This is a genomic window from Streptomyces spirodelae, assembly GCF_017676385.1.
GTDB lineage: Bacteria > Actinomycetota > Actinomycetes > Streptomycetales > Streptomycetaceae > Streptomyces > Streptomyces spirodelae.
Genome location: NZ_JAFFZN010000014.1, coordinates 57,432 through 115,102, shown reverse-complemented (window position 1 = coordinate 115,102; position 57,671 = coordinate 57,432). Strand labels below are relative to the sequence as shown.

The following is a 57,671-nucleotide window of genomic DNA, read 5'->3' as shown; positions in this document are numbered from 1 at the left end:
CCTGCACACGGTGCTCGGGCTGCTCGAACTGGGCCGGCACGAGAGGGCAATGGAGTTCGTCGCCGAGGTCACCGACGCGCACAGCGCATCCGTCGACCAGATCGCCGAGCGGGTGCACGATCCGCTGCTCGCGGCGCTGATCGTCGGCAAGACCACCATCGCCGCCGAACGCGGCGTCGCCCTGCGCCTGTCCACCGACACGCTGCTGCCCGACCGGGTGGTCGACCCGCGCGATCTGGTCACCGTACTGGGCAACCTCATCGACAACGCGCTGGAAGCCGTCACGGCCCATCGCCGCGCCGACGCCTTCATCGAGATCGAGCTGCGGACCGAGCACACCACCGTCGTGCTCCAGGTCTCCGACACCGGCCCGGGAGTCCCGCCCGAGCTGCGCGAGCGTGTCTTCGAGGAGGGGTGGTCCACCAAGGAACCGCCCGGCGGCTCGTCCACGCCGGCTGCCGCCCCGGCGGCCACGCCCGGCAGCGCCCGGCCCGTCGCCGTGCCGCGCGGCCGTGGTCTGGGCCTGGCCATGATCCGGCGGCTCGCCGAGCGGTACGGCGGCATGGCCCGCGTCTCCGCGCGTGCGGGCGGCGGAGCCGTCTTCACGGTCGTACTGCCCGAGGCGCTGAGCGTGGAGCGCGCCCCCGACCGCCTGCTGACCGCCGAAGGAGAGTCCCGATGATCGATGTCCTCGTCGTCGACGACGACTTCCACGTCGCCGAGATCAACGCCGCCTATGTGGCGCGGGTGCCCGGTTTCCGGGTCGCGGCCCGCGCCCACACTGCGGCGCAGGCCCTGGCGATGCTGGAGCGCACCCACATCGACCTCGTCCTCCTCGACCACTATCTACCCGACGAGACCGGTGTGACCCTGGTGCGGCGGATGCGGCAGCTCGGCCACTTCATGGACGTGATCATGGTGACGGCCGCCCGGGATGTCGCCACCGTCCAGGCGGCCATGCGCTGCGGCGCGCTCCAGTACCTGGTCAAGCCGTTCAACTTCGCGGGCCTGCAGTCGAAGCTGGAGCGCTACGCCGAACTGCGCCGCACCCTGGAGGGCGTGGGCGGGCGCGGCGAAGCAGGCCAGGAACAGGTCGATCGCATCTTCAGCGCCTTCAGGACCGGCCCCTCCCACACCGAGCTGCCCAAGGGCCACTCCGCGCCGACGGTCGACCTCATCCGCCGCGCCCTGGGCGACGCCCCGCACCCGCTGTCCGCACACGAGATAGCGGCCCGCACCGGTATCAGCCGCTCCACCGCGCAGCGGTACCTCAAATACCTCGAAGGCGAGGGCCGCATCAGTCTCACCCTCAAGTACGGCGACACCGGCCGGCCCGAACACCGCTACTCCTGGGCGACGGCGACATAGTCCTCTTGACCGTCTCCGGACTCACGGTGAGACGGTCGACGAGCTGTGTGCGCCCGGGTGGCCCGCCGCGTCCATGGCGAGAGTTCCGGTGACGCCGGGCTTCCCTGCGGCCGCGCGGAAAGTGTCGCTCCCGAACTCAACTCCCCCAGCAGGCACAACCATTCGGCCGGACAGTCCGTCTGAGTCCCCGAACCAGCCGCAGAAGGCAGCGGACAGAGAGCGAAGGAACAAAGAGCGAAGAGGAGAAGAGGACACATATGCGCAACCGCACACTCGTCACCGCCGCGACCCTGACCGCCCTCGCCGCCGACAGCGAGGACATCGGCACCGTCGCGGACGCCGGAGCGGTCTGGGTGCTGCGCGGCACCTCGTCCGGCCTGACGACCAGCAAGGTCGCCTCGTTCAACGGGTCCGACTTCGGTTTCACCCGGAACACCGGACTCAACTTCGGTGAGGTCTTCGACCACTGACCGGTGCAGTGCCCGCCGGCACTTGCCGGAGGGTTCGCGCTGCCACTTCGCGGAGCACCGGGCAGGGTCGGGCCGGCGGCGGGGCGGGCGGGCTCAGTCGGCTGTCGCGTGCAGTACGAGGATGGCCAGGTCGTCGTCGAGCGGTTCCGGGCCGAAGTCGTGGGTGGCCTGACGCACTCGTTCCGCGACCGCTGCGGCGCCCATGCCGGCGCAGTCTGCGAAGATCCGGGCCAGTCCGTCGTCGTCGTCCAACTGCCGGGCTCGGTTGCGGCGTTCCGTCACCCCGTCGGTCACGCACAGCAGCGACTGGCCCGGGGCGAGGTCGAAGGGGTAGGCCACGAAGTCGGCGGACTCGTCGATGCCGAGCAGCAGTTGTGGCTCCACCACGGGGACCACGCCGCCATCCGGGGAGAGCTTCAGCGGAGGAGGGTGTCCGGCGCTGGCGACGGTGCAGTGGGCCCCTTCCGCCCGCCCGTCGGCCTCCAGCTCCCCGTACACCACGCTCAGGAAGCGCGGTCTGGCGCCCTCTCCAGCCACGGCCACCGCCTCCGCGCTCTCCTCCGCCATGGTGGCGTTCAGCTTGCGGAGCACGGAGGCGACGCCGTGTCCCTCGCGGGCGAGCAGCCGCACCAGGTGCCGGGTGAGCCCGGTGACGGACATCGCCTCGGGGTCCTTGCCCTGGACGTCGCCGAGCATGAAGGACCAGCGGTTGCCGCCCAGCGGAAACAGATCGTAGAAGTCGCCACCGACGGTCTGGCCCACCGCGTGCGGCTCGTAGACGATCGCCGCCTCCACCCCCGGGATGTCGGCGAGCGACCGCGGGAGCTGTTTGCGCTGCAGCGCGTTGCTGATGCTGGTCTGCCGGGTGTACTGGCGGGCGGTGAAGACGGCCTGTGCCACCCGGCGCGCGACGTCCTCGACGGTCCGGGCGACGGAGCTGGTCATCTCCGTCGCACCGGATCTGCCGATCACCAGCGAGCCCAGACAGGTACCGCCCGCGACCAGGGAGAAGGCCAGCGCCGAGCCGGTTCGCCCGGGCCCCGATGCCTCGCCGGGCCAGGGCCAGGGGATGCCGACGGTCCGCAGGTCGGCCGGGGGAGGGTCCGGCTCCAGGGCGAGCCGCAGCGCCCGGACCTTCCGCTCCTCGGAGTGCCAGACGCGGGAGAGCCGCATCCCTCCGGTGTCCTCCGTCAGCCAGACGGCGCACCAGTCGGCCAGCCGTGGCACCAGCAGCTGTCCCACCAGGGCCGCGACCATGTCCTCGTCCAGCTGTCCGGCGAGGAGCTCGCCGGCCTCGGCCAGGAAGGCCCCTCCCGGGTCGGTCCATCCGGCCGTACGGCGCTCGTCCGCCTGCCGGGAGGCGGAGAAGATCTCGGCGGCGACCAGCTCCCGGTGCATGGCCTCGTTGAGCGACCCGGAGGGCCTGGGCTGCAGCGCGGAGACGGCGACGCGGAACCAGACGGCCTTCTCGGTGCGCCGGTAGGTCACGCCCCAGGACTCGGCCAGCGCGCCGACCAGCTGGAGGCCCAGGCCCCGCCCGGCGCCCCGTCGGCCGACCGGGTCGCTGCTGATGCGCCCCGCAGGCTGCGCGTCGGTCACCTCGACCCGGACGGCCTCGATCCCCACCGGGCGCCCGACGGCGGCCGCGCCCGTGGCAGCGGCGCCCGTGGCAGCGGCGCCCGTGACGGCCGCGCGTCCGGTGCCCCCGCTTTCGGCTCCCCCGCTTTCGGCGCTCCCGCTTTCGGCGCTCCCGCTTCCGGCCGGGGCGGCGTCCGGCGAGGTGGCGCCGCGCGGGGCGCCGGGTCGGGTCTCCGGCTCGCAGGTCTCCACGTCGCAGGCCACCTCGATCCGCGTCCCGGCGTGCACGAGCGCATTGGTGACCAGTTCGCTGACCAGCAGTTCAGCCTCCTCGGTCAGCCGTGCGAGCTGCGGCTGAGGGGTCGCGCCGGCGCGGCTGTGCTTGCCGATCTGGGCGCGCACGAGCGCACGGGCTGCGGAGGGCGCGAGCTGACTCGCGGGCAGGGCCCTCCGCGACACGGAGCCGCTCGGACCGACGGACGGCAGTCGCACAGGCTCTCCTACTCGGCTGACCAGCGCTGATGCCCTTGCGGACACCCAGCGTCGAACTCCTTATATTAGGATATGAGTGTATATACCGGAGGCTGGGAACGTGCTGCCATGGAGGGCTCCATGGACGACCCTCAGGGCATATGTGTGCGGGAGAGGGACCTTCGTCCGCTGCTCGGAGCGATGAGAGCGCTGAGCGACGGGGACTTCTCGGTACGTGTCGAAAACGAGAGCGAAGGCGTCCTGGGCGAGCTGGCCGGGACGTTCAACCAGATCGCCGCCCGCAATGCACACCTGGCCTCGGAGCTCGGGCGGGTTCGCCGGGAGGTGGCCCAGGGCGGGCGGCTCGACGAGCGGGTCACCGCCAGCCCGGGCCAGGGCGAGTGGTCCACCAGCGTCGACGAGGCCAACCGACTGATCGAGGCCCTGGCCACCCCGGTGACCAGGGCGACCCACGTGCTGGAGTCCATCGCGGACGGAGACCTGGCCCACCACCTGGAGCGCTCGGGGTCCCAGCAGTGGCTCCACGGCGATCTCGGACGCCTGGAGAGCGGCGTCAACCGCCTGGTGGACCAGCTGTCCATGTTCACCGGGGAAGTCGTACGCGTCGCACGCGAGGTCGGCACCGAGGGCAACCTCGGCGGGCGCGCGGCCGTGGGGGAGCTCTCCGGCGACTGGCGGCGGGTGACCGAGGCCATCAACACCATGGCGGAACGGCTCACCGGCCAGGTCCGTGACATCGCCGGAGTGACGACAGCGGTCGCCAACGGAGACCTGACCCAGAAGGTGACGGCCGAGACCTCCGGCGAGCTGCTACAGCTGAAGCTCACCGTGAACACCATGGTCGACCAGCTGTCGGCGTTCGCGGACGAGGTCACCCGCGTCGCACGCGAGGTCGGCACCGAGGGCAACCTCGGCGGACAGGCGGAGGTGCGGGGGCTGTCAGGCGTGTGGCGCAGCCTGACCGACAACGTCAACCTGATGGCCTCCAATCTGACCTCGCAGGTACGCAATATCGCCCAGGTCTCCACGGCCGTCGCACAGGGTGACCTCAGCCAGAAGATCACCGTCGAGGCGAAGGGCGAGATCCTCCAGCTGATGAGCGCGGTCAACGCGACGGTCGACCAACTGTCCGCGTTCGCCGACGAGGTCACCCGCGTCGCACGCGAGGTCGGCACCGAGGGCAACCTCGGCGGACAGGCACACGTCCGGGGGGTGTCCGGCGTATGGCGAGACCTGACCGACAACGTCAACCTCATGGCCTCCAACCTGACGATGCAGGTACGCAACATCGCCCAGGTCGCCACCGCCGTCGCCGAGGGTGACCTGTCCAAGAAGATCGACGTCGACGCCAAGGGCGAGATCCTCCAGCTGAAGACCACCCTCAACACGATGGTGGACCAGCTCTCGGGCTTCGCCGACGAGGTCACCCGCGTAGCGCGCGAGGTCGGCACCGAGGGCAACCTCGGCGGACAGGCGCAGGTCCGGGACGTGTCGGGGGTGTGGAAGGACCTCACAGACAGCGTCAACTCCATGGCGCTGAATCTGACCTCGCAGGTCCGCAGCATCGCCCAGGTGACCACGGCGGTCGCCAACGGTGACCTCTCCAAGAAGATCGATGTCGACGCACGCGGCGAGATCCTCGAACTGAAGGACACCGTCAACACCATGGTCCGCCAGCTGCGGTCCTTCTCCGACGAGGTCACCCGCGTCGCACGCGAGGTCGGCACCGAAGGCAACCTCGGCGGCCGCCGGGCCGAGGTGCACGGGGTCTCGGGGCTGTGGAAGGACCTCACGGACAACGTCAACTTCATGACGACGAACCTCACTTCGCAGGTCCGCAACATCGCCCAGGTCGCCACGGCGGTCGCGGGCGGTGACCTCTCCAAGAAGATCGACGTCGACGCACGAGGCGAGTTCCTGGAGCTGAAGACCACCCTCAACACCATGGTCGACACCCTCTCCTCGTTCTCCGCTGAGGTCACCCGTGTCGCACGCGAGGTCGGCAGCGAGGGGCAACTCGGCGGACAGGCGCGGGTCGAGGGCGTCTTCGGCACCTGGAAGGGCCTCACGACCAGCGTCAACGAGCTCGCCTCGAACCTCACCACACAGGTCCGCGCGATCGCCGAGGTCGCCGACGCGGTCACCCAGGGCGATATGTCCCGCTCGATCCAGGTGGACGCACGCGGCGAGGTCGCCGAACTGAAGGACAACATCAATGTGATGGTGGCCAATCTGCGCGAGACCACCCGCACCAAGGACTGGCTGGAGTCCAATCTGACGCGTATCGCCGGTCTGATGCAGGGCCAGCGGGATCTGGTGGAGGTCGCCGATCTGATCCTGCGCGAGCTGACGCCGCTGGTGAACGCGCAGGCCGGAGCGTTCTTCCTGGTCGGCCCCGACGAGAGCGGACAGCCGGGCGAGGAGCTGGAGTTCATCGCGGGATACGGCACCAGTGGACGCGAGGACACCGGCGCGCATGCCGACTGCCCGGTGCACGGGCTGCTGGCGCAGGCGGTCGCCGAGAAGAAGCGCATCCTCATCGAGAACGCGCCGCCGGACTACGTACAAGTGGAATCCGGGCTCGGTTCCGCACCCGCCGCACACATCCTGATCCTCCCGATCCTCTTCGAGGACAGGGCACTCGGTGTGATCGAGGTGGCGTCGTTCAGCAAGTTCAACGATGTCTATCTGACGTTCATCGACCAGTTCGTGCACACCATCGGTGTCTCGATCAACACCATCCTGGCCAACGCCCGCACCGAGGAGCTGCTCTCGGAATCCCAGCGGCTGACCTCCGAACTGCGCCAGCGCTCCGACGAGCTGCAGCGCACCAACGCCGAACTGGAGGAGAAGGCCGCGCTGCTGGCGACGTCGTCCCAGTACAAGTCCGAGTTCCTGGCGAACATGTCGCACGAGCTGCGCACCCCGCTCAACTCGCTGCTGATCCTGGCGCGGCTGCTGGCCGACAACCCCGACGGACGGCTCTCCGAGCAGGAGGTCGACTTCGCGACCACCATCCACCGCTCCGGCTCGGACCTGCTCCAGCTGATCAACGACATTCTCGACCTCTCGAAGGTCGAGGCCGGGCGGATGGACGTAAGGACCAGGCGGCTGCCGCTGAAGAAGCTGCTCGACTATGTGCAAGCGACGTTCCGGCCCGTGACGGCGGACCGCGGTCTGGCCTTCGACGTCGTGGTGGGCGAGAACGTGCCGCGCGAGCTGTACTCCGACGAGCAGCGCATCCAGCAGGTGCTGCGCAATCTGCTGTCCAACGCCGTGAAGTTCACCTCCTCCGGAGGTGTGGAGCTGCGGGTGGAGCGCGCCGCCGGCACGGAGTTCAGCGAGCCGACGCTGCGCGACGCCGAGGCCGTCGTCGCCTTCTCCGTGAAGGACACCGGCCCCGGCATCCCGCCGGAGAAACTGTCGGTGATCTTCGAGGCGTTCCAGCAGTCCGACGGCACGACCAGCCGCAGGTACGGCGGCACCGGGCTCGGCCTGTCCATCAGCCGCGAGATCGCCGGCCTGCTCGGCGGCCGCATCGACGTCGAGAGCACGGTGGGCGAGGGCTCGCGGTTCACGCTCTCCATCCCGTCGGTCTACCCGGGCAGCACACCCCCCTCAACGGTGTCGGCAGCGGCGCGGCCCGGCGCGGACGTGCCCGAGCGGAAGGGCCCGGAACCCGCCGGGCCCGCCGCCGTGGCGCCTTCACCCGCGCCCCGGCCCGAGCCCGAGGAGCCGGCCGAGGCTGCCGGGACCGTTGGACCCGTCGAGGATGCCGGGACCGCCGGGACCGCCGGGACCGCTGAGGGGGCCCGAACCGTCGAGGCGGCCCGAGCCGTCGGGGCTGTCGAGGCCGAGGAACGTCCAGGTGCCGGGCCGCCCGACCAGGAAGGGGAGACGCACGAGCACGCCTGGCCGGAGACGACGCAGCTCAAGCAGTGGCTCGGCGGACCGCAGAGCCAGGTCCTGTCGGGCAAGACGGTACTCATCGTGGACGACGACATCCGCAACGTCTTCGCGCTCACCCATGTGCTGGGCCGCGTCGGCATCTCGGTGAAGTACGCCGAGAACGGCCGCGAGGGGCTTGAGATGCTGGACCGTTCACCCGAGGTGTCGCTGGTCCTGATGGACATCATGATGCCTGAGATGAACGGCTACGAGGCGATCGCGACCATCCGGCGCACGCAGCGCCTCGCGGGGCTGCCCGTCATCGCGCTGACCGCCAAGGCGATGTCCGGCGACAGCCAGAAGGCGCTGGACAGCGGCGCTGACCGGTACATCACCAAACCCGTGAACCTCGAAGAGCTGTTGCAGGCCATGTACGACCTGCTCAACACGCCCGACACCCGGCCCGGGGCCGGGACGGAGACCGCGGCGGAGACCGAAGCGGACGCCGCGACGGAGACCGGAGCGGACGCCGGGACGGGCCAGGGTGCGGGCCCGGACAGCGGGGGGCCGGCGCCCGACAGCGGCAGCGGATCGCGAGGGCGGACGCCATGACCGCGCCGGTCCCCGACAGGTCGAGCATTCTGATCGTCGACGACATGGAGGAGAACCTCGTCGCCCTCCAGGCGGTGCTCGGCCCACTGGAGCAGCACCTGGTGACAGCGCGCTCGGGCGAGGAGGCACTCAAGGCGATGCTCCGTCAGGACTTCGCGCTCGTCCTGCTCGATGTGCTGATGCCCGGGATGGACGGCTTCGAGACGGCGAGCAACATCAAGCGTCTCGACCAGACCAAGGATGTCCCCATCATCCTGCTGACCGGCAACGAGGTGGACCGGGACTACGCCTACCGCGGCTACGCCCTGGGCGCCGCCGACTTCCTCGCGAAGCCCATCGACCCCTGGGTGCTGCGGACGAAGGTCAACGTGTTCCTCGACCTGGACCGCAAGAACCGGCAGCTCGCCGTCCAGACCGAACAACTCCGACGGCTGCTGGACGCGGACGGCGGGCCACCGGCAACGGGCCAAGGCGGCGCCGGGCAACTGGACCGGATCACCGAGCAGCTGGTCCGTATCGAGGTGCTGCTGCGCAGCCGCGACACCGCCGACAGCAGCGCGCTGGCCGACCGTATCGCCGAGTTGGAACGTTCGGTCCGTCGGTTGGAGGCGGCCGACGGCGCCGGCTGACGCCATCACCCCCGGCCCGGCTCCTTCGTTCCGGGTCTGACCCCGAGGACGTCGAGCAGCGCCCGGGTGGCCGGGCTGGGGTTGAAGCTGCTCCATGCCAGGTACTCCACGCGCCGCGGCCCGTCGGCCACCGGGACCAGCGCCAGCTGCGGGTCTGCGGCGGCCAGCGGCTGGACGAACGCCGCCGGCAGCAGCGCGACGCCCAGCCCCCGCGCGACGAGCTGGGTGATCAGCTCCGCCACCCCCGCCTCGTACGCGACATCGCGGGCCAGGCCCGCGGCGGCGAACGCCTGATCGGACTGGGCCCGGCCGGGTGACCCGTCCCTGAAGTCCACGAACGTCTCCTCGGCGACGTCGTACAGCGTGACCCGGGAGGCCCCGGCGAGCCGGTGGCCGGCCGCGACCACCAGCACATGTGCGTCCCGGTCGAGGACGAGTGCCTCCACACCGGTCGGCCGTTCGTTCTCCGGCAGGCCGAGAAAGGCGATGTCGAGTTCGCCGTTCCGGATCGCCGCGGCCAGTTCGTCGCTGCTCCCGGCGCGGAGGCGGACCCGGACGTCCGGGTACCGGGCGCGGTACCGCTGCAGCAGCTCGGGGACGTCGATGGCGGCCGTGGTCCTGATCATGCCGACGACGAGCCGGCCGCGCACCACACCGGCCGCCGCCGCGGCGTCGGCGACCGCGCGGTCGGCGGCGGCCAGACACTCGCGCGCACCGACCAGAAACGCCTCTCCGGCGCCGGTCAGCTCCGTACGGCGGCTGGACCGTACGAAGAGCTTGACCCCCAGCTCCCGTTCGAGACCGGCGATCCGGTGGCTGAGCGACGACTGCACCACGCGGCAGCGCTCGGCGGCACGGGTGAAGTTGCGGGTCTCGGCGACGGCGACCACGTATCTGAGCTGCTGCAGGTCCACGGCGACCATCGTTCTGCTTCATAGCTGCTATTGCAACCATGCTTTGGATAGATGCTCCGTACCCCCCGAGACTCCCCTTATGAACACCCTGACCGAGCGGTCGCCGGACCCGCCGCCGCCCTCGAACGCGCAGCGCGCTGCGACCGTCGCGCTGACCGCTCTGGCCCCCGCGTCCTGGGGCACCACCTACGTCGTCACCACAGAACTGCTCCCGCCCGGCCACCCGCTGTTCGCCGGGCTGATGCGCGCCCTGCCCGCCGGACTCCTGGCGCTGGCCCTCACCCGGGTACTCCCCCGCGGCGACTGGTGGTGGAAGGCCATCGTCCTCGGCGTACTCAACATCGGCGGGCTCCCCCTGCTGTTCCTGGCCGCCGAACGGCTCCCCGGCGGCGTCGCCGCCACCCTCGGCGCCGCACAGCCGCTGCTGGTCGCGGGCCTGGCCATCGCCGTACTCCACGACCGGCCGACCGCATGGCGACTGGCCTGGGGCGTGCTCGGTGTGCTCGGTGTCGGCCTCGTCGTCCTCGGCCCCGAGGCCCGGCTGGACGCCGTGGGAGTGCTCGCCGGTCTCGGCCACACCTCCCTGATGGCCGGCGGGGTCGTCCTCACCAAGCGCTGGGGCCGTCCGGCGGGGGTCGGCCCGATGACGCTGGCAGGCTGGCAACTGACGGTCGGCGGGCTGCTGTTGCTCCCCCTGGCCCTGACTGTCGAAGGGGTACCCCAGCGGATAGACGCCGCGGCGGTCGGCGGCTATCTGTGGCTGGGCAGCATGGGCGGACTGATCGCGTACGCGCTGTGGTTCCGTGGCGTCGGAAAACTGCCGGTCGGCGCCTCGGCACCGCTGGTGCTGTTGTCGCCGCTGGTCGCGACGGTCATCGGGCTCGCGCTGGGCGAGTCGCTGAGCCCGCTGCAGACCCTGGGGTTCGTCCTCGCGCTCGCCGCGATGCTCGCCGCGCAGCTCTCGGCGCCCCGCTTGCCGGGCCGGCTGTCCGGCGGGCGGGCCGGGCCCGGGGCCGGGCCCGTATCCACGCCCACGCCATCACAGGCCGCACCCGCGCCCGCACCCGCACCCGCACCCGCACCCGCACCCGCACCCGCACCCGCACCCGCACCCGCACCCGCAACAGAGGCAGAAGGACGGATTCGATGAAGGTAAACATGACGATCGCTGTGTTCGGCGCCACCGGGATGGTCGGCAGCCGGGTCACCAAGGAGTCCCGCGCACGCGGCCACCGGGTGCTCGCCCTCTCGCGGAAGCCCGCGAACGAGGACCCGGACGTGACCCCGGTCGCGGTCGACGTGAACGACCCTCGCTCGGTACGCCAGGCGCTCGCGGCCCCGGGCTCGTACGGCGCCGCGGACGCCGTCGTACTGGCCGTGCGGACGCTGCCGGTCGACCAGGACTTCCTGGTCGGCGCCACCCGCACGGTGCTGGACGCCGCGGCGCGGCTCGGGGCCCGCGTCCTGGTGGTCGGTGGCGCGGGCGCGCTGCGCAGCCCGGAAGAGCCCGGACTGCTGGTGGCCGACAACCCCGCGTACGTGCCCGCCGAGCTGAAGAGCATCGCCGCCGCGGGTGTCGCGCAGCTGCGGGCCTGCCAGGACCGTACCGACGGCGACTGGGCCTATCTGAGCCCACCGGCCCTGCTGGAGCCCGGCGCCCGCACCGGCCGCTATCGGCGCGGCACCGACACCATGCTCACCAGCACCGACGGGCGCTCCTGGATCAGCGCCGAGGACCTGGCCGTCGCCGCCGTCGACGAGCTGGAAGCCCCCGGCTCCGACCGCCACTTCACGGTCGTCCACCAGGGGGGTGAGCAGTGGGCGCCTCCCGCTGACCCGCGCCGAAGGGGCGAACCCGAGCCGGTTCGCCCCTTCGGCCGCCTGGCCCTCTCCGTCCGGGTGCCGGATACCGGGTTGCGGGGCATCGTGGAGGCGTGACGGAATTGTTCCCGCCGATGCCACTGGACTGGTGGCGGCCCACCAAGGAGACGCTGCACCGGTTCGCGCAGATCGTCGGCAAGATCCGCCTGGCGGCGAGCCCTCGGCGCAACCACTGGTGGAACGTCCCCTTCCATGTGACCGGGCGTGGCATCACGACGCGTCCGATGGGTCAGGTCGACGGGAATCCGATCTTCACCATCGACTTCGACTTCGTCGACCACCACCTCGTGATCACGACTCTGGACGGGGAGCAGCGGTCCATCCCGCTACAGGGGCAGTCCGTCGCTTCCTTCCACGACGCGACCATGGCAGCCCTGGACGAGCTGGGAATCCGGGTGGAACTCGCCGTTCCGCACCCGTTCGACCTGCCCGACGCCGACCGGCCGTTCGCCGCGGACACCGAACACGCGTCCTACGACCCGGAGGCCGCGGGCCGCTACTGGCGCGTGCTGAGCCAGGTGGCTTCCGTACTGGAGGAGTTCGCGGCCGACTACTGGGGGAAGGCCAGCCCGGTGCACCACTTCTGGCACACCTTCGACATCGCGCACAGCAGGTTCTCCGGGCGCCCGATCGACCAGCCGCCGCAGATCGACCCCATCACCCGTGAGGCGTACTCCCGGGAAGTGATCAGCTTCGGCTTCTGGTTCGGCGACGACACCTTCGCCGAGCCCGCGTTCTACTCGTACACCGCTCCCGAGCCGCCCGGCCTGGACCAGGAGCAGCTCAGCCCCGCGCCCGCACGGTGGGTGGCGCACGGGGGCAGCCACCTGGCGCTGCTGCGCTACGACGACGCCCGCGCCGAGAGCGACCCCCGCGCCGCCGTCCTGGCCTTCTACGACAGCGCCTACCGCGCCGGCGCTGAACGCGCCGGATGGGACATCGCGGCGCTGGCGTGCCCCGGAGGCGTCACGGACCCGGTCCTGCGGAGCTGACCCTCCGCGCCGTCGGCTCGGCCGTCCGGTCTCGCCTGGCGGGCCCTCGTCCGCAAGCAGACAATTGCCGGCAAGGCGGCAGCTCGTCCAGGAGGTGGTCATGCGCCAGACGAAACCGGCCGGGGAGTCGGCCGACTACGTCAGTGCCCGGGAGGAGCTGCGTCAGGCCGAGATCGAGCTGATGCGCCGTCGCGAACAGGTCGCCGACCTGCGCCGTCGGCTGCCGCCGGGCCCCGTCGTCGACGACTACGAGTTCGAGGAGGGCCCCGCGGATCTGGACGCCGGTGACGCGCCGGCCCGGACCGTCCGGCTGAGTGAGCTGTTCACCGGGCCCGACCGCGACCTGGTCGTCTACCACCTGATGTACGGAAAGGGGCAGACCGAGCCCTGCCCGATGTGCACGATGTGGATCGACGGGTTCAACGGCGTCGCGCGCCACATCGCGCAGAACGTCGACCTCGTGGTCGTCGCCGCGGCAGACCTGCCCGCCCTGCGCGCGCACGCCCGGGACCGCGGGTGGCACCACCTGCGCCTGCTCAGCGCCGCGGGCAACACCTTCAAATACGATCTGGGCAGCGAGGACGCCGACGGCGCACAGGACTCGACGGTGTCGGTGTTCACCCGCGACAGCGGCGGATCGGTACGCCACTTCTACTCGGTGCACCCGAGAATGTCCGACGACATCGACCAGCGCGGCATCGATCTGCTCACCTCCGTCTGGCACATCCTGGACCTCACCCGCCAGGGCCGCGACGACTGGTTCGCCGCCCTCGACTACTAGGCGCTGTTACCAGGCACTGTCCGGAGGACCTTGCTGGACAGGGGGCCGGCGTCCGCGACGCCCCGGTCGCCCCGGGCTCGGGGCGGCCGGTCCGCACCGCCCGCCGGTGCCGCCTGTTCCCGAGGCGGCCCGCCTCGCGGTGCCCGGGAGGGACGCGGTACACGCGGCCAGCGGCGCGGAAGAGAGCTCCTCAGACGGTGAACTCTCTGATGACCGTATTGGTGAAGACCGCCTTGCCGCCGAGCGTGAACAGCGCCAGCCCGGTGTCGGCGAGATCGGGGAACGTCGCGTGGGAGTGCGTGTACCGGCCGTCGTCGACGAACATCTCCACCGAGGTGCGGTCGACGAGGATGCGCAGCCTCACCCTCCGGGTGGCGGCGTCAAAGGGGGCGTGACTCTCCTGCCAGGTGCCGGAGGTGTCGGGGTTCTCGGCCTGGGCACGGTTGACGAAGCTGTAGTCGCCGTAGATACCCGCGTCCACGTGCCGGCTGCCGTCGCCGGAGCGGCGCAACTGCACTCCCGCGCCCGAGAGCTGGTCCCAGGTGATCTCCGTGCTGAACTCGTAGGCTGTGCCTTCGTAGTCCAGGAGCCGGTTGCCTTCCACCTCCAAGTCGCCCAGGTGCACGGTGCGGGAGACGTAGGCGTCCAGCGCTGCGACCGGCTCGGACGCAAGGTGGTAGGTGCCGGCGGGGGTGCGCTTCAGTGTGACCACGCGGACGATCGAGTCGGTGCCGTTGAAGCCGTCGTGGTCGATCGTCGGGGTGGTGTTGGCGTAGTCCCAGTGGTTGAGCCAGCCGATGGCGTAGCGCGCGGACGGGTCGACCCTGCCGTCCTCGTCCCGTTTCTCGAAGGTGACGGCCGCGTACCAGTCCCAGCCGTGGTCCAGCCACTCAGGATCCTCGGCGTCGGCGGTGAACGAGGTCCCGTCGAAGGAGCCGGTCCAGTACGCGTACGTGGGGGGCAGCCCGGAGCTCTTGCCGTTGACGCTCACGCCCAGGACCCATTTCCAGGTCCCGTCCTGCGCCCTGATGCGGAACAGGTCCGGGCACTCGAAGACGCCGATCCCGCCCCTGATGAAGCCGCTGACGTAGGTCCACCGCTTCAGGTCCGGCGAGTGGTAGAAGCCGACCTTGTCGTTCTCGGCGAGCGCCATGACCCACCGGCCGCGTTCCTGGTCGCGGAGCACCTTCGGGTCGCGGAAGTCGCGTACGCCGGGGTTGGGCAGCACGGGATCGGTGCCGTGGTTGGTGAAGGTACGGCCGTTGTCCGTCGAGTAGTACAGGTACTGCGCCTGGGCGTTGGCGCCGTCGTCGGGCGACATCGTCGCCAGGGCGATCACGGCACCGGCGCCGAATCCCGCCGTGTCGTCCGTGTCGACCACCGCCGAGCCGGACCAGACATCTCCGTTGGGGGTGGTGTCCTTCGGTACGGCGATCCCACGGTCGGTGAAGGACACCAGGTCGGTGCTGGTGGCCAGGCGCCAGGCGGTGCCCGCGGCAGTGCCGCCCGTCAGATAGTCCGCGTTGTACAGGTAGTAGTAGTGGTACTCGCCATCGATCCAGAGCGGGCGCTGCGGGTCGTTCTTCCACTGGTCGGGGACGGTGAAGTGGTACTCGGCGCGGTAGCTGCCGGCCCGCTCGGCCGCGGCCTTGGCGGCTCCGGGCCGTGCTGCGGCCGGTCGCGCGAGAGCCGACTGCCACGCGCCGGCCAGGCCCACAGCCGTAGCGCCCAGCAGTGCCCTCCTGGAGACCCCGGGACCGGACCTCGTGGAACCCCCGCTTGCCGGGCTGCGGGGCCTGCCCGATGTGGCACACATGATGTGCTCCCTTCCCTGACGGGACGTCAGAACTGTGGCCGGTACGGCTCATGTGGCTCGGAACTGTGGGGCCTAACTCGTTAAAGGTCAAGCTTTCCCGCATCTTGACAGCCCTGTGACGGGGTTTACATCATCGGGAAACCCTTTCGGCTAATACGAGTTAGGTACGCCGATGACCGATCCCCTCCTCTCCCGCCGCGGCCTCGTGCGCTACGGCGCGTACAGCGCCGGGGCCGCGGCCCTCGGCGGTGTCGCCGCCTGCTGGGACCGCCTCACCGCGGCCGACATCCCCGGGCGTGACGACGGCTCGCTCGTCATCGCCACCCTCGGCTCCGCCTTCGACTCCAAGGCCCGGCGCGCACTGCGGGACGGCTTCCAGAAGGCCCACCCCGGCATCAAGCTCCGCATCAACGCCGTGCAGGCGTACGACTGGTCGGACTTCTTCTCCAAGATCCTCACGCAGATCGCGGCGGGCACGGCCCCCGACGTCGTCTACGTCGCCACCGAGGGCGTGCAGCTCTTCGCGCAACGGCTCGGTGTCCCCTTCGACAAGTGGGTGCGGCGGGACGCGGCCGAACTGCGCGAGTACTTCAACGACGTCCATCCCTCGCTGGTCGAGTCGATGATGTACGAGGGGAGCCTCTACCAGCTGCCGGTCGAGTTCAACGCGGCCGACATGTACCTCAACAAGAACCGCCTCGGTCGGGCAGGGGCCGACTTCCCCGCCGCCGACTGGACGCGCGACGAATTCACGGACCTGCTCCGCGCCATGAAGCGCACCAGCGGCGACGGGTTCATCCCGTACTTCTGGGCCAACCGGCTGTGGGGAGGTGTCGTCCCCTGGCTGTTCGCCAACGGTACGAACATCCTCACCGAGTCCAAGGCGCCCGGCGGGGACTGGCTGTGGCGGACGTTCTATCCCGAGGCGCGGCACAGCCGCGGTGGTGGCTACCGGTGGACCACACCGGCTGCCGACTCCGACCGCGTCGCGGAGGTCTACGACTACCTCGCCTCCCTGGTCAAGGACGGTCTGTGCACCCGTCCCGAGGGTGGTGACGGCCGGAACCTCGTCGGTGTCTTCTCCTCCGGCCGGGTCGGGGCCACACCCGCCGGCGGCTTCTGGGCCGGCGGGCTCCACCTGGCGGGCATGAAACCGGCCGACTACGACGTGCAGTACTTTCCGCGCTGGCGCACCCGGCGCCATCAGTTCGGCGCCGCCGGCTACGCGGTGCTGCGTACCTCGAAGAAGCAGGACGAGGCGTGGGAGTTCATCAAGTACACCATCCGCAAGGACACCCTCGCCGAGCTGTTCGCGGCCAACCAGACCACCCCGGCCCGCCGCTCCATGGTCGACGCGGCCCGCTACCGGAAGACGGGCCCGGCACACTGGCAGATCTTCTACGACACCCTCGACAAGATCCCCGAGACGGGCCCGATTCCGGCCCCGCCGCAGGTCAACGAGGTCGAACAACTGCTGATCAAGCACACCGGAACCGCCCTGGCGAGCGCTGGTGCGGTGCGCCCCGCGCTGCGCAGGCTCCAGGGCGACCTGGAGAAGGCCATGGAGCGTGAGCTATGACGACCACCGGGACCAGACCCGCACGACCGGCAGCGCGGACTGCTCCGAAGGCATCCGGGCACACCGCCACAGCGCGCACCCGGGGCACCCGCCTCCTGGCCGCGCTCTTCCTCGCACCCACCGTCGTCGGCATCGTCGTCTTCACGGTCGTGCCGATCCTCGGCTCGGTCGTCCTCAGCCTCTTTCAGTGGAATGTGATCGACTCCCCGCGCTGGGCCGGAGCGGCCAACTACCGCGAGATCCTCAGTGACTCGACGGTTCTGGTGTCCTTCCGCAACACGCTCGTGTTCATGGTGCTCGCGGTCGCCCTGCAACTGCTGATCGCCCTCACGCTGGCGATCACCGTCAACGGGCGGATGCCGACGTGGCTGCGCTCGGTGTTCCGGTCGGCGTTCTTCTTCCCGCTGGTGCTGTCGGCTGCGTCCATCTCGGTGGTGATGAAGTACCTTTTCAACGAGGGTTTCGGCCCCGTCAACTGGCTACTGGGCACGGTCGGTGTCGCCCCGGTTTCCTGGCTGACCTCCCAGAGCGGGGCGATGGCTGCCGTGATCCTGACCTATGTGTGGCAGCAGTTCGGCTTCTCGTTCCTGCTCTTCGTCGGCGGCCTCAACAACATCCCGCGTGAGGTGCACGAGGCGGCGTCGCTGGATGGTGCCACCGGCCTGCGCAAGCACCTGTCCATCACCCTGCCCCTCCTCTCTCCGACGCTCCTGGTCGCCTCGGTCGTCGGCATCATCAACGCTCTCCAGGTCTTCGAGCAGCCGTATGTCCTTACCGCCGGCGGGCCGGGCGACTCCACCCGCACGGTCGTGATGGTCATCTACGAAACGGCCTTCGAACAGCTCCGCTTCGGCGCGGCGTCCGCGACCGGCGTGCTCCTCTTCGTCCTGATCATGGCGGTCACCGCCCTACAGTTCCGGCTCAGCCGGCGCTACGTCCACTACCAGTGAGCCGGGTGAGTCAGATGAGCAGCACTGTCCTCGAACCTGTCGTCTCCCGGGTCCGCCACGGTCTGGCGCCCTGGGCGCGGATCTGCGGCATCGCAGTGTGCGCGCTGCTGACGCTCGGCCCGGTCATCTGGACCGTCTCGACGTCCCTGCGCACCCCGGCGGACTCCGCCGACCTGCCGCCGGAGATCGTCCCCACCGAGCCTTCCGCCGACGCGTACCGCGCGGTCTTCGACAAGATCGACATCTGGCTGTACGCGCTGAACTCCACGCTGGTCACCGCTCTGATCGCCATCGGCCAGATGATCACTGCGGGCCTCGCGGGATACGCGTTCGCGCGCCTCGACTTCCGCTTCAAAAAACCGCTGTTCGCGCTGGTCCTTGCCACGATGATGGTTCCCTTGCAGGTGACGATCGTCCCTGTCTTCCTGGAACTGAAGGTCCTGGGCCTGACCGACACCCTGCTGGCGCTGATCATCCCGGCCTTCCCTACGGCCTTCGGCACGTTCCTGATGCGCCAGTACTTCCTGGGCATGCCCAAGGACCTCGGCGAAGCGGCGATGATCGACGGTGCCGGCCCATGGCGGGTCTTCCGCTCGGTCTACGCGCCGCTGGCGGCACCCGGCCTCGCGATCGTGGGGGTCCTGGCCTTCAACTACCACTGGAACGAGTTCTTCCGGCCGCTGATCCTGGAGACCTCGACCGAGAACCTCACGCTGCCGCTGGGCCTCGTCTCGCTCCAGGGCAATCTCGGCACCGGCTCGATCTCCGTGGTACTGGCCGGAGTCGTCCTGTCCATGATCCCCGCCGTCGCCGTGTTCGTCGTCGGTCAGCGCCCTCTGCGCGAGGGCATCACATCCGCAGGAGTCAACCGTTGAACCGCGTACACCCGTTGACCGCTCCCGGCGGCCCGGCCGACGACCCGCACGCCCCGCGCTTCCGCGTCCGCCCGCCGGCCAACTGGATGAACGATCCCAATGGTCCGTTCCACCGAAGGGGCCGCTACCACCTCTTCTACCAGTACAACCCCGCAGCCCCCGTCCACGCCAACATCCACTGGGGCCACGCCTCCAGCGCCGACCTCGTCCGCTGGGACCACCACCCCGTCGCCCTGACCCCGACCCCCGGAGGCCCGGACGAGGCCGGGTGCTGGTCCGGATGCGTGGTGGACGACGGCGGAGTTCCGACGGCCGTGTACTCCGGGATCGACCGGGAGCACACCGGGCTGAGCAGCATCTGCCTGGCCGTCGCCGAGGACGACGACCTCATCGAGTGGAAACCGGTTCCGGCCCCGGTACTGACCGGGCCCCCGCCCGGTTCGGGCGTGACGATGTTCCGCGACCCGTTCGTCTTCCGCTTCGGCGGCCGGCGCTGGGCACTCGTCGGGGCCGGACACGCGGATGGAACCCCGTCGGTACTGGTCTACGACTGCGAGGACCTGTACGCCTGGCGGTTCGCCGGCGTGCTGCTGGACGGACGGCACCCCGTGGCAGCCCGGACGGCGGCCGGAAGGTCCGCTCCCCCGGGCTCGGCAACGACCGGATGGGAGTGCCCGCAGCTGTGGCAGACCCCGGGCGGTGACTGGGTCCTGGCAGTGGCGCTGTGGGACGGAGACCCATGCTCCACGGCGTATCTGACGGGGCTCCTGGCACTGGACCGGAGCGGCACCCTGAGCTTCTCACCCCGTACGGGCGGACCGCTGGACCACGGCCGTGACTTCTACGCGCCCTCTGCCTTCCAGCACACCGAGGCGGACAGGGCGTTGCTGTGGGGCTGGTCGTGGGAAGCGCGTCCGCAGGAGGACGTGGACCGGGCGGGCTGGGCGGGGGTACTGACCGCACCCCGTGTAGTGGACGTACACCCGGACGGCACGCTCCGGGTCACCCCGGCACCGGAGCTCGACCTGCTGCGCGCGGCCGGACCCTTCGGCACCGGTCCGCTGCCGGACGCCTACGACCTGGAGATCGCAGCGCGCTCACCCGGCACCGTGGGGCTGCTGCGGTCCGCGGCAGGAGCGGAGCTGACCCTGCGGCTGGACCCGGCGGCCGGCACTGTGGTGCTGGACCGCTCGGAGTGGCCGCGCGCACGGCCGGGCGGCAGCGGCCCGCTGGTGCTCCGTACGCGCCCAGGCGCGGAACTGGCCGTACGCGTCCTCGTCGACGGATCGCTCCTCGAACTCTTCGCCGGGGACAGGGCGACAGCGACCGAGCGGGTCTACCGGCGCCCCGACGACGTGGCCGAACTCGTCGTCTGCCAGGGCGACATCCAGGTCAGGGGCTGGGAACTGGTGCGACCGAGCCCCGTGTGACCACCGGGCACTCCAGCTTCCGCGTGACGGCCGGCGGAGCGGTGCCACTCTCTATGGCCTCCAGCAGCAGCCGGACCGCCGTCTCACCCATCGCGCGGTGTGGAAGGGCGATGGTGGTCAGGGGCGGGCTGAGGTGAGCCGCCATGTGCTCCTGGTCGTCGTAGCCCACGACCGAGAGATCGGCGGGAACGTCGAGCCCGAGCCGAGCGGCGGCGTGCAGCACACCGGCGGCCACCCGGTCGTTGTAACAGACGATCCCGGTGGGCCGCCGGTCCGCGGGCACGCCCTGCAACACCCGCATCGCCCCCTCGTACCCGGAGGAGATCTCCCCTCCCGAGCGGACGATCCACTCGCGGTGTGCCGTGGAACCCACCGCGCGCAGCGCGTCCCGGAACCCGCGCAGCCGCTCGGCGGAGGCGATGTCGTCCAGGCCGCCGACCAGCGCGACCCTCCGGTGCCCGGCCTCCAGCAGCAGCCGCGCTGCCGAACGGCCGCCCGCCCGCTCGGCGGGGATCACAGCCGGGAGTGATCCGTCCTCGGGATGGCAGTTGGCGAGTACGGCGAACGTACGGTGCAGGCCGACCGGAACGCGGGCCCTGCGCAGTGACAGCGCCGCGTAGATGATCCCGTCGACCCGGCGGTCGAGCAGCTCGGCGATGGCCGCGTCCTCAGTGTCCGGGTCCGTCCCGGAATCGACCGTGAGCACCAGATGCTCGCGGCTCCACGCGGTGTCCATGGCGCCGCGCAGCAGCCGGCCGGCGAACGGTGAGGTGGCGATCTCGTCCGTGACCAGCCCGATCACGGCCGTACGGCGCCGCCGCAGGCCACGGGCGACAGCGTTGGGCCGGTAGCCGAGCTGAGCGGCGGCCCTGCGGATCTTCTCCTGCGTCTCGGCGGAGAGGTTGCCCTGTGCGCGCCCGTTGAACACGAACGACACGGCCGTGTGCGACACCCCGGCGAGCCGGGCGACATCGCGCGAGGTCGGCCGCACCACTTCACCGTCCTGCGACTTCTCGCCCCTGCTCACGCCACGTCACCACCGCGTCCGACCTGATCGGCCCAGCTTACCCGCCGGGGCCTGCGGTGACGGATCGCTGCTGGAAGCCCGGCGGCACAGCGAGCCGCCACGGCGACACGGCCCGCGCCGGCCGCAACGCGACGGGCGCGGTGCGATGCTCGGGCCGGTGGTTCAGCGGGGTGCGTATGTGGCCCGGTCGAGCAGGCGACGCCACACCCCGTAGGAGGTCGCCTCCTCGGTGGGGCGCAGTCCCATGCGGTTGCAGTGCATGTGGAGCAGGGCCAGGACGATGTCTCCGCGGTCTGCTTGGAGTTCGCCGCTCCGCTCCAGCTCGTCCATCCGGCGGGTGAGCCGTTCCGCGGCCGGCTGCCACACGGCGGCGGCGCGGTCGAGCAGTTCGCGGGTCGGGCCGGCTTCCGAGCGGGCGGACCACAGGCCGCGTCCGGCCGTCCGGTACAGGTCGCCTCCGGTGTTGCTCGACGCCGCCACGCGGGCGAGGGCGTGGCGCGCCTCGGGCTCGGGGGCCAGGGAGGCGCACAGCCGGTCCAGGGTGAGGGCGACCAGCGCGGCACGTTCCTGGGAGGCGTCCAGGCCGAGGTCATGCAGACCCGGCAGTCCGGTTCCGGAGGCGCGCAGCTGCCGGAGGAGCTGGACCACGGCCGCACTGTCCTGGCGGAACCATTCCTCGGCTTCGGCGATCAGTTCGGGGCCGCCGTACCGCTCGACCTCGCGCGGATAGCTGACGAAGGTGTGGTCCGCGATGTGGCCGCCCCGGGCGAGGTCCAACGCCCAGGCGGTCACCTCACGCAGGACGTCCCCTCGCACGGCCTGGTCGGGCACGAAGAACCGCACCCGCAGATGGGGAGCCGGGTCGCCGTAGCGCAGGAAGAACGGGGCGGCCACGCCGTACTGTCCGGACAGCCGCCCGGTGAGGCCGGCCAGGCCCACGCCCAGCAGCGTGTCGTGTGCGTCCGGTTCGGCGTAGAGCTTCACGGTCGCCCAGTCGCTGCCGATCCGCTTGATCCGTTCGGACTCCCCGACAGTGTCGCGCACCGGGCGGGGCCGCACGTGCCGGGCCACACGCCCCGGGTCCTTGCTCGTCCGTACGAGGGGCACCACGATCTCGGAGGCGTACGGTTCCCCGGCGGCATCCCGTAGGAAGCCCTCGTCGGGTGCGGGCAGGACCTCCTCCAGAGCGATGCCGTCCTCCGGGGCCTGTTGCAGGCTGTCGTGCAGCTCGCGCAGCGAAGCGGCGCTGGTGAGGTCCAGCAGCAGGGTGTTGTCATTGTTGACGACGTTGACCAGGCGGGGCACCATCCACGTCTCGGCCCAGGCGGCGACGGCGTCGGCGAACGCGCCCGGACCGGCAACAGCGCCGTCGCCATGGCCGTTGCCGTCGCGGTTGCCGTCACCGTCAGAGGGGCTACCGGGCGGCGTGAGGTCGTCCGGCCGCAGCCGCCACCGCGCCCGGCGCAGCACCAGGTTGCCCCGCTCGATACGGGGCAGGAAAGGCATGGTCCAGTTCAGCCCTTCCCAGCTGAACCACGAGACCGTGCTGGAGAGGGCGAGGGAGACCTCCAGCAGGAACCGGCAAGGGTCCGGTGCTCCGGTCCAGTTGAGCATCGTGCGATCGGTGACGTGCAGCCGCCGGCCCAGCGAGCGGCTGCGCAGATAGAGCTTTCCGTCGGCCACGCCGACGAGGACATCGTCCAGCCGGATCACGTGCTCCTCGTCCTGGCCGGGCGTGACATTGACCGGCAGTTCCCACGTGTGCGCGGTGGGGCGGATCGTGACGTTGATGGACCGGGCGTCCTGAGGAAGGGAGGACAGCTCGGCGAAGACCGCGTCGCCCTGGCGCTGCTCCTCGGCGGCGGCCAGTTCCCGCAGCGACGCGCGGGTCCTCTCGTCCAGGAGGTCGTGGAAGCGTGCGAAGGTCCGGCCGCCCGGCACCACCCCGGCGGTACCGCAGATCGCGCGCCAGTGCTCACGGCCGGGGCCCGGTGCCTGGAGGGCGAGGTACAGATCGAGGACGGGCATCGGCGGCCGGTGGTCGTCCTGCGCTGCCGAGACCTCGGCGAGCTCGTCGAGCAGCCGGTCGTCGAGCTGGACGGTCAGCTGCCGGCGGGCCAGCGCCCCGGTGACCATCCGGTTCAGTACGGCCTTCCGTGACTTCTCGCCCGGCTGGTCCGACCGGTCCTCGGGCTCCTGCACGCCGCCCGGCAGCGGGTACGTCCGTCCCGGGGAGCGGTACCTGCGCGGCGGGCCGAGCCCGGTCTCCGGTGTGAGTGCCTCCAGCAGGGGGATCTCGGAGCGGTGGCCGTACCGTTCGGAGAACGCGTCGGCGTACTCCTTGAGATGCGGCGGGTACCGGTCTTCCGCGCCCACCCGCAGCAGCACGTGGGCGGCCTCTTCGGCAAGGTCGGCGACGGGCCGGGGAAGGACCACGGGCGCGTCGGGGTTCAGCGCCGAATCGATCTGCAGGGTCGGGCCCGAGTGACCTCCGACGGCATCGGGCAACGGCGTGCTCGCCGCCTCGAGCAGTTCCGGTAGCGGGAGCCCGCCTTGGTTGAAGGCGCTGATCGCGGCTTCCACGCCGTCGATCGTCCGCGCGACGGCGGGGTCGGTGACGGGCGGCAGCACCGAACGCAGCAGTGAGTCGTCGCCGGTGGTCGGACCGGTCGGCGGGACCAGCAGCCGGGGACGCTCGGCGGTGATGAGGATGTCGCTCTCGAAGAGGCCGTCGAGCAGGGCGGCGATCCGCTCGGCACCGGCGTCCGGATAGGTCTCGGTGAGCGCAGCGGTGAGGTCGCCGAGTGTCGTCGGCGTACGGGTGAGGTCGAGCACGGACCGTATCGGCGCGGTGAGCCGTACGCTGACCGAGCGTCGGCCTTTGGGCCTGGTCGGTCTGGCGTGCCCCTCGTCGTCGTGCGCGGCAGGGTGGGCGATCTCGGCGCCGTCGACGAGTCCATACCCCTCGGCGGTGGACAGCCATACCCGGCCGCGGGCCACATGGAGCAGGTCGTTGCGCCGCACCCGCAGCTCGCGTGTGCGCTCCGCGCCGAAGGCGAGACGCTTCACCAGGTGCATGACCCATCCGGAATCCGCCCGGGCGCGCGCTGTGCCGATGGCGCCGTGTCCGAGCCGGGTCCGTTGCTCGGCGCCGAACACGCCGGTGGTCACGCCCGCGAAGAGGCCGAACGGCGTCGATCGGAAGCTCATCCGGTTCAGATAGCGGCTGAGGCCGCGGACGGCCTTGCGCCGGCTCTTTCCGGTGAGGCTGTCGAACCGCTCGACGGCGTCCGCCAGATGAGGCGAGGCGGCCCGTACGGCCTCCGGCACGCCCGGGGTGCACCACAGTTTGCGGAGCTGGTCCGTGTAGCTGTCCTGCCAGGCGTCCGTGCGCGGCGCTTCGCCGTCCGCCGCCACGGGGAGCGAAGCGAGCAGTTCGAGCATCGGGCGTGCGGGCAGGGCGGGCGCCCTCAGCATGAAGAACCCGCAGGCCCGGTAGGTGTCGTCGGTTCTTCCGCTCACTTCTCCCCCGCTCCTCGCGTCCCGCCCGACCCCGCTCCTCGCGTCCCGCCCGATGCCGTCTCGCTGCCTCCCGGTCCACTCCCGCGCGGGGGCCTGGGAGTCAGGAACAGCAGCTCGTCCCACTCGGCCGCCGCGTCGGAGACGGTGCCGAGCAGGGCAAGCAGGACTCCGGCCGCACCGGTCAGCAGACCGGCGTTGTGCTCCGGGTCGCCCCACGGGGTGTAGTTCGGGAAGAGGTAGGGGTGGTCCGGGTCCGCGTGCGCGCACAGTCGCGACCGGAAGTCGTCGCGCAGCCGCCACAGGTCCGGTAGGCCGGTCTGGGCGGCGGCGCGGTCGTAGATGGTCACCAATCCCGCCAGTCCGTGGCACAGCGTGGGCGAGTTGAGCCGCTGGTCCTCGGTCGGGGTGCGTTCGATGCCCAGGAGCGTGGCCACCGCGAGTTCGGTCGGCTCAGGGTCGCCGCAGGCTGCGGAGGCCGGCAGCAGGGACGCGGCGATGCCGGGCGGGCCGTAGCACCACGCGCTCCTGGCCGGAGTCTGGGGAGCGGTGGTGTCGGGACGCCCGGTGTCCGGATGGGGCAGCAGAGTGTTGGCCCACGCCGGGTGGTCGAGGCCGTCGATGCGCAGCACTTCGAGCGTCCGGGCGAGGGCGCTGATCGCCTTCCGGACCTGGCGTGACCGTGCTTCTGCCTCCCCGGTGCCGGCCGCGTGGGCGGTGTCGGGGCGGCAGAGGGCCGCGAGGACACCCGGTGGCCCGTGGGCGAATCCCAGGTTGTAGACGCCGTCGGGAAACTGCTTCAGATATCCCGGAAGGGGCGTGGGCTCTCCGTCGGGGCCCGGAATGCTGGGGAAGTGGGAGGGTGCGCAGAACCATCTGAGCCTGCCGCCGTCGTCCTGGGTCAGCTCCACCAGGTAGGCGACCAAGCGGTCCGCGGCTTCCCCGGCCGCGTCCGTCGCGGCTCCGCCGAGGACATCCGCGGCCTTGCGAAGCGCGGCGAGCCAGCCGGCCGCGCCCCCGATGGCGTCGTAGTCGTGCGAGGCGACGCTTCCAGCGGCGGTGGGTAGCTTGATGGCCAGCGTCTGCCGGGCGAGCTGGTCGGTGAGCGTGGCGAGCGTCGGGAGGTAGCGCGGCTCCAGTCGGGCGTACTCGGTCACCGCCCAGACGACTCCCGCGGTACCGAGGTAGAGCCCGGGCGTGTGCACGGGCGTGGCGGCACTCGCCTCGGCCGTACGCCGCAGTTGGAGCTGCCCGGCTTTGAAGTAGCGGTCCTCACCGAAGACTTGGGCGGCGTAGCGGAGGGCGAGCGCGATGCCGGGGGCGCCGTCGGCGAGGTCCGCGTTCCCCTCGGCTCCAAAGGTGGATTCCGCTCCACCGGTCGATCCGGCTCCACCAGCCGATGCCGTGAGCCGGTCAGCCACCTCGCGGGCCAGACGCAGAACCTCGTCGTCGGTCACTGTCCCCGCTGAACGCGGCTCCATGGCGCCCTTCCTCTTCTCGGCTGCCCGGGCAAGCGACCACGCGGAAGGGGCAGGGAGTCCGTGTGCTCGGACCGCAAATCCCTCCGCGTGGTGCGCCATGGGTGTGCAGTCACCTCATACGAGGCGTGTCAGCAGCACCCGCTGAGCGTGTCGGTGCAGGCCGAGGTGCGCGATGTCCCGCAACCGAAATCCGTGGACGCTGCGGAACTGGACGACACCTCCGAGTGGCTGACACGCAGGTCGAGAGAGAATTCGTCCTCGAGCAGTTCTTCGTTCATTTTGTTCCCTCCGCGTAGAGGTCCGCGTCCGCACGAGCTTCGCTGTGGCATCGACGCGTGTGAACGCCGGTTTTCCGGACTCGTGGAACGTAGTAGAGCAGCAGGAGGAGCGTCAACACACTTGCCACAGCGGCCACTTGGGAAACTTCCGACGCCCCCGGGAACAGCGGAAATCCGTTCTGTCTCCAGTCAGGACTATCGTGTATTGCACGGATTGGGGAGCCGATCTCCGGATACGACAGACCAACCCGACTTTCCGAGGTCTTATTGCTGAGCGGCGGTGCCGCTGCGGGGCGAAGGGATATGCGCCGCCGACGGGGCGGATGCCCCCCTCGCCCCCAGGACGCAGCCCGTCTCAAGGAGACGGCGCGCGACGCCGATGTGCACGAACTGATCGAGGGCCTGCCGCACGGCTGCGACTCCATCGTCTTCAAGGGGTAAGAGCGCGGCGTCCAGCCACCCCTCTCCCTCCCTCGACTGCAAGGGCGCAATAGCCGAAGGGGGTTTCCGTGGGCCCGTCATCGGCTTGGCTGTGGGACGTCAGTCGTGGTCGGTCACGGGTGGTGGGGGCGGAGGATGACCAGCGGGCCTGTCGACGCGGTAGACGTAATGGGTGCGGTCGTCGTCCGGGTTGTCCGGGATCAGCTCGGCGGTACCGATCCTGTGCAACCCGGCCTTCTCCAGGGCCCGCCACGAGGCCCGGTTGGTCGCGTGGACCGGGACGACGACGGCGGACGCGTCCGGACGGTCGGTCCATGTGGCCGCCACGATCGCCCGGACGATGCGCGGGCCCAGTCCCTGCCCCACCCGGTTGGGGTCACCGAGCAGGTAGTCGATCGTGATCGCCGTATCGGGGAGTTCGATCTGGCCGGCCACCTCAGCGTGGTAGTCGGGGTAGTCGGCGAACCGGCACCGCTGGACCAGGGCAACCGGCATGCCGTCCTCCATGACCAGCAGGTCTTCGGCCGGCTCCGCGCCGCGCGCAGCCGGCCCGAAGTCCCGCTCGATGCCCTCCGCGGACGTGTCGTGTTGCCACCACCGGGCCACGTGCGGCTGCGCGAGCCACGCCCCAAGCAGCCCGAAGTCGCTTTCGGACACCCGCCGCCAGGTGAGCACCGTGCCTCCTCGCAATTGTCCAGGTCCCGCGCCCGGCGTGAGACGCACACCCGCCGAGCCTCCCTCTTCCCTCACCGAAGCCGCTCGAACGTGAGCGTCACCCAGTTGCTACCGCTGCCGGTTGCTGCGTCGGCGCACCCCTTGGTTCACATCGCTTGGTGGCCCGGATATAGAGGTGCACGACCGAGGCCATCGCCAGGATGAGCAGCGGTCCGAACACCCACGGATATGCGGCCAGCGTCGTCGGCAGATAGCGGTACGACACCAAGAGCGCGACGAAGACCGTTGTGCCGTAGGTAACCATCTGGGTTGCTTGCCGGTCCCAGCCTCGGGCCAGCCAGCGCATCGCTGCCTCGATCGTGACCGCGAACACGACCCCGGCGACGATGTCGACGCCATAGTGGTAGCCGAACCCCAGCGTTGCGCCGAGCGTGGTGATCAGCCAGAGCGTTCCCAGAAGTCGCAGAACGCGTGGGCAGTTGCGGGAGTGAATGAAAATCACGGTGGCCCACGCTGTGTGCAGGCTGGGCATGCAGTTGCGCGGGGTGATCTCGTCGTGTGGTATCGGGTGCGGGGCGTTGAGCAGCGGGGGTGGGGTGTCCGGCCACAGGTTGGCCAGTGCCCAGTGCCCGCCGTCGGCACCGTAGGTGAAAATCGGTCCGACCACCGGGAAGATCATGTAGATGGCCGGCCCCAGGAGGCCGATCACCAGGAATGTGCGCACCAGATGATGACTGGGGAATCGGCGCTCCACCGCCACGTTCCGCAGCTGGTACACCGCGATGACGACCGCCCCCAGCGCAAGCTGTGCGTAGACCCAGTCGAGAACGCTGGTGCCGATCGGACCGGTGGCCTCGACGACCCGGCCCACCAGCCAGGATGGGTTACCCAGGGCGTGGTCTGCGGTTGCCACATACGGGTCGAGCACGGTATGCCGGGTCTTCGATGTAATGAGCAGCCAGGTGTCGCCCGTCTTGCGACCGACCCACAGCAGCAGGCCCAGCCCGACGCCCTTCAGCAGCAGGACGCGTTCCCGTCCGGTGCGACGCGTGACAGCGATGACCGCGTATGCCAGAAGCACCCACAACGCACCGTTGCCGAAGTAGATCTTCGCATCGAACGCCCACCGCACCGGCAGATACGCGAGGTCGATGCCGATCGCGACACCCGCAGCGACAAAGCGCTGCCGCCAGGTGAGCACCACCATCATCAGCGCCAGACAGGCGTACAGCAGCGGCCCCGATTTCGGGGTGAGTATCACCTCTCGCGCCTGCGTGGTGATCGGCCCCGGCGCACCGTAGTGACGCGCGGCGACCTCCAGGGCGGCGATCATTCCGAGGGCTGCAACGGCCCCCAGTACGACCACTGGTCGACGCCACGCGGCGCTCTTCTTTCCATGGTCGAGGCGCGAGGATATCCCCGGCAGTCCAGATATCAATTTTCAGCCGATTTGTTCGATTTGATCAATTACTTGGTTTTTCATGCCGGATGGCATGGCCTTCCGGGGAAGGCAGGCGATCAGGGAGATCGTCGTGAATCCGATCAAGTTACCGGAGCCAGGTTGTGCTGGTCACTGATGGTGCCAGGACCAGTGCACCCTTTTCCTGATAATCCTTGTCGACAGGCCGGGGCGGAGGCTTCTTCGCTCCGCGCTGTCGCAGCCCGCCGTCGCATCCGCGCCGTCGACGCGCTGGAACTGCCGCACTCACCTCTGCTGTCAAGCGCAGCTCTCGGACTCAGCCCGCAGGCACAGCACTAGCTCTCGGCCTCGTCGTCGCTCTCCCCCTGGGAACGCAGACGGCCCAGGTGGATGCGCATCCGCCGCTCGGCTCCCTCCGCGTCCCGGGCCAGCACCAGGTCGAGCAGCACCTCGTGTTCCTCGGCCGACTCCATGAGCTGACCGCTGGCCGCGAGCCCGGCCAGCCCGTAGAGCCGGGCGTGGCCGCGCAGCTGTCCGACGACCTCCACCAGACGGTGGTTTCCCGCGAGTTCGAGCAGCGCGAGGTGGAAGCGACGGTCCGCCTCCAGAAAGCCGATCAGGTCGCCCGTACGGGCTGCGGCCACTATCTCGCGGGCGACGGGGCGGAGCGCTTCCAGCCGAGCCGGATCGCCGGATCGAGCCACCCGACCCACTGTGGGCACCTCGATCAGCTCTCGGATCTCCACGTACTCGGCGAGGTCACGCCCGGAGAGTTCGGTGACTCGGAAGCCCTTGTTCCGTACGGGTTCCACCATGCCCTCGCGGGTGAGGTCGAGCATCGCCTCGCGCACGGGCGTGGCCGAAACGCCGAACTGCGCGGCGAGCTGCGGCGCTGAGTACACGGCGCCGGGGCGCAGTTCTCCTGCGATCAGTGCGGCGCGCAGGGCGTGCACGACATGGTCGCGGATGCTGAGCCGGTCCGGCACAGCAGGCAGCTTCAGCGGGCGTTCAGCGGTCATGCGCGCAGCGGCTCCTCGGGTGTGATCCACACCGAGTGTATGCCGGGTGGCTGCTCGCCAACTGCGGAAGCAGTCCGGCCGGTTCACGTCTCTCGCATGACATGTGATGTGTGAAATTGTACTGGCGCCCACACGAGCACCCTCCACGACATCTGGAGTACAGATGAGCCGGAACGATCGAAGAAGCTCGTTACGCGCACGCCTCACCCGCACCCTGTGCGCCGGGGCCCTGGCCGTATCCGTGGCCATGGGCGCGGTCCAGTTCGGCGACGGCGGAGCGGCGGCGCACGCGGCGCCGCGCGCCCTCGACCGCGACCGCGATCTCGACCGCGACAAGGGATCGGGGCCCCACACTTCGGACTCCGCCACCAGAGCGGAGGGCATACCGGAGCACACCCCGAAGCGCCTACCCGGCAGACGGCTACATGCCGAGGACCGCCCACCGGCCTCGGCCTCCAAGCACACGCTCCAGTACGACCACAACGACCCGACGGCGTCACCGTCCGAGAAACGGCCCTCCATGAAGGGCGTGGGCCCGGGAACGGGGAAGGCCGCCTGCTCACCCGGCGACTTCGCGCAGACCGGCAAAGCGCTCGTCGAGCAGATCACCTCGTCCACCACAGAGTGCATCAACACCCTCTTCGGCCTCACCGGCGGGGACGCCAAGGGCGCGTTCCGCGAGGAGCAGATGATCACTGTCGCCGACGCGCTGCGCGACGGCTCCGCCACCTACCCCGGCGACGCCGGCACCGGCATGCCGCAGATCGTGCTGTTCCTGCGGGCCGGCTACTACGTGCAGTACAACCACGAGCAGGACGTGGGCGAGTACGGGCCGGAACTCAAGGCGGCGATCCAGCGCGGCCTGGACGCGTTCTTCGGCTCCGAGCACTCGCACGATGTCACCGACGCCAACGGCGAGACCCTGTCCGAGGCCGTCACCCTGATCGACAGCGCCGGGGAGAACGCCCGCTACCTCGGCATCGTCAAGCGGATGCTGGAGGACTACGACAGCTCGTACGACGACAAGTGGTGGATGGTCAACGCGGTCAACAACGTCTACACGGTGCTGTGGCGCGGGCATCAGATGCCGGACTTCGTCAAAGCGGTGGTGGCCGACCCCAGCGTCCTGCGCACCCTGTACACCTTCGCGAAGGACCACCTCGATCTGCTCGGCGGGCAGCACTCCTACCTCACCTCCAACGCGGGGCGGGAGATGGGCCGCTTCGTCCAGCACGGCCGACTGCACCCGAAGGTGCGCCCGCAGATGAAGGCGCTGCTCAAAATGAGCTCGATGACCGGGAGGACGGCCCCGCTGTGGGTCGGCGTCGCGGAGATGGCCGACGAGTTCGACGACTACAACTGCTACTACTACGGCGTCTGTGACCTCGAAGAGCGGCTCAAGAAGGCCGTCCTCAAGACCGAGGAGCCGTGCAGCGACAGCATCTCGGTCGTCGCTCAGGACATGGACGCGAGCAACTTCGCCGACACCTGCACCAGCCTCAACGGCCAGGACGCGTTCTTCCACAAGGTCGCCAAGGACGACGGCCCGGTGAAGGACGACAGGAACACCCAGCTCGAAGTCGTCGTCTTCGACTCCGACATCGCCTACCGGACGTACGCCGGGGTGATCTACGACATCGACACGAACAACGGCGGCATGTACCTGGAGGGCGACCCGTCGGCCGAGGGCAACCTCCCCCGTTTCATCGCTTTCGAGCGGCCGGACGGCGACAAGTTCCGGATCTGGAACCTCAACCACGAGTACACCCACTACCTCGACGGCCGTTTCGACATGTACGGCGACTTCGAAGCCGGAGTCTCGACCCCTACGGTGTGGTGGATCGAGGGCTTCGCGGAGTACATCTCCTACACGTACCGCGGGCTCCCCTACGACGAGGCGATCAAGGCAGCCGGCAAGAAGACCTATCCGCTGAGCAAGCTGTTCGACACGACGTACGAGAACTCCAATACGGCCCGCACCTACCAGTGGGGCTACCTCGCCGTCAGGTACATGCTGGAGAAGCACCCTGACGACGTGGCCACCGTGCTCGCCTCCTACCGCACCGGCGACTGGAACGCGGCACGCAGGCACCTGACAGAGAACATCGGCACACGCTACGACCAGGACTGGTACACCTGGCTCGACGCCTGTGCGAGCGGCTCCTGCTGACCGCCCACCGCCCGTGGTCCCCGGCCCCTGGCCGGGGACCACGCCATGCGCGCCGACGGAACAGCTGCCTTCTCGACCAGGAAGCCCTGGCCGGGGCTTCCAATGTGTCGAACCCGGCGGGTGACTACCGCGTCCGGAGAGCTCGGCGCATGAACGCGTCGATGCAGCTGAACACCAGTTACTCGTCCGGGTCCACGATTCCCGGCACCACCGACTCGCCCAGCCCGAACGGCCAACGCCGCATCGAGGCGGCCGAAACCACGCTCCGCGCCGTAGCTGATCGCCCGGTCCGTGAAGAGGGAAGCTGCTCCGCCCAGGGTGGCGAGGGGCGTCCGACGGACAACTCGAGCTGCCGAGCGGCTCGGCAGCCGTCAGCCGGCCGCTCCGCACGAAGCCCCGGCCATGCTGCTGTGACCTGGCTGCTCCAGATGTCACCCGTCTGGGTCAGAAGCTTTGCGCACCCCTCCTCTGCACCGCCTGCCCAGCGCGAGCTGTGCGGACGTTTCTCCTTACTCTGGAAGAGGCCGCACCCGGCCGGGTCGGAGGCGATGAGATGAGGGAGAACGCGGGGGCGGCATTCGGGTTCGCGGGGGTGGCGATGGCGGCCGTCTATGCGCGCGACCGGAAGGACGGCGACCGGCTGCGGATGACCGAGCAGCTCGGCCGGACGAGCACGCCGTACGAGTTGCCACCGGTCCTGTCCCTGAGTGATCACCACCCGGTGACCGAGGCATACCGCACCGGCCGGTCCGTATGGCCGGCCACGGCTCACCCGGTCACCGCCGGGGAGACACCGGCGGTATCCGTGGGGGCCCTGCCGCTGGGCATGGTGCACGCACCGCTCGGCTGCCTGCTGGTCGTCGCCGACGGTCCGGACCGCTTCGACCCCACTCGGCGGCGCCTGCTGGAGATGTACGCCGCCCAGGTCGTGATCCGGCTCGAGGCGGACGGCCTGCCACTGACCGGCCCCGAACCCGGCGGGGAGCGTGCCCGGGGGACCTCAGTGCTGCGCCGGATCCGTCCGGGTGCCTTCACGCTCGGCCTGGACACGGGCGACATCGACGCTGACAGCCAGATGCTCCGGCTGTTCGGCATCGCCCCCGAGAGCTTCGACGGGCGCATCGAGGCACTGCTCTCCCGCGCTGTACCGGACGACCTGCCCTCCATGATGGCCCTCGTGGAGCCCGACCGGCGTCCTCCGAACGTCCGGGACCTGGAATTCAGGGTTCGGCTGAGCACAGGCGAACTGCGCTGGCTCTCGTTGAGCTGCCAGGTGCAGTTCGCCTCGGCCGGGCGGCCGGACCAGCTGCTCGGCGTCGTCGCCGACGCCTCCCAGCTGCGACCCAGCGCTCACGAGGTCTCCCGGGTCCAGCGTCTGGCCACCGCCCTCGCCGACGCCACGACGATCCGCGAGGTGGGCAGCGTCGTCGTCACCGCCCTGCTCGACTCGCTGGGAGCCGACCGGGTGGCGCTCGCCGAACTGGTGGGTGACCGGCTCGTGGTCACCGTTCTGGAACCTTCGGATCAGAACGCCTGGCCACGGGCGTGGCGGTCTGCCTGGCGCACGGAATGGCCCGACGCGCCCTCCAGCTCCCTCCCGACGCTGGAGGCCGTCTTGCGTGAGGGGACCATCCGCCTGTGGCCGTCGCATACGGCCACCCAGCCGGACCTGGCCCGGCTGGGCCCCGGCGGACTGGCTCTGCTGCCGCTGCCGGCCGAGGACCGGGTGGTCGGCGCGTGCATGGTCGGCTGGGACGAGCCGCACGAGTTCGGCTTGGAGGAGCGCTCGCTGCTGACCGCCACCGCCTCTCTGGCGGGGCAGGCCCTGGTGCGGGCCCGTGCGGTCGACGCCGAGCACGAGCTCGCGACGATGCTCCAGCGCAGCCTGCTGCCCCGCAGGCTGCCCGCGCTGCCCGGCGGAGTCGCCGTGGCCCGGTACCTGCCGGCCACCGCGGGGCTGGAGGTGGGCGGTGACTGGTACGACGTGATCCCGTTGACGGACGGGCAGGTCGCCTTCGTCATCGGGGACGTGCAGGGCCACAGCGCCGCCGCCGCGACCATCATGGGCCAGATGCGCACGGCGATCAGGGCCTACGCGGTGGAGGGCCACGCCCCCGACGTGGTCGTCTCGCACGCCAACCGGCTGCTGGTCGACATGGAGACAGATCTGTTCGCCACCGTCTGCTACGTCGCGCTGGACATGGAGGAGGGAAACGCCTGGTTCGTCCGGGCGGGGCACCCGCCGCCCGTCATCCGCGACCCGGAGGGCACGACCAGAGAACTGCACGCCGAGATCGGGCCGCCACTGGGCGTCTTCACGGAAGCGGAGTACACCATGGCGACAACCACGCTCGCCCCCGGCTCCGTCCTGGCCCTGATGACGGACGGCCTCGTGGAGTCCGCGCACATGGAGGTGGAGGAGGGGTTGCGCCGCGTCGGTGCGTCCCTGGCAGCCGCGGACCCGTCCGACCCCGATGGGACGGCGGATTCCCTGCTCGGGGACACCGCGCGCCGCGACGACGATGTGGCGCTGCTCCTGCTGCGCTACGACGGCATGGCGGTCAGGCCCCGCCGGGCCGGCTGGGCGGTGTGGCGGCTGCCCGATGCCGCCGTGCACGCGCGCCGCTTCACCACTCGCACGCTGCGCAAGTGGGACGCGACGGAGGAGTCCGACACGGTTCTCCTGGTCGTCTCCGAGTTGGTGACCAACGCGCTGGTGCACACCCGGGGCGAGGTCCGGCTGGATCTCACGCTGGCCGGCGACCGGCTGCGCGTCGCGGTCAGCGACTCCTCACCCCGTACGCCCATCCGAGCGGCCAGCATGGACTGGGAGGCCACTGGCGGCCGGGGCATCCTCCTCGTCGACGCGCTGTCCGAGTCCTGGGGGTCGGTGCCGTTCAGCGGCGGCAAACAGGTGTGGAGCGAGATCGCCCTGCCGCCGAGCGAACCCGACCGGCCCACCCGGGAGGGGGAGGCCACACAGGGGAACGGACCCGGCCATGGAGATGCTGCGGCCGCGAAGTAGGAAATACTAGGACATTATGGTTTCTCTGAGCTGACAGGTGTGCCGGACCGGCCAGGGAGGTGCCGTGGATGAAGCCTCATCCGGCTCGGACCGGGGCCCTCCTGGCCGGCGCGATGCTGATGCTGGTGCTCACCGCCTGCGGGCAGGCGAAGCTGTCCGACAGGCAGCCGAACAGGAGCAGGCCCCACCACGACGGGGGCTTCACCATCGGACTCCTCCTCCCGTCCCGCCAGGCCACCCGCTGGCAGCAGTTCGACCGGCCGCTGATCAACAGCAGGGTCCACGCACTGTGCCGCACCTGCACAGTGCGTTACGTCGCGGGCGGCGCGGATGCGGCAGCCCAGCAGCGGCAGGCCCAGTCCCTGCTCTCCAGCGGTATCGACGTGCTGATCATCGGCTCGGTCGACTCCAGGGCGGCACGGCCCGCCGTCCGGGAGGCGGCAGCAGCGCAGGTGCCGGTCATCGCCTACGACCAGTTGGCCGAGGGGCCGATCTCGGGGTACGTCTCGTTCAGCGGCAAGCAGGTCGGCAAGCTCCAGGGCAAGGCGTTGCTGAAGGCACTGGGCCCCGAGGCACCCCGGCGCAGCATCGTCATGCTGAACGGCTCGCCCAACGATCCGAACTCCTCGGACTTCAAGAACGGGGCTCTCTCCGTCCTCAGGGGCCGGGTGAAGATCGCCAAGGAATACGACGTGCTCAACTGGAACCCGTCGATCGCCTACACCGACATGGCCGCGGCCATCTCCGCCGTCGGACCCGACCGCATCGACGGCGTCTATGCCGCCAACGACGGCCTCGCCTTCGGAGCCGTCGCCGCGATGAAGGCGTCCAGCATCCGCCCACTGCCCCCGGTCACCGGCCAGGACGCGGACCTGGACGCCGTGCGGCGCATCATCACCGGCGAGCAGTACATGACCGTCTACAAGTCCTTCAGCCGTGAGGCCCGTGCCGCCGCCGAGATGGCCGTCGCTCTGGGCCGGGGCAAGAGCATCGCCGACATCGCCACCGGGACGGTCAGCAACAGCTCCCTCCAGGACATCCCCTCCGTCGTACTCGAACCCGTCGCACTGACCGCCTCCGACATCGAAACCGTGATCAAGGACGGCGTGTACACCACCGATCAGATCTGCACCCCCGAATTCCGCTCCGCCTGCGCGAGGGCCGGCCTCCTCGGATAGACGCCGGCCGGACGGCAGGTACTCAAGGCAAGGGAAGAGCCCACGTGTCGACCACCCCCGTGCTGGCGCTGCACGGCATCTCCAAACGGTTCGGTGCCGTGCAGGCGCTGCTCGACGTCGACCTGGAGATCCACGCCGGTGAGGTCGTCGCCCTGGTGGGCGACAACGGCGCGGGCAAGTCCACACTCGTCAAGGTGATCACCGGCGCCGGGCCGGCCGACGACGGCGTGATCGAATGGCGGGGCCGCACAGTGCGCATCCTCCAGCCGCGCGACGCCCGCGAACTGGGCATCGCCGCCGCCTATCAGGACCTCGCGCTGTGCGAGAACCTCGACGTGATCGGCAATCTCTTCCTCGGACGGGAGGTCACCCGGCTGGGCGTCCTGAACGAGGTGGCGATGGAGCAGTGGACCAGGGAACTGCTGAATACCTTCTCCCTCCACATCCCCGACCTGCGCGCCCCCGTCGCCACGCTCTCCAGCGGGCAGCGGCAGGGCATCGCGATCTGCCGCTGCCTCCTCGGCGAGCCCGAGCTGATCCTGCTGGACGAGCCGACCGCAGCCCTGGGCGTCCAGCAGTCCGTGCAAGTCCTCGACTACATCGAACGCCTGCGGGAACGCGGACTCGGCGTCATGCTCATCAGCCACAACCTCGGCGACGTCAAGGCCGTGGCGGATCGTGCGGTGGTGCTGCGGCTGGGACGGAACAACGGCTTCTTCGACGTCACCACCACGTCCCAGGAGCAGATCGTCTCCTCCATCACGGGTGCCACCGACAACGCCGTGTCCCGCCGTGCGACACCGGAGTGGGAACTATGACATCCACGGAACAGTCCCCGGCCGACTCCTCCGGCTCAGCCGGGTCCACCGGCTCACCCGGCAAAGAGACCGGGCACCGACAGAACAGCCTCCTGGAGGTCGTGCGCCGACGGCTGCGCGCCGGGGAACTCGGATCGGCCTCCGTCATCGTCGCCCTGGCGGTGATCTGGGCCGTCTTCGAGAGCCTCGACACCAGTTTCCTCAGCCCGCGCAATCTCTCCAACCTCAGCGTGGACATCGTCGGCACCGGCCTGATCGCCGTCGGTGTCGTGTTCGTGCTGCTGGTGGGCGAGATCGACCTCTCGGTCGCTTCGGTCAGCGCCCTGGCCGCAGCCCTGTTCGCGGCGGGCAATGTGCAATACGGCATCCCGGAGGTGCCCGCCGTTCTCCTCGCGCTGGCAGCGGGCGCGGCCGTCGGCGCCATCCAGGGCTTTCTCGTCGCCAGGGTGGGCGTGCCGTCGTTCGTCGTCACGCTCGCCGGGCTGCTGGGCTGGAACGGCCTGACGCTGTACATCTTCGGCGGTCAGGGCTCCATCATCCTGGACGACGGAGGGCTGGTCGTCACACTCACCCACTACTACTTCCACGACGTCGCCGTCGCCTACGGCCTGGCAGCCCTCGGTACGGCCGCCTACTTTCTGCTGTCCTACCGGAACGCGCAGCGCCGCAGAGCCATCGGCGCCCTGCCGGCCCAGGGCTCGCGCGAGATCGTGCTGCGCACCCTCGCCCTCGCTGCCGTCTCCTTCGCCGCCGCCTGGACGCTCAACCAGTTCCTGGGCCTGCCTCTCGCACTGCTGATCTTCCTCACGTTCCTCGTCTGCCTCGATCTGCTGCTGCGCCGGACGACCTACGGCCGCCGGATCTTCGCCCTCGGCGGTAGCGTGGAGCCGGCCCGCCGCGCCGGCATCGCCGTGGTGTCGGTACGGGTGTCGGTCTTCATGATCTCCAGCACGATGGCCGCGATCGGCGGCCTGTTCCTGGCCTCCCGGATCACCTCCGCCAGTGAGACGGCAAGCTCCGGCAACCTGCTGATGCAGGCCATCGCCGCAGCCGTCATCGGCGGTACCAGCCTCTTCGGCGGTCGAGGCCGCACCTGGTCGGCGCTCCTGGGCATCCTGGTGATCCAGTCGATCGCCTCGGGCATGGCGCTGCTGGGCATTCCGGTGGCCGTCCAGCTCATGATCACCGGCGTGGTCCTGCTCGCCGCTGTCATCATCGACACGCTCGCGCGCCGCACGATGCACGCCCACGGCCTGGCCTGAAAGCAGTACGGCATCGGACGGCAGCGCCGCGTGCCAGGTGGGCCGTAGGCCCCACCCGCGGCGCTTGCACGAGCTGAGAACCCTTCAGCAGGGCACCGGGGGCGCCCGGCCTCGCGCTCCAACCCACCCACGCCGCAAACGAGGCCCCAGTCCTTGCCGAGCTCATCCCCGACGCCGGAAGCGGCATGTCCTCACGGCATGCGGGAAGCCGTGGGGATTTGGTACGTCCCGGAGGGGGTGTGGAGCCATGGTCCCGATGTCGCGGCGCTGGTCAGGGGGACGCTGGTGCTGTCGTAGGGCGCCGTGGGCTGCCGTCAGGGTACGTGTCAGTGGCGAAAGGGGGCTTGAAGCACCCGCACACGGTGGTGGCGGACCCGCTGGATTTACGCGCCCCGTAACCGTAGTTCAAGCCCTCGGGGGAACCACAAACATGGACTGTACCGCGCCCGCTGCGACTTGCGGATATTCGCTCGGCCTGACGATACGCAGGCTTCTTCCGAAGACGTGTGTTCGTTGACACAGCGACCGCTCGAACCGACAGTGCAGGCGCGAGCAGGGCACGACACAGCCCGATACGTTCGACTCCGCGTTCGGCGCGGGGTGCTCGCGGGCCGACGGCACCCGGCACGCAACGTAAGGGGGAAGCACTATAGTGTCGATTGACAGGAAGGGAAAATTATATCTCTACCGCGAGGACCTCTCGAACGAGAGGGCGCAGGCATTCTCCACTTACCCATTCTGATATCTACAGAATTTGTTACTCAAGATAGTTCAGGCTGTCTGATGCCTCCTGGAGAGCTTCACGCATGTCCTGAACATCATAGTAAGGTGAGCCGCACCCCGGGCGGAAAAGTGACAGCGGCTCAGCAAGCTCCTCAAACGCGAGGGACTCCGGGAAATTCTCCACCAGGATCCCCTCGATACTATTGATCAAAGAAATCGATTGATCCTCACCTGATAGAAACACATCAATGAGAGAAAGAAGCTCCGCCTTAGCGTTCACGGGGTATCGAATTCCTTTGGAATCATGACGGTCACAATATGATTCGGATTGGTGGAACTGACTACGACGAAGGGTTTTCCGGGAAGCTTCATCGCTCTCACTTGGATAGTTTGACGCGCTGGATCGTATTTTACCTTGTTCCCCTTGTCGAGAATGTAATCGATGGCGTTGAGCGTCGTCGGTGGGCGCCCTGGCCCAGTTCCTGCAACGCGTTCCGCCGCGTGCGAGGAGAGCGTTCTCCCCTTCGGCGTCGTCAGATCGGGCACATGGACGCCCAACCTCTGACGGTTGGCGAAGGTCGGACTATACGGCGTAACTTCCTTGCCGCTACCCGGCTTTTTATCAGCAGAAGGCGCGCTGGCCGGTGCTAGCCCAAGGTAATCGGCGTGAGTAAACGGGTTTCTGACGTAGGCGTGCGGATTGGGTGCTGGCGCCACGCCGAGAGGGTCTGAAGTCAGGTAACGAGCTGTTTCGGGGTCGTAGTAGCGAAAGTAGTTGTAGTGCAGGCCCGATTCCGGGTCGGCGTACTGGCCCGGGAAGCGGAGTGGGCAGGGGGTGTCGCCGTGGCCGTCAGGCGAGGGGAGGGGGGTGCCCCACAAAGTGGTGCGGTTCTGCCAGGCCAGTGACCCCTCGGGCGTGATGAGTTCCGTGGGAGTGCCCGTCAGATCCGTGACGATCGCGTGGAAAGCAGGGTGCGTTGCCGTCGGCTCGGTGAGTTTTGAGAGGAGTGAAGTGCCGGGCCCGGGAACGAGCTGGGTGTGGTCGGTTTGGGTGAGGGGGCGGTGGGTGCCGGGGGCGTAGTCCCAGGTGGTGGATTTGCCGTCGGGCGTGGTCTGCTCGGCGAGGCGAGTGTCGTCCCAGGTGAAGGTGGTCGCCTCGCCATCCGGAGATCTCTTGGATATCCGGCGGCCCATGGGGTCGTAGGCATACGTCCACACCCCGCCGTCCGGTGTCGTGACGGCGGCAAGGCGGTCCTCCGCATTCCAGGTGTAGGTCCAGGTGCGGCGTTGGCCGTTCAGGAGGCGACGCGTTGTGGAGGTGCGGCGGCCCGCCGCATCGTGGCCGTAAGACGTGTGGCCGGCTCGGTGGAGACGGGTTCCTTCGGCCTGGCGTTTGCCTGGGGCCGGGTGGTCGGGTGCCTCGGCGCTGGTGATGTTGCCGGCCGGGTCGTAGGCGTATGTCTCCCGCCAGCCGTGCGCGCTGACGCCCGTCACGCGGCCGACCGGGTCGAGGGCGAAGCGGCGGGTGCCCGTGGCCAGCTCGCGAATCTCGGTGAGGTAGCCGTCGGGGCGGTAGGCGTAGGTGCGGTGCTGGAGGAGCTCCGGTCCTGATCTCGCAGTCTGCGTGGTGAGGCGGTCGGCCGCGTCCCACTGCTGGGTGAGGGAGATGTCGCCGGTTCGGCGTTCCGTCTCGCGGCCTGCCGCGTCGTAGGTGAAGGTCAGTGTGCCGTGGTCGGTGGCCAGCTCCGCGGGTCGGCCGTCGGCGTCGTAGGTCCAGGTGGAAGTGAGGCCGGAGGGTGTGATCCGTTGTATCGGCAGGCCGAGCGGATTGTAGGTGTAGGAGAGAGTACGGCCGTTGGTTGTCTCGGTCAGCACGCGGCCCAGCGGGTCGCGTTGGATGACGACCTCAACACCCGAGCTACTGGCGCGGACCAGGTCGCCCGTTGCGTTGTAGGTGTAGGTGGTGACGGTGCCCGCATCCTCGTCGTGCTGCTCGGTCACGCGGCCGAGTGCGTCGCGGGAGAAGCGCAGTGTCTGGCCTACTGCGTTCGTGCGGGCTACCAGTCGCCCCGACGCGTCCAACGTGTAGGTCAGGCGCGCGCCGTTGAAGTCCGTCTCGGAGGTGAGGCGTCCTGCCGCGTCGTACTCGTATTCCCAGTGCAGGCCCTGGGGGTTGGTCACCCGGGTGAGGCGGAGGGTGGTGTCGTAGGTGAAGGCGTACGTGGCGCCGTCCGCGTCCGTACGCGACACCAGCATGTCCCAGGGCCCAGGGGCGTGACGGCTGGTGTGCCCGGCGGGGTCGGTGTGGGTGAGGAGGTTGCCTTCCGCGTCCCAGGTCCAGCTCTCGCGGCCCCCTGCAGCGTCTTCGCGCCAGCGCGGTTTGCCTTCGACCGTCCAGGCCATGCGCGTGACGTGTCCGAGGGGGTCGGAGATTTCGGTGATGCGCCCGAAGGCATCGCGGCTGATGCGGGTGGTGTGGCCCAGGGTGTCGGTCACTGTGGCCGGGAGCCCTGCTGGGGTCGGGGTGATGCGGCGGGTGTGGTCGAGGGCGTCGGTGATTGCGGTGAGGTGGCCCCGCTCGTCGTATGCGTAGTGGCTGACCGCTCCCGCTGGGTCCACCGAGCGCGTGAGGTTGCCCAGTTCGTCGTAGGAGTGCTGCCAGCATGCACCACCCGGTTCCGTCACGGTGGTCGGCTGCCGCAGGTGGTTGTACGTCGCGGATACACGGGACCCGTCCGGCAGCAGCACCTCGGCCAGGTTGCCGTCCTCGTCGTAGCTGTAACGCGTGGTGCGGCCCAACTCGTCCGTGTGGGAGAGGCGGTCGTGGCCGCGTGCGTCCCACTCGGTGCAGGTGCTGTTGCCCAGCGGGTCGGTCTCGGCGACGACCTGACCGTCGTCGTTGTAGCGGAAAACCGTGCTGTGGCCGTGCGAGTCGGTGTAGGTCGTGGTGCGTGTGGCGTCGTCGTAGGTGAAGGTGTCGTTGTAGATGCCGTCGGTGCCCTCGGTGCGGATCGTGCGGCCCGCCTCGTCGTAGGTGAAGCGGCACCACACCCCGTTGCGGTCGGTCCACGAGAGCATGCGGCCCTCACCGTCGTAGGTGAAGCGCATCGCCTTGCCGCTGGAGTTGATCGCCTCGGCCAGATTGCCGGCCTCGTCGTATCCGTAGCGCATCACGAGCGTGCCTGCTGCCGGCGCCTGCTCCCGCTCGTACGCCGAGGGCGCCTCGTCCAGCAGCCGCAGGGCGGTGACGCGCTGCCCCTCGGTCTCGACGGCGAGGTGATAGCCGCCCGAGTGGCGCAGCGCGGTGGGTATCCCGGCCGCGTCGCGGTCCACCTCGATGCGGGCGCCGTTGCGGTCCTGCCAGGATTCCACCGGCATCCTGAGGGTTGTCTCGTCCTCGGTGGGCCCAGGGTGGGCGAAGGTGCGTGTGACGCCGCTGTCCGGGTCGGTGACCGTGAGCACTCCGTCCGGTTTGCCGTCCCATTCCAGCGGCCAGCGCGGGCCCTTGTCCGGCAGGGCGGGTACGCCCGGCTCCGGGATCGGGTAGACCAGCCGCATGCCGTCGGCGGCCGCGAAGATGGCGCCTTGCGGGTCGAGTTGGACCTGCTCGTCCAGGGTGGAGGACCAGCTCGGGCCGAAGCACACCCCGGCCCTGTACGACGACACATGAGTACGGGTGAAGTCCAGTGGCAGTGATGCGGGAAGTGACAGATCGGTCAGCTCCATGAACATCGCCCCGGTGGCGACATCAACCGGCTCCCCGGCACCGGGCACCTTGCTGGTCGGCCGCGCGGCCTTGCCCGGAATGAGATTTTCGCGCAGCGAGGCCGGCGGGCGCATCATCGGTGGTCTCGCCCCCGGCCCGGGGGCGAACGGCCCCAGGACCGCGCCGGTCAGGGTGCCGTACTTCGCGGCGTTGCTCACCTCCTCCAGACTGAACCCGTCCTGCTGCCCGGCCAGGATGCGGGCGGGCTGCGCCACGGCCAGGTCCATGGCGACGCTCCCCACCCCGGCGAACACGGCACCTCGCGCGATACGGGCGAAGATCGCGGCGGCACGAGTCGCCAGAGAGGTGGACTTCTCAATACTGAGAGTGACGATCCCCGTCGCCGCCGCCACAGCCGCCGCATCAGAAGCCCCGAGCGTGGGACCGGTCAGCGCGATCCCGGCCACGATCAGCGCCGCGCTGCCCACGATCTCACTGCGGATCTGCTTCTTCGTGCCATCGATGTCGTCCGCGAGCTCGTCGAGCATCTTCGCCATGTCCCGGGCAGATTCGGGCAGATCGCGCAGCCAGCCCTTCTCTCCCCCGCCGACATAGCGGGACCAGAACTTGTCGAACGCGTCGATGGCCTCGCCGCTGTTGACCTCCAGGATCCTTTGCGCCGAGTTGTTGGTGTCCCCCCGCACCTCCTCGGCATCCTTCGCGAACGCCCGCCATGCCTTCGCCGCCTCCCGGAGCTTGCCCTCATCCCCGTCAGGCCAGATCAGGCCCATCTTCTCGAGGGATCTCCCATGCCTTCTCCAGGGCACTCACGCGCCGCCGCCCCCCTGTCGCCCTACTTGCCGTGCTCGTCGCGGTCGCCGTGCTCGCGGGCGACTCTGGTGAACATGCCCTTGATCAATTCCTCGTTGTCGACGTGCCCGTCCTTCATGTCGTCGAGCGCCTCATGAATGCTCACCAGACCGAGCACCAGCACCCCCGCCGCCTGCTCGATGGAGCGCTGGCTCGACTTGTATTCCTTCGCGAAGTTCTCACCCGTAGGGTCATCGCCCCACGGCTCCCCCAGACCGTCCAGCGTGGTGATCAACGTGGTCAGCGCCCGGCTCAACTTCCGGCTCTGCTCACCGAAGACCGGTGCCGCGAGCTTCAGCTCCGGCACCCCGATCCCCAGCACCTCACCACCCTTGCCCGCACCAGGTCCGTAGTCGGGAGTCGTGGCATGGTTCAACTGCATCCGCGGGGACACGTTGGGGTGAGTCATGGCAACCTCCTGCACTGCTCAGTCGATACGGTCGACCGCGTGGTCAGTCGCGGACGATGGACTGGATCTCCTCGAGGGTGATGTCCTGCTCGTAGGTGGACTGCCCGTTCGGAAGGGCTGGGTCGCCAGCTGGCGGGCCGTCGGGATCGGCGGAGTCGGTCCAGGTCACGTCCCACACCAGGGAGGCTTTGAACGGGTACGTGCCGTGCTCGCCGCCATTCCCAGAGGCCCGCTTGTAGCGGATGTTGCAGTTGGCGCCCTTCGAATCGACCTGGTAGCCGACCTCGACCTTCTCCAGGTCCTCGCGATACTGCCGGGTTTCTGGCCGTCGTCACTGCCGCAGGCTGACAGGCCGAGCGAGGCAGTGACGGCCGTCGCAGAGAACGAGGCATGACGGACGCTTCGCTTGCTCATCGACTTCAACTCCACCATGACGCATTAGCTTTGCGACCCAGTCGGTCCGGATCGCGCTCGACCCCCCGTGCGCCAAAAACACTCAAGTGTAATCACACGGTCACTCTGACAACAGTGCAACGGCCACTCCTCGGGTTACGTAGCACCCCATAGCGGGCGATAAAGACGCACCTGTCATTCACTGAGCGTGCACTGGTGAGTCACCCGAGCCGGCCCGACCGGCTCCCAGGATTCGTTGGACGCCGCCGCGACCCAACGATCGGGATCGGCATCGGGCGACGACGGCAGGTGGGAGAGCTTCGAACCATACGCACGCACTGGTGGCGGACGGGACGCTGAACATGGCCGATTCGTAGCCGCAGGGCCACGCTCCGGCAGGCCCCCAGCGGCGTCGCACAAGACGCTGACCTGAGCAACGTCTCCCCGCTCTCGATCGAGCGGCGGGCATGTGTGGCGCCGTCGGGGCGAGGGAGAAGGGCGGACCTGGGCATACGCACAGCACCCGCAATCACCAACCTTATGCCTGCTCAGCGAAACCACTGTCACCAGAGAGACAAGACCCGCTACCCCCAGCCGAAGAAGGGGGCCTTCGCGGCCTCCACCAGCCAATGCGCACTGCCTGGATCAGCCTCCGCAGTGTCCAGCTCGGGACGCGGCCCAACGCCAGATCACCGCCCCCCAGGGGGGCAGCCCACTCCCCTCACCAAGGAGGAGATCGCCCAGCTCACCAAGGACCTCGGGGACCTTACCGACCGGCTCCAGCAGGCCGCCCCGAACGCAAAGCACCGCTCTACGCGGCCTTCGGGCTCACGCTCACCTACGACCACAGCAAAAAGGCCGTGACTGTTGAGTCACGGCCAGAGAGCATCCGCACACGACGTGCAGAAGGTACGTGTCCGAGGGGGGACTCGAACCCCCACGCCCGATAAAGGGCACTAGCACCTCAAGCTAGCGCGTCTACCATTCCGCCACCCGGACTGGGCCGTGCCACGGTGATGTGCCGTGGCGACGGCCGTAACGATACCAAGGGTTGGGAGTGCTTCTCACCTGGGTTTCCTGGTGGGTTGCCCCATTTGTGATGTTTGTACGACTTTCTTCCCTTCGGGTGGGGTGCTAGGGGTGGCGCCTGCCGCGCAGGTAGGCGGCGGAGCGGCGCGCCGAGGAGAGGGAGCCGGCGGGGTTGGCGTCGGGGTCGACCGCGTCGTCGCGCTCCATGAGCCAGTGGTGGTCGGCGGGGCGGCCCCGGTGGCGGCCGCGCTTGAGGACGGTGCCGATGAAATGCTCGTAGTCGATGTCGCCGTCGCCGACGTCGACCATGTGGTAGCCGTCCGGGGAAGCCTCGTCGTGTTCGCCGTCCTTGACGTGGAAGAGGGGGTAGCGGTGCGGCGCCGCCAGTACGTAGTCGACCGGGTCGAAGGGGGCCGGGGTGCCGTCGGGGCGCACGCTGAAGCGGTACTTGCCGGCGAACGCCCAGTAGATGTCCATCTCCAGGTAGACCAGTTCGGGGTCGGTCTCGGCGAGCAGCACGTCGTAGAGGCGCACGTTCGGCTTGTCCTCGGCGAAGCCGAACTCCATCTGGTGGTTGTGCTGGTAGAACTTCAGGCCGCGGGCGCGCGCCGCCGCGCCGTAGGTGTTGAAGTCCTCCGCCGCGCGCTTCCAGCCGTCGACGGTCCGGCCGTAGCGGTCGGGGCTCGACGCCGTTCCCACATGGGGGACGCCGAGGGCCGCCGCGTCGTCGAGGACCTTCTCCAGCTGGGTGGCGAAGGTGTAGGCGGCGGGATCGTGGGAGTAGTAGCCGACGTGGCTGCCGATGCCGCGCAGCCCGTGGTCGCGCAGCAGGCGCTTGAGCCGCCGGAGAGTGATGTCGCCGGTGCCCTGGGTGTAGCCGGCGAACTCGACCGAGTCGTAGCCGTAGCGCTCCAGCTCCTTGAAGACGGCGCTGAAGCCGAGCGTCTGTATCTGGTCACGGACGGTGTACAGCTGGATGCCGAGCTTGCCGCGCGGGACGATCGGGCGGCAGCCGTGCCGGTCGGTCCCCGGGGCGGCTGCCGAGGCCGGCCGGCTGCTCAGGAGCGTGGCCGCCGTGGCGCCTGCCGCCACGCCCAGGAAGCCGCGGCGGCGCAGCTTGCGGTCCAGCTCCGTGTGCTCGTCGGTGTGCTCGGTGGAGTGTCTGCTGGTCATGAGGGGTCTCCCAGTGCGAGGTCGAGAAGCAGGCGTTTCACTTCGGTGGCGGGGAAGGGCCGGCCGCCGGCTGACGGTCCGTGTTCGCCGAGGGCCCCGGCGCGGGAGCACAGGAGCATCGGGCCCTCCTCGGGCCGGTCCGGCAGCCGTCCGTGGCTGCCGCGGATCGGGGTGGGGTCGAGGGGGACGACGGACATCCGGTAGCGCATGCCGGCCTTCTTGCGGGCCAGGGCCGCGGCGGCGCGCAGCTTGACGTAGGGGTCGTTCGGGTCCATGAAGAGCTCGACCGGGTCGTAGCCGGGCTTCCGGTGGATCTCCACGAGCTGCGCGAAGTCGGGGGCGCGGCGGTCGTCGAGCCAGTAGTAGTAGGTGAACCAGGCGTCGGGTTCGGCGACGGCGACGAGTTCGCCGGAGCGCGGGTGGTCCAGGCCCGCCTCCTTCTTGTCCGTCTCGTCCAGGAGCCGGTCCAGGCCGGGGAGTTCGGCCAGTGCCTCTCGGGTGGCGGGCAGGTCGGCCCGGTCGCGTACGTAGACGTGGGCGAGCTGGTGGTCGGCGACGGCGAAGGCGCGGGAGGCCCACGGGTCCAGGTACTCCATGACGTCCTGGGTGTGGACCTCCAGCAGTCCGGCGCGGCGCAGCGCGCGGTTGATGTCGATGTGGCGGCGTACGCGGGTGATGCCGTACTCGGAGAGGGCGACAACGGTGCGGCCCTCGGCGCGCGCGTCAGCCAGCAGCGGGGCGAGTGCGGCGTCCACGTCGGCGGCGGCGCGGTGGGCCCGGGGGTCGTCGGGGCCGTAGCGCTGGAGGTCGTAGTCGAGGTGGGGGACGTAGCACAGGGCGAGGTCGGGGTGGCGGGTGCGCAGGATGTGGCGGGTGGCGTTGATGATCCACTGCGAGGAGGTGAGGTTCGCGCCGGGGCCCCAGAAGGTGAACAGGGGGAAGTCGCCCAGTTCGGCGACCAGTTCGTCGTGGAGGGACGGCGGCCGGGTGTAGCAGTCCGGCTCCTTGCGGCCGTCCGCGTAGTAGATGGGGCGCGGGGTGACCGTCCAGTCGGTGTCCGCGCCCATCGCGTACCACCAGCAGATGTTCGCCACTGTGTAGCCCGGCTGCCGGGCGCGCGCCGCGTGCCACAGCTTCTCGCCGCCGACCAGCGCGTTGTGCTGGCGCCACAGCAGCACGTCGCCGAGTTCGCGGAAGTACCAGCCGTTGCCGACGATGCCGTGCCTCGAGGGGAGTTCGCCGGTGAGGAAGGTGGACTGGGCCGCGCAAGTGACGGCGGGGAGGACGGTGCGGAGGGGGGCCTGGGAGCCGCTGTCGGCCAGGGCGCGCAGGTTCGGCATCTGGTCCAGCAGGGCAGGGGTCAGCCCCACCACGTCGATGACCAGCAAGGGGGCGCTCACGGCAGCTCCTTGAGGCCGAGGTCGGTGAGCAGGTCGCGCGCGGTCGACAGCTCGGCTGCCAGACCGTCAGCGAGCTGTGCGCGGGTGGTGGGGCGCAGTGCGGGCGGGAGGGCCTGCCAGGTGTAGGTCTCCACCTCCAGGTGCCGGGTCAGCGGGGCCGGGCCGCCGACCAGGTGGCTGAGCGTCTCACCGAGCACCCCGGTGGTGGCCGTCAGCGGTGGGCTGAGCGGCGCGTGCAGCGGGACGTGGAAGTGGGAGCGCCACGGCCCGGTGGTGGGCAGTGCTCCGGGGGACAGCGCGCGGTCGAGGTCGTCGGTGGCGCGCAGGGTGCCTTCCGGGGTGCGGGCACGGGTCTGGTGCAGGAAGCGCGGCTCGGCGAACTCGGCCAGCGCCGCGCGCACTCGGGGGTCTTCGGGGTGTGCCGCGTGCAGCGCGGCGGACAGCTGGGACTTGACCACCGACAGGCCCGCCTCGCTGAGCGCGGCCAGCGCCTTGGCCGGGTTCTCGAAGGCGGTGGCCAGGTGGCAGGTGTCCACGCAGACGCCGATCCGGTGTGCGGGCGGGCCGTCCTCGCCGCTGAGCGCCTCGACGGCGTCGGCCGTGGTCTCCACGATGCAGCCGGGCTCGGGTTCGAGACCGACGCGGATGGAGCGGCCGGTCAGCTCCTCCAGCGCGTCCAGCCGCGCTGCCAGGGTGTGCAGCCGGGTCAGCGCACGGTGCCGGGCCTCGGCGTCGAAGCCGGTGCGCCAGGCGAGCGGCAGTGTGGAGATGCTGCCCTCTCGTACGTCGTCGGGCAGCAGCGCGGCCAGCAGCCGGGCGAGGTCGGTGGTGTGGTCCAGGCGCGCGTCGTCGGTCCAGTCGGGCCGGTAGACGCGGTATTTGACGTGCTCGTCGCCGAAGCCCTGGTACGGGAAGCCGTTCAGCGTGACGACTTCGAGGCCCGCCTGGTCGAGCCCCGAGCGCAGCCGGCGGACGGCCGCCGGGTCGTCGGTGAGGGTACGGGCCGCGTCGCGGGCCAGCCACAGGCCGATGCCGAGCCGGTCCCGGTGCAGCCTGCGGCGTACCGGCTCCGCGTACTCGGTCAGCTGTCGCAGTACGCCGTCGAGCTGCTCCGCGGCGTGGACGTTGGTGCAGTAGGCGAGGTGGACCGTGGTGCCGTCGGGGTGCCGGAATCGCATGGCCGCGCTCTCCTCACTCTCCGCCGCGCAGAATGGAGTTGCCCTGGTACAGCTGCTGTTCGTGCTCGCCCGGCGATACGCGGTCGAGGGCGAGGTCGAGATCGAGCCGTCCGCTCTGGCCGTAGAAGGCGACGGGGTTGTGCCACAGCACCTTCTCGACGTCGTTCTCGTCGAAGCCGGCGGCGAGCATCGCGTCGGCGACATGGCTGGTCTTGAGCGGGTCGCTGTGCCCCCAGTCGGCGGCGGAGTTGACCAGCACCCGCTCGGTGCCGTGGACCCGCAGGATGCGGACCATCCGGTCGGGGTCCATCTTGGTGTCGGGGTAGATGGAGAAGCCGAGCCAGCAGCCGCTGTCGGCCGCCGCGCCGACCGTGGTCTCGTTCAGGTGGTCGAGCACCACGCGCTCGGGCGGCAGCCCCGACTCCCGGAGCACGTCGAGTGTGCGGGCCAGTCCGGCCGCCTTGTCGCGGTGCGGGGTGTGCACGAGAGCGGGCAGCTCGTGGTCGAGGGCGAGCTGGAGCTGCGCTGCGAGCGCGGTGTCCTCGGCCGGTGTCATCGAGTCGTAGCCGACCTCACCGACCGCCACGACCCCGTCCTTGAGGAGGTAGCGCGGCAGCTCGTCCAGTACGGGCGTGCAGCGCGGGTCGTTGGCCTCTTTCGGGTTGAGCGCCAGGGTGCAGTGGTGGACGATGCCGTACTGGGCCGCGCGGTAGGGCTCCCAGCCCAGCAGCGAGTCGAAGTAGTCGAAGAACGTCTCGGGCGAGGTGCGGGGCTGGCCCAGCCAGAAGGACGGCTCGACCAGCGCGCGGACCCCGGCCGCGTGCATCGCGGCGTAGTCGTCGGTGGTGCGGGACGTCATATGGATGTGCGGGTCGAAGATGCGGCGGGTCGGCGTCGGCTGCTGCCTCGTCATCGGGCTTCACGCTCCTCGGTCTTTGTGAACCGGGCCAGTTCCAGCAGGTGTCCGAGGTCCTCGGGCACGGTGCGGCCCGCGGCGGTGCGCTCGCGCGCGTAGTCCTCCAGCATCCGGACGAGCTCGTCGTCCCCCGCCGCACGGTGTTCCAGCCCGGCCACGACGGCCAACGGCACTCCGGTGAACAGGCACTTGAGCACGCCCTGCCGCCATTGGTGCGCGTCCAGGTGAGCGGCGGCGTACGGGCCGAGCGCGGCAGCGATCAGCCGGGTGTCGTTGGCCCGCAACGCGTCCTCGACGAGGGCGAGGGCGCCTGCCGTGTCCGGTGGCGGGTCCAGATGCGGCAGCGCCAGCAGCACGGCGCGCCGCTCGTCCGCGGTGCCGCGGGTGTAGAGACGGGCGAGGGTGCCGGTATCGGGTGCTGCGGCGTGCAGGATGAGCACGCGGGCGGCGTCGACCGGGTCGGGCACGGTCGCCGTGGCTGCGCTGTCCCTGGGCGCCGGGTGGCATTTGCGGCCCGCGGTGACGAAGTGCAGCTCCCAGCGCGGGAGCCCGGGCGCGGCGCCGGGGCGGGAGGGGTCCGGAGCCGGGTCCGCCTGCGCTGCCGTGCCGGTGGACCCGCTCGTGCCTGTAGGTGCGCCATGCACACCCGTGTCCGTGTGCGCGCCGTGCCCACCCGTGTCCGTGTGCGCGCCGTGTCCACTCGTGCCCGTGTGCGCGCCGTGTCCACTCGTGCCCGTGTGCGCGTCCGCCGCTTCGGCCAGTGCCCGGTGCAGCCAGGCGCGGGACTCGGCGCTCAGGCACAGTTCCAGACCGGTGCGGAGGGAGGCGAGCGGGGTCAGCATGGGGCGTCCTCCTGCGGCATTGCGGCGGCCTTGGCCTCGGCGGTGGTCAGGAAGTCGAGGGAGGCGGCGGCGCGCTCGGGACCGGCGTGCGAATCGCGCGGCAGCTCCACCGTGACCAGCCCGTCGTAACCGGCCTCGCGCAGTGCGGCCAGCACCGGCGGGAAGTCGATCTCCCCTTCGCCGAACGGCAGATGCGTATGGACGCCGCGCCGCATGTCCTCGATCTGTACGTGCCGCAGCCATGGCGCGGACTCCCGCACGCAGTCGGCCGGTGCCCTGGGCTCCAGGCACTGGCAGTGCCCGATGTCGAGGGTGAGCCCGAGCTGCGCGGGGCTGCCGAGCGCGGTACGCAGCCGGTGGAAGCCTGCGAGGTCCGCCAGCAGATGGCCCGGCTCCGGCTCGACCGCCAGCGGTACGCCGGCCGCTGTGGCGCTCTCCAGTACGGAGCCGATGCCGTCGGCCAGCCGCCTCCAGCCCGCCTTCGGCGCGGTGCCGGGCGGGAGTTGCCCGCTGAAGCAGTGCACCGCGTGCGCGCCCAGGTCGGCGGCCACCCGTATAGCCTTCAGCAGCAGGTCCGTACGCGCGGCGCGGGCCTCGGCGTCCGGGTCGAGCAGCGTGGGGTGGTGCTTGCGGCGCGCGTCGAGCACATAGCGCGCCCCCGTCTCGACGGTGACCGTCAGCCCGTACCGCTCCAGCGCGCGGCCCACGTTCGCGGTTCGGGCCGCCAGGTCGGGCGCGAACGGGTCGAGGTGCATATGGTCGAGCGTCAGCCCGACGCCCGCGTAGCCGAGGTCGGCGAGGAGCGCGAGGGCGTCGTCGAGCCGGAGGTCGGCCAGGCCGTTGGTGCCGTAGGCGTAGCGGAGCGGGGAGTCGTGCCGGGTCGGGGTCATGTGGGGCTGACCTTCCGGGAGAGGCGCCGGGCGACGGGCAGCAGACCGAGCAGCACGAGCGCCGAGGTGGAACCGGCGGCCCGGCTCCGTCCCTGGCGAGGGGCGTCCGCACCGGCTGCGGCTGTGGGGGCGGCGCGGGCGGCGAGTGCGGCCTGGAGCGGGAGCATGGCGCGGATGCCACCGCCCACCGCGCGCTGCAGCAGCGGCGGCGAGGGGTTGAGCGCGGCGTGCGCCAGCGGACGGGCCGCCGTCCCGGCGTACGTGGCGCTCGCGGCCACCGTCAGCGGCGTATGCTGCCGCGCCAGCAGCCCGGCGATCGTGCCGACGGCCCCCAGCGCAAGAAGCGGCACGGCCGGAGCCCCGCCCTCCGCCTCCCGCCGTGAGACGGCGGTCACGGCGAGGGTGTGCGCGCCCATGACCGCGGCTGCGCCGAGGGGGCGTGCGGGGCCGTGGACGGGTGCGGGCGGTCCGTCGTCGTTCGCGGCCGTCGCCGTCGCGCCCAGCAGCACGTCGAGCGAGCGGGCGGCCGCCATGGCCACCGGTCCCGCAGGGGTGTGCTTGAGCCGCAGGTCGTACGCCCAGACGGTGGCGGCGAGCGCGGTGGCCGTGGCCAGCGGCAGCCGCCCGGCGCGGGCTGCGCACACCAGCCCGGCTGCCGTCAGCCCGGTGGCCGCCGCCAGCGCGGCCGTGGCGCTGATACGGCCCGAGGGCAGGGGCCGTTCGGGGCGCTCGCGGGCGTCGTCCTCCCGGTCCGCCCAGTCGTTGAGCGCCATGCCCGCCTCGTACAGGCACAGGGAAGCGCCCGCCGCCAGCGCCGTTCCCCGCCCAGGGGCGCGGCCGGCCGCCGCGGCGCCCACCAGCGCGTCACCTGGCACGCTCGACAGTGCCGAGATCCGCAGCAGCTGCGCCCAGGCCGCGAGGGGGCGGCCTGTCTTCGGACCGCCCGTCTTCACGCCGCCCGTCATCGGGGGGACCCGGCGAGACGGGAGGCGAGGTCCAGCAGGGCACGCCACTGGCCCGGCAGGTCGGCGGGGCCGTTGTCGGGGTCCTTGAAGTAGAAACCGAGCCCCGCCAGCGGGCCCGTGAGGCCCAGTCCGGCGGCGCGGGCCAGAAGGCGGGCCAGGTCGAGCACGAGAGGCGCCGCGAGGGCCGAGTCGCAGCCCTGCCAGGTGGTCTGCAGGACCATGCGGGAGCCGAGGAAGCCGTCGAAGGCGATGTGGTCCCAGGCGGTCTTCCAGTCCCCCATCGCCGGTACGTCGTCGATGTGCACCTCGCCCTCGGGGAGTTCGCCGAGGTTGTCGGCGAGCACCCGGGCCTTGCCCGCGTTCTTGGCCGCGGCCGCGGCCGGGTCGGCGAGGGCTGCACCGTCCCCGCCGCCCAGCAGATTGGTGCCGGACCAAGCCCGTACGGTCAGCGCGCGCTGCGCGAACATCGGTGCCAGCACGGAGCGGAGCAGCGTCTGACCTGTCTTGCCGTCGCGGCCCGCGTGGGGCACCGCGGCGCTGCGTGCCGCTTCGGTCAGCCGGGGATGGTGCAGCCCCGCCGACGGTGTGAAGTTCACATACGGGCACCCCGCGCGCAGCGCCGCAGCCGCGTAGAGGGAGCTGGGCGGGAGGGGACGCTGGGCCGTCTCCGGTGCCTCCGGCACGTCGGGTTCGGTGCTGGCGACGTTGACGACGACGGTACGGGCGAGGCCGTGGGTGCGGGTGAACTCCGTGATGTCCGCCGCGTATCGGGAGACCAGCTCCTCCGCCGCGGAGTCGTCCTCCACGGCGGGGGCGCCGGGGCGGATCTCCGCGTCGGCCGCCGCGAGCTCGGCGCGTAGCGCGCCGGGCAGGCCGTGCGGGACGACACCCGCCTCCGCGAGGGCTTCCGCCCGCTTGGGGAGCGGGCAGGAGGCGGTGTCGTGCCCGCCGAAGACGAGTGAGTCGAGGGGTGGGAGGGAGGAGTGGGCGAACGGGGCGGTCTCGGTGACCATGCCGGTGGGTGGGTGCAGGCCGGCGGCGAGGGCTGCGGCGCCGGTGATGGTGGTCGTCGCTACGGAGCCGCGGGCGCCGATGAGCCACACCCCGGTGCGGGGCGCCTGGCCGGCGGGGCTCGGGTTGTGGTGGGTCACGGTTTCCTCCCTCTTGCGGTGCCATGTGGGCGCCTGCGGCGGGCTGCCCCCGTCCCCGCCCGTTCCGCCCTGCGGAACGCCCCCCCACAACCGGGGGTTGGTGCCGTCACGGGTGGGCGGGCGGGTTGGTCAGCGCAGCTCGCGGATGCGGACGTTGCGGAAGGCGACCTTGTCCTCCTCTCCGTGGTTCTGGAGGCCCACATAGCCGTCGGTGAGGCTTCTGGCCGGGTCGGTGTTGGTGTAGTCGTTGATCAGTACGCCGTTGAGGTGGACCCGCAGCCGTTCGCCCTCGACCCGGATCTCGTAGGTGTTCCACTCCCCCGGCGGGTTCAGTGCCGCGTCCCGCGCCGCGAGGTCCGCCGACTGGAACCCGTAGACGGCGCCCGTGGTCTTCTCGTCCGCATCGGTGGCGTCGATCTGGATCTCGTACCCCTTCTCGACCGCCGACCAGGGATCGTCGGAGGCGGGGAAGCCGACGAAGACACCGGAGTTGTCGTCGCCGTCGGCGCTCGCCATCTTCCAGTCGAGCTTGAGCGAGTACGAGGAGGTGAACTCGCGCGCCGCGTACCACAGCAGTCCCATACCGCCGCGCGTGGTGAGCGTGCCGTCCGGGCTCTCCTCGAACGAGCCGGGGCCGGCCTGTTTCCAGCCTTCGAGGCCGGGCCCGTCGGCGGTCCCGTCGTACAGCGGGGTGTACCCGTTCTCCGGGCGGCAGTCGGCCTGTGCGGCACCCGTCGCGTACCGGATGCCGCCCAGCAGGTGCTTGCGGAAGGCGGGGTCGGCGTAGGACTCCTTGGTGTGGCCCGCGCCGGTGTAGAAGGCGCGGCCGCCCGCGTACTTCTGGCACCAGGCCAGCGGGTGGTCGTCGCCCATGGTGCCCCCGCTGTAGGAGCCCTCGTCCAGGGTGGCCAGGATGTGGGCCCGCTCGCGCGGGTTGGAGCGGTAGTTGTACCACTCGTCGGTGCGGTTCCAGCTCTCGCCCAGGTGAGCGGTGGCCGGGTGGCCGCGGTCCTCGATCTTCATCCGCGCGGGCTGGATCGCCGGGTGCGACTGGAAGTAGGCACCGACGAGTCCGCCGTACCACTTCCAGTCGTACTCGGTGTCGGCGGCGGCGTGCACGCCCACATAGCCGCCGCCCTTGCGGATGTACCTCTCGAAGGCGCGCTGCCCGCGCTGGTCGAGCACATCGCCAGTGGTGGACAGGAAGACGACCGCGTCGTACCGGGCCAGCTTCTTCGGTGTGAAAGCGGCGGCGTCCTCCGTCGCGTCGACGGCGAAGCCGTGCTCGGCGCCGAGTTGCCGGATGGCTTCGATTCCGTCGGGAATGGAGTCGTGCCGGAATCCGGCGGTCTTGGAGAAGACCAGTACCTTGCTGTCAGCGCGCTCTGGCAGCTGGGGCTCCGCCGCCTGGCTCGGCAGCGCGAAGGCTCCCGCCAGCAGGGCGGCGGCTGCCGCGGTGAGCGCGGTGCGGCGGCGGTGTGCCGAGGTCATGGCTCCTCCCCTCATCCGGTCGTCACCGTGAAGCTGTCCAGGTCGAAGAGGGCTCCGTCGCCGCCCGTGAAGACGAGGTAGAGCTTGTCCGCGCCGTCGGGCGCGCCCGCGATGCCGGTGCTCACCTCGCTCCAGCCGTCCGTCGCTGTGACCTGTGCGGTGCCCAGGAGCGGTCCATCCGGAGCGCCCGCGCGGACCTCGATGGCGCCCTGTGCCTTTCCGGCGACCCTGGCGGTGAGCTTGGTGACGCCGCCGGTCCGGTAGGGGTCGTAGGAGATCCACTGCCCGTTCTCGGCGCCGGTGACGGCCTTGCCGCCCTCGGCTCCGGCCGCCTCGCCCTTGGTCACTCCGTCCGCGGCGGTCGAGTAGTGCTCGGCCTGGCGGTGCTTGGGCTGGAGGATGCTCTGTCCGTGGCTGGTCAGCGGGGGCTGGCCATTGGCACCGCTGTCGGTGTAGGAGGCGTCGAAGACACCGAAGATGTTGGCGTTCGGGTCGTGTTCACCGTCGGCCTGCGTCTTGATGGTGCCCTTGCACCCCTTGGCGGAGGTCAGCGGGTGGCCGTGGCTGTCGTGGCCGAGGATGTAGGCGACCTCGACCCTGGAGCAGTCGATCTGCGGCTCCTCGGGGTCGGTGACCTGCACCTCGAAGGGGATCTCGTCGCCGAAGGAGAACGGCTGGCCGTCCGCCGGCAGCTTCAGTTGGACCTTGGGTGCGGTGTTGCCGACAGTGACGTGCACGCTCGCCGATCCGGTACGCCCGGAGGGGTCCTCGGCGGTGACGGTGGCTGTGTAGGTGCCGTTCGCCTGGTAGGTGTGGGTCGGGTTCGCCTCGGTGGAGGTCGCACCGTCGCCGAAGTCCCAGCTCAGCTCCAGCTCGTCGCCGTCCTCGTCGGTCGCCTCCGCGGAGAAGGCGATCTTCAGCGGTGCCTGCCCGTCGCTCACGTCGCTGCTGGCCTCGACGACGGGGCTGTGGCCCTCGGTGGCGTTCTCGATGCGGTACAGCGCCGAGTTCTCGTCGCCGCCGAACCAGTTGAGGCCGTAGTCGAGGACGTACAGCGCGCCGTCGGGGCCGAAGTCCATGTCCATGACCTGGGTGCCGGACCACGGGAAGTCGTTGATCTTCAGATTGCCGCCGTCGCGGTCCTGCTCGATGCGCTTGATCCAGCGACGGCCGAACTCACCGGCGAAGAAGTCGCCGTCGTAGCTCTTGGGGAACGCCACCGGGGAGTCGGACTTCCTGTCGTAGCGGTAGACGGGGCCGCCCATCGGGGACTCCGAGCCGTCGCCGAACTCGGGTACGGAGGCGCCGTCGTAAGGAATCCACGCGGGCTTCGCAGCGGGCAGCTTCGTCAGGCCGGTGTTGCGCGGCGAGGTGTTCCGCGGTGCGGCGCAGTCGAACTTCTCCCCGGATTCTCCGGTGGCGAAGTCGTAGTCGACATAGGGGTCGTTCTTGCCGGTGCAGTACGGCCAGCCGTAGTTGCCCGGCTTGGTCACCCGGGCGAACTCGACCTGACCCGCCGGACCGCGTTTCGGGTCGGCGGCGCCCGCGTCGGGCCCGTAGTCGCCCACGTAGACGGTGTCGGTCTTCTTGTCGACGTTCATCCGGAACGGGTTGCGGAAGCCCATGGCGTAGATCTCGGGCCGGGTCTTCTTCGTCCCCGGCCTGAAGAGGTTTCCGCGCGGGATCTTGTACGACCCGTCCTTCTTCACCTTGATCCGCAGGATCTTGCCGCGCAGGTCGTTGGTGTTGCCCGCCGAACGCTGTGCGTCGAAGGCCGGGTTGCGGTTCGCGCGCTCGTCGATGGGGGTGAAGCCGTCCGACTGGAACGGGTTGGAGTCGTCCCCTGTGGACAGCAGGAGGTTGCCCTTGGAGTCGAAGGCGATGTCGCCGCCCACGTGGCAGCAGGTGCCCCGGTTGGCGGGCACGTCGAGGATCTTCTTCTCGCTGCTCTTGTCGAGCGTGCCGTC

At 70.2% G+C, this 57,671-nt stretch carries 41 protein-coding genes, 1 tRNA gene and 1 pseudogene (2 of these 43 cut by a window edge); 19 read left to right on the top strand and 24 right to left on the bottom strand.

Translation table 11 applies throughout. The features are described from left to right. The 3 genes from JW592_RS16815 to JW592_RS16805 form a co-directional block, all read left to right on the top strand. On the top strand, nt 1–682 hold the 3' portion of the coding sequence (locus tag JW592_RS16815; protein ID WP_209265919.1) for a sensor histidine kinase. It extends 1,016 nt beyond the left edge of the window; 682 of the gene's 1,698 nt are visible here — the last part of the coding sequence; the start codon falls outside the window, past its left edge; the stop codon is at nt 680–682. Then, on the top strand, nt 679–1,368 hold the full coding sequence (locus JW592_RS16810) for a response regulator (protein ID WP_209265918.1): 690 nt from the start codon (nt 679–681) through the stop codon (nt 1,366–1,368). The genes JW592_RS16815 and JW592_RS16810 overlap by 4 nt, the downstream gene beginning before the upstream one ends. Nucleotides 1,369–1,625: 257 nt before the next feature. Further along, entirely contained in the window at nt 1,626–1,838 is a 213-nt protein-coding gene (locus JW592_RS16805; RefSeq protein WP_209265993.1) for a hypothetical protein, read from the top strand. A gap of 93 nt (nt 1,839–1,931) precedes the next feature. Here JW592_RS16805 and JW592_RS16800 read toward each other — a convergent pair whose 3' ends face one another. Continuing rightward, complete coding sequence (locus tag JW592_RS16800; protein ID WP_307805437.1) at nt 1,932–3,908, bottom strand: SpoIIE family protein phosphatase; 1,977 nt, start codon at nt 3,906–3,908, stop codon at nt 1,932–1,934. 120 nt (nt 3,909–4,028) lie between these two features. Here JW592_RS16800 and JW592_RS16795 point away from each other — a divergent pair, with 120 nt between their 5' ends. Further along, nucleotides 4,029–8,408 carry a HAMP domain-containing protein gene (locus JW592_RS16795; protein WP_209265917.1) on the top strand — a complete coding sequence of 1,460 codons (4,380 nt, stop codon included), beginning with the start codon at nt 4,029–4,031 and terminating at the stop codon, nt 8,406–8,408. Beyond that, on the top strand, nt 8,405–9,037 hold the full coding sequence (locus JW592_RS16790) for a response regulator (protein ID WP_209265916.1): 633 nt from the start codon (nt 8,405–8,407) through the stop codon (nt 9,035–9,037). The genes JW592_RS16795 and JW592_RS16790 overlap by 4 nt, the downstream gene beginning before the upstream one ends. Before the next feature lie 5 nt (nt 9,038–9,042). On the opposite strand, the gene JW592_RS16785 is transcribed toward JW592_RS16790, so the two are convergent. Continuing rightward, nucleotides 9,043–9,951 (bottom strand): LysR family transcriptional regulator, encoded by a 909-nt coding sequence (locus JW592_RS16785; protein ID WP_209265915.1) that lies wholly within the window; start codon nt 9,949–9,951, stop codon nt 9,043–9,045. A gap of 79 nt (nt 9,952–10,030) precedes the next feature. Between JW592_RS16785 and JW592_RS16780 the strand changes: the two genes are divergently transcribed. The 4 genes and pseudogenes from JW592_RS16780 to JW592_RS16765 all read left to right on the top strand — a co-directional run bounded on the left by JW592_RS16780 (nt 10,031) and on the right by JW592_RS16765 (nt 13,605). Next, on the top strand, nt 10,031–11,101 hold the full coding sequence (locus tag JW592_RS16780) for an EamA family transporter (protein WP_209265914.1): 1,071 nt from the start codon (nt 10,031–10,033) through the stop codon (nt 11,099–11,101). Between the two features lie 8 nt (nt 11,102–11,109). Next, a pseudogene (locus JW592_RS16775) lies at nt 11,110–11,754 on the top strand (NAD(P)-dependent oxidoreductase); the annotation flags it as partial. A gap of 152 nt (nt 11,755–11,906) precedes the next feature. Then, the gene (locus JW592_RS16770; protein ID WP_209265983.1) at nt 11,907–12,824 is read left to right on the top strand and encodes a DUF5996 family protein; all 918 of its coding nucleotides are present in this window, start codon (nt 11,907–11,909) and stop codon (nt 12,822–12,824) included. Between the two features lie 100 nt (nt 12,825–12,924). Further along, nucleotides 12,925–13,605 carry a DUF899 family protein gene (locus JW592_RS16765; protein WP_209265912.1) on the top strand — a complete coding sequence of 227 codons (681 nt, stop codon included), beginning with the start codon at nt 12,925–12,927 and terminating at the stop codon, nt 13,603–13,605. A gap of 190 nt (nt 13,606–13,795) precedes the next feature. On the opposite strand, the gene JW592_RS16760 is transcribed toward JW592_RS16765, so the two are convergent. Beyond that, nucleotides 13,796–15,421 (bottom strand): glycoside hydrolase family 32 protein, encoded by a 1,626-nt coding sequence (locus JW592_RS16760; RefSeq protein ID WP_209265911.1) that lies wholly within the window; start codon nt 15,419–15,421, stop codon nt 13,796–13,798. Between the two features lie 172 nt (nt 15,422–15,593). Here JW592_RS16760 and JW592_RS16755 point away from each other — a divergent pair, with 172 nt between their 5' ends. The 4 genes from JW592_RS16755 to JW592_RS16740 are packed head-to-tail and all read left to right on the top strand — an operon-like array spanning nt 15,594 to nt 20,255. Continuing rightward, the gene (locus JW592_RS16755; protein WP_209265910.1) at nt 15,594–17,000 is read left to right on the top strand and encodes an extracellular solute-binding protein; all 1,407 of its coding nucleotides are present in this window, start codon (nt 15,594–15,596) and stop codon (nt 16,998–17,000) included. Then, a complete protein-coding gene (locus JW592_RS16750) occupies nt 16,997–17,950 on the top strand; it encodes a carbohydrate ABC transporter permease (RefSeq protein ID WP_209265909.1) in 954 nt (317 codons plus the stop codon). Before JW592_RS16755 ends, JW592_RS16750 begins: the two co-directional genes overlap by 4 nt. Before the next feature lie 14 nt (nt 17,951–17,964). Then, on the top strand, nt 17,965–18,825 hold the full coding sequence (locus JW592_RS16745; RefSeq protein ID WP_209265908.1) for a carbohydrate ABC transporter permease: 861 nt from the start codon (nt 17,965–17,967) through the stop codon (nt 18,823–18,825). After that, nucleotides 18,822–20,255: a glycoside hydrolase family 32 protein gene (locus JW592_RS16740; protein WP_267878022.1), complete on the top strand. Its 1,434-nt coding sequence runs from the start codon at nt 18,822–18,824 to the stop codon at nt 20,253–20,255. Before JW592_RS16745 ends, JW592_RS16740 begins: the two co-directional genes overlap by 4 nt. Here JW592_RS16740 and JW592_RS16735 read toward each other — a convergent pair. From JW592_RS16735 to JW592_RS16725, 3 genes are all read right to left on the bottom strand, one after another. Then, nucleotides 20,218–21,282 (bottom strand): LacI family DNA-binding transcriptional regulator, encoded by a 1,065-nt coding sequence (locus JW592_RS16735; protein WP_209265907.1) that lies wholly within the window; start codon nt 21,280–21,282, stop codon nt 20,218–20,220. The two genes, JW592_RS16740 and JW592_RS16735, sit on opposite strands and share 38 nt — an antisense overlap. Before the next feature lie 162 nt (nt 21,283–21,444). Next, nucleotides 21,445–24,804 (bottom strand): lantibiotic dehydratase, encoded by a 3,360-nt coding sequence (locus tag JW592_RS16730; RefSeq protein WP_209265906.1) that lies wholly within the window; start codon nt 24,802–24,804, stop codon nt 21,445–21,447. Continuing rightward, on the bottom strand, nt 24,801–26,282 hold the full coding sequence (locus JW592_RS16725) for a lanthionine synthetase C family protein (protein WP_209265905.1): 1,482 nt from the start codon (nt 26,280–26,282) through the stop codon (nt 24,801–24,803). The genes JW592_RS16730 and JW592_RS16725 overlap by 4 nt, the downstream gene beginning before the upstream one ends. A 581-nt stretch (nt 26,283–26,863) precedes the next feature. Here JW592_RS16725 and JW592_RS16720 point away from each other — a divergent pair. Further along, the gene (locus JW592_RS16720; RefSeq protein WP_209265904.1) at nt 26,864–27,001 is read left to right on the top strand and encodes a hypothetical protein; all 138 of its coding nucleotides are present in this window, start codon (nt 26,864–26,866) and stop codon (nt 26,999–27,001) included. Between the two features lie 99 nt (nt 27,002–27,100). On the opposite strand, the gene JW592_RS16715 is transcribed toward JW592_RS16720, so the two are convergent. The 3 genes from JW592_RS16715 to JW592_RS16705 all read right to left on the bottom strand — a co-directional run bounded on the left by JW592_RS16715 (nt 27,101) and on the right by JW592_RS16705 (nt 30,115). After that, a complete protein-coding gene (locus tag JW592_RS16715) occupies nt 27,101–27,676 on the bottom strand; it encodes a GNAT family N-acetyltransferase (protein ID WP_209265903.1) in 576 nt (191 codons plus the stop codon). Nucleotides 27,677–27,773: 97 nt separating this feature from the next. After that, a complete protein-coding gene (locus tag JW592_RS16710) occupies nt 27,774–29,009 on the bottom strand; it encodes a phosphatase PAP2 family protein (protein WP_209265902.1) in 1,236 nt (411 codons plus the stop codon). A 422-nt stretch (nt 29,010–29,431) separates the two neighbouring features. After that, entirely contained in the window at nt 29,432–30,115 is a 684-nt protein-coding gene (locus tag JW592_RS16705; protein WP_209265901.1) for a GntR family transcriptional regulator, read from the bottom strand. A 163-nt stretch (nt 30,116–30,278) separates the two neighbouring features. Between JW592_RS16705 and JW592_RS16700 the strand changes: the two genes are divergently transcribed. From JW592_RS16700 to JW592_RS16680, 5 genes are all read left to right on the top strand, one after another. After that, on the top strand, nt 30,279–32,285 hold the full coding sequence (locus JW592_RS16700; protein WP_372446523.1) for a collagenase: 2,007 nt from the start codon (nt 30,279–30,281) through the stop codon (nt 32,283–32,285). A 553-nt stretch (nt 32,286–32,838) separates the two neighbouring features. Continuing rightward, nucleotides 32,839–35,310: a SpoIIE family protein phosphatase gene (locus JW592_RS16695; RefSeq protein WP_209265900.1), complete on the top strand. Its 2,472-nt coding sequence runs from the start codon at nt 32,839–32,841 to the stop codon at nt 35,308–35,310. A 68-nt stretch (nt 35,311–35,378) separates the two neighbouring features. Continuing rightward, complete coding sequence (locus JW592_RS16690) at nt 35,379–36,488, top strand: sugar ABC transporter substrate-binding protein (protein WP_209265899.1); 1,110 nt, start codon at nt 35,379–35,381, stop codon at nt 36,486–36,488. 44 nt (nt 36,489–36,532) lie between these two features. Next, complete coding sequence (locus JW592_RS16685) at nt 36,533–37,306, top strand: ATP-binding cassette domain-containing protein (protein WP_209265898.1); 774 nt, start codon at nt 36,533–36,535, stop codon at nt 37,304–37,306. Then, nucleotides 37,303–38,568: a sugar ABC transporter permease gene (locus tag JW592_RS16680; protein ID WP_209265897.1), complete on the top strand. Its 1,266-nt coding sequence runs from the start codon at nt 37,303–37,305 to the stop codon at nt 38,566–38,568. The genes JW592_RS16685 and JW592_RS16680 overlap by 4 nt, the downstream gene beginning before the upstream one ends. Before the next feature lie 757 nt (nt 38,569–39,325). Here JW592_RS16680 and JW592_RS16675 read toward each other — a convergent pair. The 15 genes from JW592_RS16675 to JW592_RS16610 form a co-directional block, all read right to left on the bottom strand. Continuing rightward, entirely contained in the window at nt 39,326–39,571 is a 246-nt protein-coding gene (locus JW592_RS16675) for a hypothetical protein (RefSeq protein WP_209265896.1), read from the bottom strand. Continuing rightward, nucleotides 39,568–43,788, bottom strand: coding sequence for a DUF6531 domain-containing protein (locus JW592_RS16670; protein ID WP_209265895.1), 4,221 nt, complete (start codon nt 43,786–43,788; stop codon nt 39,568–39,570). Before JW592_RS16670 ends, JW592_RS16675 begins: the two co-directional genes overlap by 4 nt. Nucleotides 43,789–43,850: 62 nt before the next feature. Continuing rightward, nucleotides 43,851–44,276 (bottom strand): WXG100 family type VII secretion target, encoded by a 426-nt coding sequence (locus tag JW592_RS16665; protein WP_372446522.1) that lies wholly within the window; start codon nt 44,274–44,276, stop codon nt 43,851–43,853. A 43-nt stretch (nt 44,277–44,319) separates the two neighbouring features. After that, the gene (locus tag JW592_RS33215; RefSeq protein ID WP_267878021.1) at nt 44,320–44,445 is read right to left on the bottom strand and encodes a hypothetical protein; all 126 of its coding nucleotides are present in this window, start codon (nt 44,443–44,445) and stop codon (nt 44,320–44,322) included. A 1,138-nt stretch (nt 44,446–45,583) separates the two neighbouring features. Continuing rightward, a tRNA-Leu gene (locus tag JW592_RS16660) sits at nt 45,584–45,668 on the bottom strand. A 135-nt stretch (nt 45,669–45,803) separates the two neighbouring features. Further along, nucleotides 45,804–46,871 carry a sugar phosphate isomerase/epimerase family protein gene (locus JW592_RS16655; RefSeq protein WP_209265894.1) on the bottom strand — a complete coding sequence of 356 codons (1,068 nt, stop codon included), beginning with the start codon at nt 46,869–46,871 and terminating at the stop codon, nt 45,804–45,806. Beyond that, entirely contained in the window at nt 46,868–48,271 is a 1,404-nt protein-coding gene (locus JW592_RS16650; RefSeq protein ID WP_209265893.1) for an alkaline phosphatase family protein, read from the bottom strand. Before JW592_RS16650 ends, JW592_RS16655 begins: the two co-directional genes overlap by 4 nt. After that, the gene (eboE, locus tag JW592_RS16645) at nt 48,268–49,449 is read right to left on the bottom strand and encodes a metabolite traffic protein EboE (RefSeq protein WP_209265892.1); all 1,182 of its coding nucleotides are present in this window, start codon (nt 49,447–49,449) and stop codon (nt 48,268–48,270) included. The genes JW592_RS16650 and eboE overlap by 4 nt, the downstream gene beginning before the upstream one ends. Nucleotides 49,450–49,462: 13 nt before the next feature. Continuing rightward, a complete protein-coding gene (locus JW592_RS16640; protein ID WP_209265891.1) occupies nt 49,463–50,362 on the bottom strand; it encodes a TatD family hydrolase in 900 nt (299 codons plus the stop codon). Further along, nucleotides 50,359–51,207, bottom strand: a complete 849-nt coding sequence (locus tag JW592_RS16635) for an EboA domain-containing protein (RefSeq protein ID WP_209265890.1) — start codon at nt 51,205–51,207, stop codon at nt 50,359–50,361. The genes JW592_RS16640 and JW592_RS16635 overlap by 4 nt, the downstream gene beginning before the upstream one ends. After that, entirely contained in the window at nt 51,201–52,097 is an 897-nt protein-coding gene (locus JW592_RS16630; protein WP_209265889.1) for a sugar phosphate isomerase/epimerase family protein, read from the bottom strand. Before JW592_RS16630 ends, JW592_RS16635 begins: the two co-directional genes overlap by 7 nt. Beyond that, nucleotides 52,094–53,062: an SCO3242 family prenyltransferase gene (locus tag JW592_RS16625; RefSeq protein ID WP_209265888.1), complete on the bottom strand. Its 969-nt coding sequence runs from the start codon at nt 53,060–53,062 to the stop codon at nt 52,094–52,096. The genes JW592_RS16630 and JW592_RS16625 overlap by 4 nt, the downstream gene beginning before the upstream one ends. Continuing rightward, complete coding sequence (locus tag JW592_RS16620) at nt 53,059–54,213, bottom strand: inositol-3-phosphate synthase (RefSeq protein WP_209265887.1); 1,155 nt, start codon at nt 54,211–54,213, stop codon at nt 53,059–53,061. Before JW592_RS16620 ends, JW592_RS16625 begins: the two co-directional genes overlap by 4 nt. A gap of 129 nt (nt 54,214–54,342) precedes the next feature. Beyond that, entirely contained in the window at nt 54,343–55,704 is a 1,362-nt protein-coding gene (locus JW592_RS16615; protein WP_209265886.1) for a ThuA domain-containing protein, read from the bottom strand. A gap of 11 nt (nt 55,705–55,715) precedes the next feature. Next, nucleotides 55,716–57,671, bottom strand: the 3' portion of a protein-coding gene (locus tag JW592_RS16610) for a PQQ-dependent sugar dehydrogenase (RefSeq protein WP_209265885.1). 495 nt of this gene lie beyond the right edge of the window; only the last 1,956 of its 2,451 coding nucleotides appear in the window; its start codon lies off the right edge, out of view; its stop codon occupies nt 55,716–55,718.

What these genes read in the sequence shown, in the direction of transcription:
- JW592_RS16640 (WP_209265891.1), bottom strand. Translation starts at nt 50,362, where the DNA reads ATGACGAGGCAGCAGCCGACGCCGACCCGCCGCATCTTCGACCCGCAC.
- JW592_RS16790 (WP_209265916.1), top strand. Translation starts at nt 8,405, where the DNA reads ATGACCGCGCCGGTCCCCGACAGGTCGAGCATTCTGATCGTCGACGAC.
- JW592_RS16630 (WP_209265889.1), bottom strand. Translation starts at nt 52,097, where the DNA reads ATGACCCCGACCCGGCACGACTCCCCGCTCCGCTACGCCTACGGCACC.
- JW592_RS16670 (WP_209265895.1), bottom strand. Translation starts at nt 43,788, where the DNA reads ATGGGCCTGATCTGGCCTGACGGGGATGAGGGCAAGCTCCGGGAGGCG.
- JW592_RS16615 (WP_209265886.1), bottom strand. Translation starts at nt 55,704, where the DNA reads ATGACCTCGGCACACCGCCGCCGCACCGCGCTCACCGCGGCAGCCGCC.
- JW592_RS16755 (WP_209265910.1), top strand. Translation starts at nt 15,594, where the DNA reads ATGACCGATCCCCTCCTCTCCCGCCGCGGCCTCGTGCGCTACGGCGCG.
- JW592_RS16665 (WP_372446522.1), bottom strand. Translation starts at nt 44,276, where the DNA reads ATGACTCACCCCAACGTGTCCCCGCGGATGCAGTTGAACCATGCCACG.
- JW592_RS16725 (WP_209265905.1), bottom strand. Translation starts at nt 26,282, where the DNA reads ATGGAGCCGCGTTCAGCGGGGACAGTGACCGACGACGAGGTTCTGCGT.
- JW592_RS16710 (WP_209265902.1), bottom strand. Translation starts at nt 29,009, where the DNA reads ATGATCGCCGCCCTGGAGGTCGCCGCGCGTCACTACGGTGCGCCGGGG.
- JW592_RS16720 (WP_209265904.1), top strand. Translation starts at nt 26,864, where the DNA reads ATGCGCCGCCGACGGGGCGGATGCCCCCCTCGCCCCCAGGACGCAGCC.
- eboE (WP_209265892.1), bottom strand. Translation starts at nt 49,449, where the DNA reads ATGCGATTCCGGCACCCCGACGGCACCACGGTCCACCTCGCCTACTGC.
- JW592_RS16770 (WP_209265983.1), top strand. Translation starts at nt 11,907, where the DNA reads ATGCCACTGGACTGGTGGCGGCCCACCAAGGAGACGCTGCACCGGTTC.
- JW592_RS16810 (WP_209265918.1), top strand. Translation starts at nt 679, where the DNA reads ATGATCGATGTCCTCGTCGTCGACGACGACTTCCACGTCGCCGAGATC.
- JW592_RS16805 (WP_209265993.1), top strand. Translation starts at nt 1,626, where the DNA reads ATGCGCAACCGCACACTCGTCACCGCCGCGACCCTGACCGCCCTCGCC.
- JW592_RS16750 (WP_209265909.1), top strand. Translation starts at nt 16,997, where the DNA reads ATGACGACCACCGGGACCAGACCCGCACGACCGGCAGCGCGGACTGCT.
- JW592_RS16695 (WP_209265900.1), top strand. Translation starts at nt 32,839, where the DNA reads ATGAGGGAGAACGCGGGGGCGGCATTCGGGTTCGCGGGGGTGGCGATG.
- JW592_RS16655 (WP_209265894.1), bottom strand. Translation starts at nt 46,871, where the DNA reads ATGACCAGCAGACACTCCACCGAGCACACCGACGAGCACACGGAGCTG.
- JW592_RS16765 (WP_209265912.1), top strand. Translation starts at nt 12,925, where the DNA reads ATGCGCCAGACGAAACCGGCCGGGGAGTCGGCCGACTACGTCAGTGCC.
- JW592_RS16795 (WP_209265917.1), top strand. Translation starts at nt 4,029, where the DNA reads ATGGACGACCCTCAGGGCATATGTGTGCGGGAGAGGGACCTTCGTCCG.
- JW592_RS16635 (WP_209265890.1), bottom strand. Translation starts at nt 51,207, where the DNA reads ATGCTGACCCCGCTCGCCTCCCTCCGCACCGGTCTGGAACTGTGCCTG.
- JW592_RS16700 (WP_372446523.1), top strand. Translation starts at nt 30,279, where the DNA reads ATGAGCCGGAACGATCGAAGAAGCTCGTTACGCGCACGCCTCACCCGC.
- JW592_RS16680 (WP_209265897.1), top strand. Translation starts at nt 37,303, where the DNA reads ATGACATCCACGGAACAGTCCCCGGCCGACTCCTCCGGCTCAGCCGGG.
- JW592_RS16705 (WP_209265901.1), bottom strand. Translation starts at nt 30,115, where the DNA reads ATGACCGCTGAACGCCCGCTGAAGCTGCCTGCTGTGCCGGACCGGCTC.
- JW592_RS16780 (WP_209265914.1), top strand. Translation starts at nt 10,031, where the DNA reads ATGAACACCCTGACCGAGCGGTCGCCGGACCCGCCGCCGCCCTCGAAC.
- JW592_RS16625 (WP_209265888.1), bottom strand. Translation starts at nt 53,062, where the DNA reads ATGACGGGCGGCGTGAAGACGGGCGGTCCGAAGACAGGCCGCCCCCTC.
- JW592_RS16760 (WP_209265911.1), bottom strand. Translation starts at nt 15,421, where the DNA reads ATGTGTGCCACATCGGGCAGGCCCCGCAGCCCGGCAAGCGGGGGTTCC.
- JW592_RS16690 (WP_209265899.1), top strand. Translation starts at nt 35,379, where the DNA reads ATGAAGCCTCATCCGGCTCGGACCGGGGCCCTCCTGGCCGGCGCGATG.
- JW592_RS16745 (WP_209265908.1), top strand. Translation starts at nt 17,965, where the DNA reads ATGAGCAGCACTGTCCTCGAACCTGTCGTCTCCCGGGTCCGCCACGGT.